This is a genomic window from Enterococcus sp. 12F9_DIV0723 (assembly GCF_002174375.1).
GTDB lineage: Bacteria > Bacillota > Bacilli > Lactobacillales > Enterococcaceae > Enterococcus_A > Enterococcus_A gilvus.
In genome coordinates this window covers 779,168-836,838 of sequence record NZ_NIBK01000001.1, presented here as the reverse complement: position 1 = coordinate 836,838, position 57,671 = coordinate 779,168, and the positions used below count along the sequence as shown (strand labels likewise).

General features: G+C 40.7%; 60 protein-coding genes and 2 tRNA genes (1 of these 62 cut by a window edge). 5 read left to right on the top strand and 57 right to left on the bottom strand.

The window, feature by feature from the left end; genetic code table 11:
• Nucleotides 1–497: the 3' portion of a QueT transporter family protein gene (locus tag A5868_RS04110; protein WP_010781534.1), read on the top strand. Its footprint begins 10 nt before the window's first position; the window shows 497 of its 507 coding nt (coding positions 11–507); its start codon lies off the left edge, out of view; it ends in the stop codon at nucleotides 495–497.
• A gap of 30 nt (nucleotides 498–527) precedes the next feature.
• Here the strand turns inward: A5868_RS04110 and treC are convergent, their stop codons facing one another.
• Both treC and treP read right to left on the bottom strand, forming a co-directional pair.
• A complete protein-coding gene (gene treC / locus A5868_RS04105) occupies nucleotides 528–2,150 on the bottom strand; it encodes an alpha,alpha-phosphotrehalase (protein ID WP_086305526.1) in 1,623 nt (540 codons plus the stop codon).
• 15 nt (nucleotides 2,151–2,165) lie between these two features.
• On the bottom strand, nucleotides 2,166–4,112 hold the full coding sequence (treP, locus tag A5868_RS04100; protein WP_086305525.1) for a PTS system trehalose-specific EIIBC component: 1,947 nt from the start codon (nucleotides 4,110–4,112) through the stop codon (nucleotides 2,166–2,168).
• Between the two features lie 394 nt (nucleotides 4,113–4,506).
• Here treP and treR point away from each other — a divergent pair, with 394 nt between their 5' ends.
• Nucleotides 4,507–5,229 carry a trehalose operon repressor gene (treR, locus tag A5868_RS04095; RefSeq protein ID WP_010781537.1) on the top strand — a complete coding sequence of 241 codons (723 nt, stop codon included), beginning with the start codon at nucleotides 4,507–4,509 and terminating at the stop codon, nucleotides 5,227–5,229.
• A 70-nt stretch (nucleotides 5,230–5,299) separates the two neighbouring features.
• Here treR and ccpA read toward each other — a convergent pair whose 3' ends face one another.
• Nucleotides 5,300–6,304: a catabolite control protein A gene (ccpA, locus tag A5868_RS04090; RefSeq protein ID WP_010781538.1), complete on the bottom strand. Its 1,005-nt coding sequence runs from the start codon at nucleotides 6,302–6,304 to the stop codon at nucleotides 5,300–5,302.
• Between the two features lie 195 nt (nucleotides 6,305–6,499).
• On the opposite strand from ccpA, the gene A5868_RS04085 reads away from it, so the two are divergent.
• A complete protein-coding gene (locus A5868_RS04085; RefSeq protein ID WP_086305524.1) occupies nucleotides 6,500–7,600 on the top strand; it encodes a M24 family metallopeptidase in 1,101 nt (366 codons plus the stop codon).
• A gap of 83 nt (nucleotides 7,601–7,683) precedes the next feature.
• Here A5868_RS04085 and A5868_RS04080 read toward each other — a convergent pair whose 3' ends face one another.
• The 30 genes from A5868_RS04080 to A5868_RS03930 form a co-directional block, all read right to left on the bottom strand.
• Complete coding sequence (locus tag A5868_RS04080) at nucleotides 7,684–8,250, bottom strand: YtxH domain-containing protein (protein WP_086305523.1); 567 nt, start codon at nucleotides 8,248–8,250, stop codon at nucleotides 7,684–7,686.
• A 2-nt stretch (nucleotides 8,251–8,252) separates the two neighbouring features.
• Nucleotides 8,253–8,690, bottom strand: a complete 438-nt coding sequence (locus A5868_RS04075; protein ID WP_010781541.1) for a DUF948 domain-containing protein — start codon at nucleotides 8,688–8,690, stop codon at nucleotides 8,253–8,255.
• A 119-nt stretch (nucleotides 8,691–8,809) separates the two neighbouring features.
• On the bottom strand, nucleotides 8,810–9,370 hold the full coding sequence (locus tag A5868_RS04070) for a TetR/AcrR family transcriptional regulator (protein ID WP_010781542.1): 561 nt from the start codon (nucleotides 9,368–9,370) through the stop codon (nucleotides 8,810–8,812).
• A gap of 166 nt (nucleotides 9,371–9,536) precedes the next feature.
• Nucleotides 9,537–10,430 (bottom strand): UTP--glucose-1-phosphate uridylyltransferase GalU, encoded by an 894-nt coding sequence (galU, locus tag A5868_RS04065; RefSeq protein WP_044926408.1) that lies wholly within the window; start codon nucleotides 10,428–10,430, stop codon nucleotides 9,537–9,539.
• Nucleotides 10,431–10,452: 22 nt separating this feature from the next.
• The gene (locus A5868_RS04060) at nucleotides 10,453–11,469 is read right to left on the bottom strand and encodes an NAD(P)H-dependent glycerol-3-phosphate dehydrogenase (protein WP_086305522.1); all 1,017 of its coding nucleotides are present in this window, start codon (nucleotides 11,467–11,469) and stop codon (nucleotides 10,453–10,455) included.
• A gap of 184 nt (nucleotides 11,470–11,653) precedes the next feature.
• Complete coding sequence (lgt, locus tag A5868_RS04055) at nucleotides 11,654–12,484, bottom strand: prolipoprotein diacylglyceryl transferase (RefSeq protein ID WP_086305521.1); 831 nt, start codon at nucleotides 12,482–12,484, stop codon at nucleotides 11,654–11,656.
• 1 nt (nucleotide 12,485) lies between these two features.
• The gene (gene hprK / locus A5868_RS04050) at nucleotides 12,486–13,421 is read right to left on the bottom strand and encodes an HPr(Ser) kinase/phosphatase (protein WP_010781546.1); all 936 of its coding nucleotides are present in this window, start codon (nucleotides 13,419–13,421) and stop codon (nucleotides 12,486–12,488) included.
• Between the two features lie 306 nt (nucleotides 13,422–13,727).
• Nucleotides 13,728–14,090 (bottom strand): phage holin family protein, encoded by a 363-nt coding sequence (locus A5868_RS04045; protein ID WP_086305520.1) that lies wholly within the window; start codon nucleotides 14,088–14,090, stop codon nucleotides 13,728–13,730.
• Complete coding sequence (locus A5868_RS04040; protein ID WP_010781548.1) at nucleotides 14,090–14,407, bottom strand: PspC domain-containing protein; 318 nt, start codon at nucleotides 14,405–14,407, stop codon at nucleotides 14,090–14,092. Before A5868_RS04040 ends, A5868_RS04045 begins: the two co-directional genes overlap by 1 nt.
• Before the next feature lie 25 nt (nucleotides 14,408–14,432).
• Entirely contained in the window at nucleotides 14,433–15,983 is a 1,551-nt protein-coding gene (liaX, locus tag A5868_RS04035) for a daptomycin-sensing surface protein LiaX (RefSeq protein WP_010781549.1), read from the bottom strand.
• 178 nt (nucleotides 15,984–16,161) lie between these two features.
• Nucleotides 16,162–16,839 carry a phosphate signaling complex protein PhoU gene (gene phoU / locus A5868_RS04030; RefSeq protein WP_010781550.1) on the bottom strand — a complete coding sequence of 226 codons (678 nt, stop codon included), beginning with the start codon at nucleotides 16,837–16,839 and terminating at the stop codon, nucleotides 16,162–16,164.
• Nucleotides 16,840–16,884: 45 nt separating this feature from the next.
• Nucleotides 16,885–17,640, bottom strand: a complete 756-nt coding sequence (pstB, locus tag A5868_RS04025) for a phosphate ABC transporter ATP-binding protein PstB (protein ID WP_010781551.1) — start codon at nucleotides 17,638–17,640, stop codon at nucleotides 16,885–16,887.
• Nucleotides 17,641–18,062: 422 nt separating this feature from the next.
• Nucleotides 18,063–18,863, bottom strand: a complete 801-nt coding sequence (pstB, locus tag A5868_RS04020; RefSeq protein ID WP_086305519.1) for a phosphate ABC transporter ATP-binding protein PstB — start codon at nucleotides 18,861–18,863, stop codon at nucleotides 18,063–18,065.
• Nucleotides 18,864–18,913: 50 nt separating this feature from the next.
• Nucleotides 18,914–19,801, bottom strand: a complete 888-nt coding sequence (gene pstA / locus A5868_RS04015) for a phosphate ABC transporter permease PstA (RefSeq protein ID WP_010781554.1) — start codon at nucleotides 19,799–19,801, stop codon at nucleotides 18,914–18,916.
• Nucleotides 19,794–20,726 carry a phosphate ABC transporter permease subunit PstC gene (pstC, locus tag A5868_RS04010; protein WP_010781555.1) on the bottom strand — a complete coding sequence of 311 codons (933 nt, stop codon included), beginning with the start codon at nucleotides 20,724–20,726 and terminating at the stop codon, nucleotides 19,794–19,796. The genes pstA and pstC overlap by 8 nt, the downstream gene beginning before the upstream one ends.
• A gap of 241 nt (nucleotides 20,727–20,967) precedes the next feature.
• The gene (locus A5868_RS04005; protein WP_086305518.1) at nucleotides 20,968–21,222 is read right to left on the bottom strand and encodes a helix-hairpin-helix domain-containing protein; all 255 of its coding nucleotides are present in this window, start codon (nucleotides 21,220–21,222) and stop codon (nucleotides 20,968–20,970) included.
• A gap of 6 nt (nucleotides 21,223–21,228) precedes the next feature.
• Nucleotides 21,229–21,621: a VOC family protein gene (locus tag A5868_RS04000; protein ID WP_086305517.1), complete on the bottom strand. Its 393-nt coding sequence runs from the start codon at nucleotides 21,619–21,621 to the stop codon at nucleotides 21,229–21,231.
• 68 nt (nucleotides 21,622–21,689) lie between these two features.
• On the bottom strand, nucleotides 21,690–22,466 hold the full coding sequence (locus A5868_RS03995; RefSeq protein WP_086305516.1) for an AraC family transcriptional regulator: 777 nt from the start codon (nucleotides 22,464–22,466) through the stop codon (nucleotides 21,690–21,692).
• A gap of 112 nt (nucleotides 22,467–22,578) precedes the next feature.
• Nucleotides 22,579–23,433 (bottom strand): phosphate ABC transporter substrate-binding protein PstS, encoded by an 855-nt coding sequence (locus A5868_RS03990; protein WP_010781559.1) that lies wholly within the window; start codon nucleotides 23,431–23,433, stop codon nucleotides 22,579–22,581.
• Between the two features lie 88 nt (nucleotides 23,434–23,521).
• Nucleotides 23,522–24,970, bottom strand: a complete 1,449-nt coding sequence (gene cls / locus A5868_RS03985) for a cardiolipin synthase (RefSeq protein ID WP_086305515.1) — start codon at nucleotides 24,968–24,970, stop codon at nucleotides 23,522–23,524.
• Nucleotides 24,971–25,033: 63 nt separating this feature from the next.
• The gene (locus A5868_RS03980; protein WP_086305514.1) at nucleotides 25,034–25,471 is read right to left on the bottom strand and encodes a GNAT family N-acetyltransferase; all 438 of its coding nucleotides are present in this window, start codon (nucleotides 25,469–25,471) and stop codon (nucleotides 25,034–25,036) included.
• Between the two features lie 47 nt (nucleotides 25,472–25,518).
• Nucleotides 25,519–25,839: a DMT family transporter gene (locus A5868_RS03975; protein WP_010781562.1), complete on the bottom strand. Its 321-nt coding sequence runs from the start codon at nucleotides 25,837–25,839 to the stop codon at nucleotides 25,519–25,521.
• A 256-nt stretch (nucleotides 25,840–26,095) separates the two neighbouring features.
• Nucleotides 26,096–26,980, bottom strand: a complete 885-nt coding sequence (gene ftsX / locus A5868_RS03970; RefSeq protein WP_010781563.1) for a permease-like cell division protein FtsX — start codon at nucleotides 26,978–26,980, stop codon at nucleotides 26,096–26,098.
• Nucleotides 26,973–27,662: a cell division ATP-binding protein FtsE gene (gene ftsE / locus A5868_RS03965; protein WP_010781564.1), complete on the bottom strand. Its 690-nt coding sequence runs from the start codon at nucleotides 27,660–27,662 to the stop codon at nucleotides 26,973–26,975. Before ftsE ends, ftsX begins: the two co-directional genes overlap by 8 nt.
• A 92-nt stretch (nucleotides 27,663–27,754) precedes the next feature.
• A protein-coding gene (gene prfB, locus A5868_RS03960; protein WP_217808914.1) for a peptide chain release factor 2 occupies nucleotides 27,755–28,871 on the bottom strand; the annotation gives its coding sequence in 2 pieces (ribosomal slippage) (nucleotides 27,755–28,798 and nucleotides 28,800–28,871; 1,116 coding nt in all).
• Between the two features lie 270 nt (nucleotides 28,872–29,141).
• Entirely contained in the window at nucleotides 29,142–31,673 is a 2,532-nt protein-coding gene (secA, locus tag A5868_RS03950; RefSeq protein WP_086305511.1) for a preprotein translocase subunit SecA, read from the bottom strand.
• Between the two features lie 305 nt (nucleotides 31,674–31,978).
• Nucleotides 31,979–32,524: a ribosome hibernation-promoting factor, HPF/YfiA family gene (gene hpf, locus A5868_RS03945; protein WP_010781567.1), complete on the bottom strand. Its 546-nt coding sequence runs from the start codon at nucleotides 32,522–32,524 to the stop codon at nucleotides 31,979–31,981.
• 140 nt (nucleotides 32,525–32,664) lie between these two features.
• Complete coding sequence (locus tag A5868_RS03940) at nucleotides 32,665–33,126, bottom strand: ComF family protein (RefSeq protein ID WP_254908367.1); 462 nt, start codon at nucleotides 33,124–33,126, stop codon at nucleotides 32,665–32,667.
• Between the two features lie 193 nt (nucleotides 33,127–33,319).
• Nucleotides 33,320–34,618 carry a DEAD/DEAH box helicase gene (locus A5868_RS03935; RefSeq protein ID WP_086305509.1) on the bottom strand — a complete coding sequence of 433 codons (1,299 nt, stop codon included), beginning with the start codon at nucleotides 34,616–34,618 and terminating at the stop codon, nucleotides 33,320–33,322.
• 127 nt (nucleotides 34,619–34,745) lie between these two features.
• Nucleotides 34,746–35,033, bottom strand: coding sequence for a DUF7662 domain-containing protein (locus A5868_RS03930; RefSeq protein ID WP_086305508.1), 288 nt, complete (start codon nucleotides 35,031–35,033; stop codon nucleotides 34,746–34,748).
• 106 nt (nucleotides 35,034–35,139) lie between these two features.
• On the opposite strand from A5868_RS03930, the gene A5868_RS03925 reads away from it, so the two are divergent.
• Complete coding sequence (locus A5868_RS03925; RefSeq protein ID WP_086305507.1) at nucleotides 35,140–35,781, top strand: YigZ family protein; 642 nt, start codon at nucleotides 35,140–35,142, stop codon at nucleotides 35,779–35,781.
• Nucleotides 35,782–35,790: 9 nt separating this feature from the next.
• On the opposite strand, the gene A5868_RS03920 is transcribed toward A5868_RS03925, so the two are convergent.
• Both A5868_RS03920 and A5868_RS03915 read right to left on the bottom strand, forming a co-directional pair.
• Nucleotides 35,791–36,495 carry a GntR family transcriptional regulator gene (locus A5868_RS03920; protein WP_010781571.1) on the bottom strand — a complete coding sequence of 235 codons (705 nt, stop codon included), beginning with the start codon at nucleotides 36,493–36,495 and terminating at the stop codon, nucleotides 35,791–35,793.
• 240 nt (nucleotides 36,496–36,735) lie between these two features.
• Entirely contained in the window at nucleotides 36,736–40,977 is a 4,242-nt protein-coding gene (locus A5868_RS03915) for a 2-hydroxyacyl-CoA dehydratase (RefSeq protein ID WP_010781572.1), read from the bottom strand.
• Nucleotides 40,978–41,154: 177 nt separating this feature from the next.
• Here A5868_RS03915 and A5868_RS03910 point away from each other — a divergent pair, with 177 nt between their 5' ends.
• Entirely contained in the window at nucleotides 41,155–41,763 is a 609-nt protein-coding gene (locus A5868_RS03910) for a TetR/AcrR family transcriptional regulator (protein WP_010781573.1), read from the top strand.
• Between the two features lie 51 nt (nucleotides 41,764–41,814).
• Here A5868_RS03910 and A5868_RS18920 read toward each other — a convergent pair whose 3' ends face one another.
• The 22 genes from A5868_RS18920 to atpB form a co-directional block, all read right to left on the bottom strand.
• Nucleotides 41,815–41,985 carry a hypothetical protein gene (locus tag A5868_RS18920; protein ID WP_176281365.1) on the bottom strand — a complete coding sequence of 57 codons (171 nt, stop codon included), beginning with the start codon at nucleotides 41,983–41,985 and terminating at the stop codon, nucleotides 41,815–41,817.
• Between the two features lie 330 nt (nucleotides 41,986–42,315).
• Nucleotides 42,316–42,387: transfer RNA gene (locus A5868_RS03905), tRNA-Gln, on the bottom strand.
• A 1-nt stretch (nucleotide 42,388) separates the two neighbouring features.
• Nucleotides 42,389–42,472, bottom strand: a tRNA-Tyr gene (locus A5868_RS03900).
• A gap of 81 nt (nucleotides 42,473–42,553) precedes the next feature.
• A complete protein-coding gene (locus A5868_RS03895) occupies nucleotides 42,554–42,784 on the bottom strand; it encodes a DUF2969 domain-containing protein (protein ID WP_010781575.1) in 231 nt (76 codons plus the stop codon).
• 76 nt (nucleotides 42,785–42,860) lie between these two features.
• Nucleotides 42,861–43,505, bottom strand: a complete 645-nt coding sequence (locus A5868_RS03890; RefSeq protein WP_086305506.1) for a CBS and ACT domain-containing protein — start codon at nucleotides 43,503–43,505, stop codon at nucleotides 42,861–42,863.
• A gap of 3 nt (nucleotides 43,506–43,508) precedes the next feature.
• Complete coding sequence (locus tag A5868_RS03885; protein ID WP_010781577.1) at nucleotides 43,509–44,210, bottom strand: ABC transporter ATP-binding protein; 702 nt, start codon at nucleotides 44,208–44,210, stop codon at nucleotides 43,509–43,511.
• Nucleotides 44,210–44,986, bottom strand: a complete 777-nt coding sequence (locus A5868_RS03880; protein ID WP_010781578.1) for an ABC transporter ATP-binding protein — start codon at nucleotides 44,984–44,986, stop codon at nucleotides 44,210–44,212. Before A5868_RS03880 ends, A5868_RS03885 begins: the two co-directional genes overlap by 1 nt.
• Nucleotides 44,967–45,941: a branched-chain amino acid ABC transporter permease gene (locus A5868_RS03875; RefSeq protein WP_086305765.1), complete on the bottom strand. Its 975-nt coding sequence runs from the start codon at nucleotides 45,939–45,941 to the stop codon at nucleotides 44,967–44,969. Before A5868_RS03875 ends, A5868_RS03880 begins: the two co-directional genes overlap by 20 nt.
• A gap of 9 nt (nucleotides 45,942–45,950) precedes the next feature.
• The gene (locus A5868_RS03870) at nucleotides 45,951–46,829 is read right to left on the bottom strand and encodes a branched-chain amino acid ABC transporter permease (RefSeq protein ID WP_086305505.1); all 879 of its coding nucleotides are present in this window, start codon (nucleotides 46,827–46,829) and stop codon (nucleotides 45,951–45,953) included.
• Nucleotides 46,830–46,903: 74 nt separating this feature from the next.
• On the bottom strand, nucleotides 46,904–48,067 hold the full coding sequence (locus A5868_RS03865; RefSeq protein ID WP_086305504.1) for an ABC transporter substrate-binding protein: 1,164 nt from the start codon (nucleotides 48,065–48,067) through the stop codon (nucleotides 46,904–46,906).
• Nucleotides 48,068–48,501: 434 nt separating this feature from the next.
• Complete coding sequence (yidD, locus tag A5868_RS03860) at nucleotides 48,502–48,798, bottom strand: membrane protein insertion efficiency factor YidD (RefSeq protein ID WP_435934052.1); 297 nt, start codon at nucleotides 48,796–48,798, stop codon at nucleotides 48,502–48,504.
• A gap of 148 nt (nucleotides 48,799–48,946) precedes the next feature.
• On the bottom strand, nucleotides 48,947–49,123 hold the full coding sequence (locus A5868_RS03855) for a DNA-directed RNA polymerase subunit beta (protein ID WP_010781583.1): 177 nt from the start codon (nucleotides 49,121–49,123) through the stop codon (nucleotides 48,947–48,949).
• Between the two features lie 11 nt (nucleotides 49,124–49,134).
• Nucleotides 49,135–50,436, bottom strand: coding sequence for a UDP-N-acetylglucosamine 1-carboxyvinyltransferase (gene murA / locus A5868_RS03850; RefSeq protein WP_010781584.1), 1,302 nt, complete (start codon nucleotides 50,434–50,436; stop codon nucleotides 49,135–49,137).
• 45 nt (nucleotides 50,437–50,481) lie between these two features.
• The gene (locus A5868_RS03845) at nucleotides 50,482–50,715 is read right to left on the bottom strand and encodes a DUF1146 family protein (protein ID WP_086305503.1); all 234 of its coding nucleotides are present in this window, start codon (nucleotides 50,713–50,715) and stop codon (nucleotides 50,482–50,484) included.
• A 371-nt stretch (nucleotides 50,716–51,086) separates the two neighbouring features.
• Nucleotides 51,087–51,521, bottom strand: coding sequence for a F0F1 ATP synthase subunit epsilon (locus tag A5868_RS03840; protein WP_010781586.1), 435 nt, complete (start codon nucleotides 51,519–51,521; stop codon nucleotides 51,087–51,089).
• 13 nt (nucleotides 51,522–51,534) lie between these two features.
• Nucleotides 51,535–52,935: a F0F1 ATP synthase subunit beta gene (gene atpD, locus A5868_RS03835; RefSeq protein WP_010781587.1), complete on the bottom strand. Its 1,401-nt coding sequence runs from the start codon at nucleotides 52,933–52,935 to the stop codon at nucleotides 51,535–51,537.
• Between the two features lie 22 nt (nucleotides 52,936–52,957).
• The gene (locus A5868_RS03830) at nucleotides 52,958–53,863 is read right to left on the bottom strand and encodes a F0F1 ATP synthase subunit gamma (protein WP_044926041.1); all 906 of its coding nucleotides are present in this window, start codon (nucleotides 53,861–53,863) and stop codon (nucleotides 52,958–52,960) included.
• Nucleotides 53,864–53,878: 15 nt separating this feature from the next.
• On the bottom strand, nucleotides 53,879–55,405 hold the full coding sequence (gene atpA / locus A5868_RS03825) for a F0F1 ATP synthase subunit alpha (RefSeq protein WP_010781589.1): 1,527 nt from the start codon (nucleotides 55,403–55,405) through the stop codon (nucleotides 53,879–53,881).
• Between the two features lie 19 nt (nucleotides 55,406–55,424).
• On the bottom strand, nucleotides 55,425–55,970 hold the full coding sequence (gene atpH, locus A5868_RS03820) for an ATP synthase F1 subunit delta (protein ID WP_010781590.1): 546 nt from the start codon (nucleotides 55,968–55,970) through the stop codon (nucleotides 55,425–55,427).
• On the bottom strand, nucleotides 55,960–56,481 hold the full coding sequence (gene atpF / locus A5868_RS03815) for a F0F1 ATP synthase subunit B (protein WP_086305502.1): 522 nt from the start codon (nucleotides 56,479–56,481) through the stop codon (nucleotides 55,960–55,962). Before atpF ends, atpH begins: the two co-directional genes overlap by 11 nt.
• Before the next feature lie 95 nt (nucleotides 56,482–56,576).
• Entirely contained in the window at nucleotides 56,577–56,792 is a 216-nt protein-coding gene (atpE, locus tag A5868_RS03810) for an ATP synthase F0 subunit C (protein ID WP_010746753.1), read from the bottom strand.
• A gap of 41 nt (nucleotides 56,793–56,833) precedes the next feature.
• Nucleotides 56,834–57,547: a F0F1 ATP synthase subunit A gene (gene atpB, locus A5868_RS03805; protein ID WP_010781593.1), complete on the bottom strand. Its 714-nt coding sequence runs from the start codon at nucleotides 57,545–57,547 to the stop codon at nucleotides 56,834–56,836.
• Nucleotides 57,548–57,671: the final 124 nt, after the last annotated feature.

Sequence of the window (57,671 nt, the reverse complement as noted above, 5' to 3'; positions counted from 1 at the left end):
AGAAAAGTTCAGCGCAACGCTGGACGACCACCGATACGGCAAAAATGGCCGTTGTAACAGGACTGTACGTTGCAGTAACTGTCGTTTTATCTGTCATCAGCTTTGGCGCGATCCAATTTCGATTGGCGGAAATGTTCAACTATTTGCCGCTTTTCAATAAGCGGTACACCCTTGCAGTGACTCTAGGGGTCGCGATCGCCAACTTGGCTTCTCCGCTTGGAATTGTCGATGTTTTATTTGGCAGTATTTCTACCTTGATCGTTTTGCTCATTTGTCGAGGAATTACTAGAAATATCGCAAGTCTTAAGAAAAAAATGATCGTTACCGCATTGCTTTTTTCTTTTTCCATGTTCACCATTGCGGGTCAATTGACTGTGCTGTATCAAGCACCATTTTTCTTTAATTGGCTGATCATTGGTTTAGGGGAACTGCTCTCTATGGGATTAGGCGGTGTACTGATCTATTTAATAAATAAACGAATCGATTTAACAAAATAGACGCGTGAGCAAAATGCTCACGCGTCTTTCTTAACGATAAATCGCTAGTGACTGATACGGTTTTAAGGTCAGCTCTTTACCAACCACTTCTGTGCTGTAATTATCAATCAGCACCTGCCCAGCAGCAAATTCCTCAGGCACATCGATCGTTGTTTCCTGCGGGAAAAAGTTATTCACCACGAGCAAGGAATGACCGTCTAATCGGCGGATGTACCCATAAAGCTGCGGATGATCCGGCAGAAAGGCTTCATAGCTTCCTTCGGCGATCACAGGATACTCTTTTCTAAGTTTGATCAGCTGTTGATAGTAGCTAAAGATAGAGCCTTCTTGCAACTCCTTTGCCACATTGATTTCATTTGCTGATTTTCCTAGTCCTATCCAGGGAGTCCCTTTAGAAAATCCACTGTACTCACCGCTGTCCCACTGTATCGGCGTCCGGGAATTGTCACGGGATTTTCTTTTGACGATCTCAAAGGCTTCTTGCTTTGTCTTTCCCTCAACGAGTAATTCTTGGTACGCATTTAGACTTTCTATATCGACGTATTGTTCCATCGTATCGAAGTCCGGGTCCAGCATTCCGATCTCTTCTCCCATATAAATATAGGGTGTGCCTCGGTTCAGATGAATCGCACCCGCCAGCATTTTCGCTCCGGCTACGCGGTAGTTATCCACATCAATAAATCGATTTAGTGCGCGCGGCTGATCGTGATTATTCCAAAAAAGAGCATTCCATCCATTCTCCTCACTCATTTGCGTTCCCCAAGTATGAAACAATTCTTTCAGCTTCGCAAAATCAAAAGGCATTTGTGTCCATTTTTTTCCATCTTGATAGTCCACCTTCAAATGATGGAAATTGAAGGTCATGTTTAATTCTTTCCGTTCGGGCTTCGTGTATAAAATACACTCACCGACCGTTGTAAAACTCATTTCACCTACTGTGATTATTTCGTCGTCATTGCCAAACGTCTCTTGATTCATTCCATGAATGTAATCGTGGTTGATTGGCCGATCCGTATACGCGGGTTTTCCGTCATTTTCGGAACAATCTTTCAACACCTCATCTTTACCGATCAAATTGATAACATCAAAGCGGAAGCCCTTGACTCCCTTGTCCATCCAAAAACGCAGGACCTCATACAGTTCTTCTCTCACTTCGGGATTGCGCCAATTCAAGTCCGCCTGTGTCTTATCAAAAAGATGCAAGTAATATTTCCCTGTTTCTCCAAAAGGTGCCCAGGCATTTCCTCCAAATTTTGAGACCCAGTCGGTTGGTTCTTCTCGTAAAATAAAGTAATCTTGGTATTTTTTTTCACCTGCTAACGCTTTTTGGAACCATTCATGGTCTGTTGAGACATGATTGAAAACCATGTCCAGCATGACTTCAATCCCATGTTCCTTTGCTGTCTTCATCAAATTCTCAAAATCAGACATGGTTCCGAACATTGGATTGATCGCTGTATAATTTGCCACATCATAGCCATTATCATTTTGCGGGCTTGGGTAGATTGGACTTATCCAAATCATATCCACTCCCAAGCGTTTTAAATAAGGAATTTTTTGCTTGATTCCTAGTAGATCCCCCACGCCATCATGATTCGTATCTAAGAACGATTTAGGGTAAATTTGATAGATTACTTTTTCTTTAAAACTCATCTCATCCTCCGATTTCTACAATTGTGTTGCGATCAAGATTTTTTCATCATTTGTGACTTTCGCATCTTCTAACAGCGGATCTACTTGATAATCCGTTGAATTGGTCACAATAATCGGTGTCTGTACTTCATAGCCTGCCGCTTTGATAGCTTCCATATCAAATTCCATCAAGAGCTGGCCTTGCTTCACACTGTCGCCTTGGCTGACATGGCTTGTAAAATATTGGCCGTCTAACTGAACGGTGTCGATCCCAATATGGATCAATACTTCTGTTCCCTCATCACTCACTAAGCCAATTGCGTGCTTCGTTGGAAAAAGCAGACTGATTTGTCCGTCGAAGGGCGCATACAATTTCCCTTCGCTAGGGTCGATGACCACGCCTTGTCCCATCATCCCTTCTGCAAAAACAGGATCTTTCGCACTGCTCAAGGGATGCAGCATACCCGCGATCGGCGCAAATAATTCAACTACAGCGCCAGTTTTTTTAGGCGACTCACTCCCTAATGTAGGAACATTTTCCTCTTCGATACGATCAATTTTATTGAACAAACCAATGCGTCGGAAAGTCAAAGTCAAAATGAACGGTACGGCGATCGCGATCAACATCCCGATCCCGAAGATCAAATAGTCTTGCGGACGAATGGCTAAAATTCCCGGCAGTCCACCGACACCGATTGATAATGCCCGTACTTTGAATAATGTCACGAACAGTCCTGCGATACCGCTGCCGATCATCGCTGCGATGAATGGATATGTGTATTTCAGGTTGATCCCGAACATGGCTGGTTCCGTTACCCCTAACCAGGCAGAGATCACGGATGGAATAGATACTTGTTCTTCCTTCTTATTGCCGCGATGAGCAAATACGATTGCTAAAACCGAAGCCCCTTGAGCAATATTTGATAAACAGATCATTGGCCATAAATTCGTTGAACCAAAGTCCGCGATCAATTGCGAGTCGATCGCTAAGGTTGTATGGTGCAGACCGGTGATAACCAGAGGCGAATAGAGCGCTCCGAATATTCCGCCGAATAACCAGCTGAAACTTGACGTCAATCCTGCATTAACTACCGCAGATATCCCTGTTCCGATTTTCCAGCCAATTGGTCCTAAAATAATATGTGCGGCTAGGATCGTTGGAATCAATGAGAAGAATGGCACAAAAATCATAGAAACCGCTTCTGGAATATGCTTACGGAAGAACCGTTCCAAATAAACAAGCAGGAATCCTGCCAGCATCGCCGGAATAACTTGCGCTTGGTACCCGATTTTATCAACGGTAAAGAAACCAAAATCCCAAGTCCAATTCTTTGCAATCTCAGCAGCAGTTGTTCCATTTACTGCATAGGCATTCAACAATTGCGGGGATACTAACGTGATCCCTAGGACAATCCCAAGAATCTCCGTGGCGCCCATCTTGCGAGCGATACTCCAGGTAATACCAACTGGTAAGAAGTGGAAGATCGCTTCACCTGGTAACCATAAGAAGCCGTTGACGCCGTTCCAAAAAGTAGAAGCTTCAGCGATTGTTTGTCCATTGAGCCACCCCATCGGAACAGCTTCCAAAATATTTCGAAATCCTAAAATCAAACCGCCGACAATAATTGCTGGTAATAAAGGGGTAAAAATTTCTGCTAAAACAGTAATGGCCCGTTGGACGGGGTTTTGATTTTGCTTCGCTGCGGATTTTGCGGCTTCTTTTGAAACGCCTTCAATTCCAGATGCTTTGACAAATTCATTGTAAAAAACGGCGACATCGTTTCCAATAATGACTTGGAACTGGCCTGCATTGGTGAACATTCCTTTTACGCTAGAAATGTCTTCGATACGTGCTTCATCTGCTTTTTTTGGATCGTTTAATACAAAACGCATCCGTGTGGCACAATGTGTCACAGCAGAAATATTTTTCTTGCCGCCAATTGCCTCGAGAAGCTCCTTCGTATCCTTTTCATATTTCCCCATGTTTTTTCCCTCCGAATAATTTAACTTGTATGGATAAGTTCGATTGCTATCTTTACTATATAAGGTTTTAACATTTTTGTAAATCGCTTACATTTTATGTCAAAAACTATTTATTAGAGAATCTTAATAATAAACTCAAATAACAAATTTTATTTACCAACTATCGGTATGACGCTTACCGACAGGTTGGGCAATCACCCGACAAGTTTTAGTTAAAATAAGAATTTTCTCATTTTAATATTTAATGATGATCCGAAAGCGTTTTACTTTCGTTTTTATTCTTTGTATAATGATTATGCCTATACGGACAAGTTTGAAATTTGGCATTATTCTCACTAGGCACGCATCGTGTGTCTAACTGAGAAGCTATGTACGTTTCGAGAGGAGGATATACATGAAAAATTATGAAGTGATCTACCAAGCGATCGAACGGGGAATTTTAAAGGAAGTATATGAAGCGGGTTCTTACTTACCCAGTGAAAACAAACTACGTCAGACCTACCATGTTTCTCGGGATACGATTCGCAAAGCGCTGTCGCTTTTAATGGCGAATGGCTACATTCAAAAAATTCAAGGCAAGGGCTCCCTCGTCTTAAAGCGAGAGCAATTACGATTCCCTGTATCTGGTTTGACCAGCTACAAAGAATTGCAAAATTCTTACGGCTATGAAAGCAACACTGAGGTTGTCAGCCTAAAAAAAATTGAGATCGACCAAAAAATTGCTCGTATAACCGGGTTTGAAGTAGGATCTATCTGCTGGGAGCTGATCCGCACTCGAGCCATTGATCAAAAAAAAGTGATCCTCGATAAGGATATTCTGCTGACAACGATCGTTCCTGAACTGGATACTGAAATCGCGAAGGATTCGATCTATCGTTATTTCGAGAATCAATTAGGTCTCAATATCTCCTTTGCAGAAAAAGAAATCACGATTGATGCTTTGACTGGAGAGGACCGCGAGCTGCTTGATTTGAATCAGCATGACATCAATATCGTTTCCGTAAAAAGTCGGGTCTTCACTAGTGACGCTCGTCAATTTCAATATACCGAGAGTCGCCATCAAGTCGACAAATTTCGCTTTTTTGATTTTGCACGCCGACACCCATCGACCATGTAAGGTTTTCTATTTAAACCCATCTAAACAAAAAAAGGGCCGCACCCTAACACAGGTGCAGCCCTTTTTAAAATTATTCTTTTGTTGAGCCTTTTTCGAAAATGCCGTGTGGCAATTCGATCGTTTTTTGTTCGATTTCTTCTTTGTTCATCATTTTTGTTAATAGACGCATTGCTACCGCACCGATATCATACAAGGGTTGTGTCACGCTGCTTAGACGTGGACGAGAAACTTCTGTAAGCAATGAATCATTGCTTGTGATGATCTCGAAGTCTTCAGGCACTTTCACCCCTTTATCGATCAAACCGTCTAACAGGCCAATCGCCAATTCGTCATCGGTAATGTAGGCTGCTGTCGCTCCGCTATTCAAGATACGGTCAGTCAATGCCAAGCCTTCTTTAAAGTTATATTTTGCTTCAAAAATCAAGCCTTCATTATAGTCCAAACCATTTTCAGTCAATGATTCTTTGTAACCGCCCATACGCGCTTGTCCATTGATCGCATCGATCAAAGCACCGCTGATGAAAGCAATTTTTTTGTTGCCGTGTTTTGCTAACAAGTCGATCGATTCTTTTGTTGCTGCTCTATAATCGATGTTTACACTGCCAACTTGTTCATCTGGATCAATAGAACCAGCTAAAACAATCGGTGTTTTTGAACGAGAAAATTCCGCACGGATTTCATCAGTGATACGATGACCCATAAAGATCACGCCGTCCACTTGTTTAGCCAACAGGTTGTTCAATACGTTGACTTCTTTTTGTGCTTCGCCGTCAGAGTTGGCTAAAATAATATTATATTTGTACATTGTCGCGATGTCGTCGATCCCGCGGGCCAATGAGGCAAAAAACATATTGCTGACATCAGGAATGATTACACCAACAGTCGTTGTTTTTTTACTTGCTAGTCCTCGTGCAACTGCATTTGGACGATAATCTAGACGTTCGATAACTTCTAACACTTTTTTACGTGTTGTTGGTTTCACGTTTGGGTTGCCGTTGACCACACGTGAGACGGTCGCCATTGAAACGTTGGCTTCACGGGCAACATCATAAATCGTAATTGTTTGCTTTTCCATGGATATGCTCCTTTAATAATGTTTTCAGAAAATATCATTTACATTTCTAAAAGATAATAGCACGTTGTTTCACCGATTGCAACCGTTTTACACATTTTTCCTTAATTCGTTGTAAGCGTTTCAACAGAATCATTTTTCAATAAATTTTATTAGTGTTACAATCAATATAACGTTAAAGGAAAGAAGGATGTATGAATGAACCAAGAAAAAGTTTTAGAACTGCGAAAATGGATGGAAAAAAATGGTGTGGATTTAGCCTATGTTTCTGATGCAAGCCATATCGGATACTTCTCTGGCTTTGAAAGCAACCCAATGGAACGTGTGCTGGCGTTGTTCATTCCGATCGAAAAGGACCCTTTTCTTTTTGCTCCCGGCTTAGAAGTCGAAGATGCCAAAGCAAGTAGTTTTGAGTATGACGTTGTCGGTTATTTGGATAGCCAAGATCCTTTTTCTTTGATTGTTGAGGAAATCAAAAAACGTTACGGATCTCCTAAGAAAATGGCTTTAGAAAAAAATCAATTGGTTTTAGATCGCTACCAACGATTAAGCGATGCTTTTCCTGCTGCTGATTTTTCAGCGGATATGACTCCGTTAGTCCAAGAATTGCAATTATATAAAACCGAAGAGGAATGCCAACACTTGATTGAAGCAGGATCAACGGCCGATCTAGCATTTGAAATTGGCTTTAGACACGTGCGGCCTGGTATCACAGAAGAAGAAATCGTGGCTGAGATCGAGTACGAGCTGAAGAAAAAAGGGATCAAAGAAATGTCCTTCCCGACGGAAGTACTGGCAGGACCAAATGCGGCGAGTCCCCACGGAACTCCGGGAAAAAACACCTGCAAGGAAAATGAATTGGTCTTATTCGATCTAGGTACGATCGTCAACGGCTATTGCAGCGATGCTACACGAACCGTAGCCTGCGGGAAACCGACCGATCACCAAAAAGATATTTACGATATCGTGCTAGAAGCGCAATTAAAAGCGCAGGAAGCTGTAAAGCCTGGTATCACTTGCGGCGATCTAGACAAAATTGCTCGTGACGTGATCGAAGCACACGGCTATGGTGATTATTTCAATCATCGCTTAGGACACGGAATCGGTACAACGATCCATGAGTTCCCACAGATCGTTGGTGGAAATGATTTAGTTGTTAAAGAAGGCATGTGCTTCTCCATTGAACCAGGTATTTACCTGCCAAATGATGTAGGTGTCCGTATCGAAGATTGTGTCTACGTGACAAAAGATGGCTGTGTTCCATTCACTAAAACATCAAAAGAATTAATCGTTTTATAAAAACAAAACGGACCCCAAAAGTTAGAGGCTACTCTTTCTTTTGGGGTCCATTTTTTTATAGGTACTTCTATGACCTGTTTTTGTTATTCAGGATTGTTTTTTTCGACTTCTTCTTTTAATTCTTCTTTTACTTCAGAAAAATCAGGTGTTTCTTCATTCAGCTCTTTGCTCTTTTCAGCCAAAGCTGCGGCGCCTTCAGATACTGTATCCTTTGCCTCTGCTTCCGTTTCTTTCACAGTAATGACAATATCCTCTGAAGCATCCTCAGCAACATCTTTTGCCTCACCGGCAGCCTTGCGGAAACGATCAGATAAGTCTGTGCTTTGACGTTTCAGATCCTCGAGTGTGTCAGAGGTGATGTCGTCCATGTCTTCTTTAGACTCACTCACTTTACCTTTGACATTTGACGCAAGATCGCTTGCTTGATCGCTTAAATCAGAAGCACGATCTTTTACGATCGAACCCATTTCATTCGTTTTAGCAACAAATTCGTCGGTGTAATCAGATGCTAAGTCCAACCACTCGTCTGTCTTTTTCGTCAAGTCATCACGTAGTTCTTTTCCAGATTTTGGAGCCAATAGTAACGCCACCACTGCAGCAGCAGTTCCTCCGATTAATGCACCTGTTAAAAATTTTCCGTTTTTTGCCATTCTTATCCCTCCGCTTTCGTTGTAGTTTTGCGATTTCTAAAGAATTTCATTGTTGATGTGCCCACTTTTCCTGCAACACTGACTTTCGCTGCGTTTTTTCCAACGCCGCTGACTTTCCCTGCCAAATTGCGGCTGCTCGTATTTAAATCTGAAACACTCTGACTTAAATCTGCCACCGCTGTAAACAATGGATCGATCGTTTCTACTTTTCCATTAATATCATTCAGCAAATGATTGCCTTTCACTAATAAGCCTTCCACTTGCTGCATGAGTACATCTACATCTTTGGTAAGAACATCAATCGTTGTATTGGCCTCTGTCACAGTCGTCTCCACTTTTTCTACTGTTTTTGACACCTGACTTAAGACACGCACTAAAAATATCACCAACACAACAAATGCTAATGCGGCAATAATTGCGGCAATGCCACCTAAACTCATTTAATCGCCCCTCTCATTTTTCACTCATTATTATAACTTAAATTATACCATTCTCAGAGAAATTAATGAAAGAGAAAGAGCTTTATTCACAAAGGAATAAAAAAAGCACCTCAATAAAACTATTGAGATACCTTCATAAAGTTTTTAAGAACACCGTTGTATATGATCTCAAGATCACTAACTAGGTCTTTCTCACTGATACTGTTGTCGGCGAAGCCCTCAGCATGTCCTCTAAAATAATTAGTCATTACACGCTCAACTTGGATGACCTCCTGATCGGAAAGTTCACATTCAAAAAAGATTCGATTAAATGCGGCTCTTAAAAAAGCAGAAATGCTTTTCTTGTAAGAGTCTATGTACCCTTTTTCGTAAAATACAGTATAAAAGGCATTTTGATCCTTCGCATAGCAAGCCCAAGTTTTTCCAAGCTCGACGAAGGCACATAGATTCGATCTGCCCATCAGTGAATCTACTAAGAGCTCACGGAAATCCTCCATCGCTCGTTCGACCACTGCTTGACGTAATTCTGTAACGCTCCCTGTATGGGTGTACAAAGAGGGGGATTTAACCTCCAAGCGATCCGCAATCTTATTCAACCTCAATCCATCAATGCCAGATTCACAGACCAGGCCCATCGCACAATCAATGACGATTTCTCTATTTAACCGGGAAGTTTTCAATTCATTCTCCTTTTCGTATTCGTTATTTTCAAAAGATATTATATAACAAAATAACAAATAATTTCTATTCGTTATAGTGATAATTTACATTCGAAAATCCAATGATTTGATATTTTAAAATAACTAACAATATTAAAAGCGCAGAGCTAACTCTGCGCTTTATTGATTATTTTTTAGTTTTTGTTTGTCCGCTTAATTCTTTTCCTAATGAAATGATGTAATCGTGCAATTTATCTTTGATTTCTGGATGCTTCAAGCCATATTCGATGCTCGTTGTCATGAAACCAAATTTATCTCCAACATCGAAACGTTTGCCGTTGAATTCATGTGCAAACACTCTTTGCGTTTTATTTAATGTATCGATCGCGTCCGTCAATTGGATCTCATTGCCTGCACCTGGCTTTTGTGTAGCCAATACATCGAAAATTTCTGGAGTCAATAAGTAACGACCAATGATCGCCAGGTTGCTTGGTGCTTCTTCTGGTTTAGGCTTCTCAACAAAATTTTTCACATTGAACAAGCCTTTAGAAACTTCTTCCCCTGGGTTAATGATCCCATATTTAGACGTTTCATTTTTAGGAACGCGCATAACAGCGATCGTAGACGCGTGTGTTTGTTCATAATCGTTCATCAATTGTTTTGTCAAAGGCACGGTGTCTTCCATCAAGTCATCGCCTAGCATCACTACAAACGGTTCGTTGCCAACGAATGCACGCGCTTGTAACACTGCATGACCTAATCCTTTAGGATGGGATTGGCGAATAAAGTGCAGATTCACATCTGTTGTTTCTTCCACTAATTTCAACAGATCCGTTTTTCCTTTTTCTTGCAGATTCATTTCTAATTCAATATTTGAATCAAAATGATCTTCGATTGGCCGCTTGGCTTTTCCGGTAACGATCAAGATGTCTTCGATACCTGATTTCAATGCTTCCTCAACGATAAATTGAATCGTTGGCTTGTCGACGATAGGCAACATTTCTTTTGCCATCGCTTTTGTAGCTGGTAAAAATCTTGTTCCTAAACCTGCTGCTGGAATGACTGCTTTTTTTACACGCATATATTTTTTCCCACTCTTTCTCTTATAAAGTAAATTCATTTTCAAACGTGCCCTCTCTCGTCATCAGATCACGACAAGCTTGACGCACGTCTTTATCATTATATAAAACATCATAGATCATTTCAGTGATCGGCATGCTGACGTTCATGCTGTCAGCCAATTCTTTCGCCGCTTTTGTTGTAGATACGCCTTCGACGATCATGCCCATGTTGTCTAATACTTCATCTAATTTTTTCCCTTTGCCCAAGAGATTTCCGGCACGCCAATTCCGTGAATGCACAGATGTACAGGTTACGATCAAGTCCCCTACACCACTCAGACCGATGAATGTTAGCGGGTTCGCGCCCATTGCCACACCCAAACGACTGATTTCTGCTAATCCGCGGGTCATGATTGCTGCTTTTGCGTCGTCCCCATAAGAAAGACCCGCTAAAGCCCCTGCACCTAAGGCGATGATATTTTTTAAAGCTGCTCCTGTTTCTACACCGATCACATCTGGATTTGTATAAATCCTTAAATAGTCGTTCATAAACAGTTTTTGTACATAAGAAGCAAGCTGTTCCTCTTCGCTTGCCGCAGTAATCGTCGTAATATCATGAACTGCGACTTCCTCCGCATGGCTTGGCCCAGATAAAACAACGACGCCTTGACGATGCGCTTCTGGAATCTCTTCTATCAACACTTCTGAGATCCGCTTGTGAGTGTCTTGTTCCAATCCTTTACTTGCATGGACGATCACTGGTTTATTTTCAGATACTTTAGCAAATTCCTGTGCAACCGAACGAATCGCTTTTGTAGGGACTACGAATAATACCGCGTCCGCATCCTTCACGGCTTCCTTCAGACTTTTTTCACCTTTGATACTTTCTGGAATTTTTAGATCCGGCAAATAATGACGGTTGGTATGGTACGTATTGATTTCGTCAATTTGAGCTTCGTGGTTCCCCCAGATTTTTACCTCGTGGCCATTTTCAGCTAACACTTGTGCTAGCGCGGTTCCCCAAGAGCCCGGTCCTAAAACTGCAACTTTTTGCTTCACAGAGATTTCCTCCTAGTTCGTAATAACATCCTTGTTTCCATAGATACTATAGTTGATTTTTATTCTCTACACCCTATCCTTATGCTCATTGAAACAAACAATAGGTTCGTGCGTTTTCCTAAGATCCTATAATTGGTGTCGATCCTCTGACATAATCATAGCACAGTCAGTAAAAGGAGCTCTCTTATATTAAAGCTTGATTAGTTCCTTGATCACGCGCATAAAGCTTCACATCTTTGCGTATTTTGCGACGGTAATAGAACAATGCTAGGCCTCCGACAAAAAGGATCAAGGATAATAGTTGAGATACCCGAATCCCGCCGAACAAGTACAAGCTATCTGTTCGCATCCCTTCGATGAAAAAGCGTCCAAAACTGTACCACGTCACATAGCCCAAAAAGATCTCGCCACGTTTGATGCGCACATTTTTTCGAATAAACAAAAGGATGAGGAAGCCTAACAGACTCCACATCGATTCGTAGAAAAAGGTTGGTTGGCGGAAAGCCCCGTCGATATACATATTATTTATAATAAACTGTGGCAAGTGCAGACTCTCTAAAAATTGACGCGTCGTTTCACCGCCATAGGCTTCATGATTTGTAAAATTCCCCCAGCGGCCCATCGCCTGTGCCAGCATGACACTCGGAGCCACAACATCCAAAAACAGCCATGGATCAATGAAATGATGCCGGGTATACACAATCAATACAATCACAGCCGCAATCAAGCCGCCATAGATGGCAAGTCCACCACTGCGTGTATTAAAAATTTGGATCGGGTCCGCAAGATACATCGGCAGATCAAACAAAACATAATACAACCGTGCACCAATGATCGCAATCGGCAATGCCCAAAGAAGGAAGTTTGACATATCATCTTCTTTTAAGCCCACTCTCAGCGCCTCACGGGTAGACAACCACAAAGCGATCGCGATTCCTGAAACAATGATAATCGCATACCAATAAATTTGAAGACCAAACAATTCAAAGGCAACACGATTTACTTGAGCAAGCATTTTATTGCCCCGAATTTTCTTCGATTAGTTGGGTTAGACGATCTTCAAAGGTCTTCGTCGCATCATAGCCCATTGTTCGTGCCCGGAAATTCATTGCTGCTACTTCAATAATGATCGCAACATTGCGTCCGGTCTTCACTGGAATCTTCACCTGAGGAATTTTCACTTCCGCAATTTCCACTTCAGTATTGCCGCTGCCTAAACGGTCATATTTTTTATCCTTAGACCAGCTTTCTAAATAAACCACTAGCTGTACTGGCATCGATCCGCGAACTGCACTGGCACCGAATAAATTCATGACATCGATAATTCCAATCCCGCGAATTTCGATCAAATGCTGCAAAATTCTTGGCGGTTCACCAATCAGTGTCAATTCGTCTTGTTGATAAACATCCACTCGATCATCCGCAATCAATCGATGGCCTCGTTTTACCAACTCCAACGCAGTCTCGCTTTTACCAATCCCACTGTCCCCTTGAATCAGCACACCTAATCCATAAACATCCACTAACACACCGTGAACACTCGTCCGCGGTGCTAAGCCACCATTCAAGTAACTAGAAATCTCACCTAGTAACCGAGAGGTCGAGATAGGTGAACTCAACACCGGAATGTTCCGTTCACTCGCCGCTTCGATCATTTCCTTTGGCGGTGTCAAGCCGCGAGAAACAATAAAAGCAGGCGTATCGTCGCTACACATACGCCGCAAAACCATCAAACGTTCTTCCGGCATCATTCGTTCCGCGAATGTAATTTCTTTATTTCCAAAAAGTTGTAACCGGTCATGGGAGTAATAATTAAAATAGCCCGTCAACTCTAATCCGGGACGAGAAATATCGCCGGTGGTGATGACCCGCTCAAGACTTTCTTCATCACCCGTGACCACTTCCAATGAAAGGTTATCAACTAGTTCTTTTACTTTTACTGTTTCAGCCATATAATCCCTCTTTTCTACACTTCCGCTCTATTTTATCATTTTATCCATAGGGTGACTAGGTTCAGACAAGCTTCTCCGCCAATCTTAGGAAAAGGCTTTACTAAACATTAATGAATCAAGATACAGCAGTAGTAATTTGGCTAACGTTTTGTTATTCAAAAAATGACGACAGTCAGACAACGCTGCTGCGTGAGAGACAGTGAGAGCAAGCATTCTCGAACACCTGTCTTTTATTTTTTCCATATAAAAAGCTGTAGACATTCTCCACACGAGGGAGTCTATCTACAGCTTAAAGGGTAACTACATTTATCTGTCCGCGTATTTATCGATATTATGATCCGAAACGATCGCATTGACAATAGCCATGACGACCGCCACCAATATGGAGACCGCGAAACTAGAGAAGCCAAAGCGATAATTTCCTAATAGGTTGGAAGTCAATTGCAACATACCAGCGCTAATCACAAAGCTGAACAGTCCCAAGGTCAAAATATTTAATGGCAGTGAAAGAAAAATCAAGATTGGTTTCACTAGCGTATTCAATATTGATAGGACAAAGCTTGCAGCAACAGCCATCATTAAACTTTCCACATATACCTGATTAGGAAAGAGCACCGATAGTGAAATGAAAATCAGTGCATTAGCTATTAAGCGCTGTAGGTAAGTCATTAAAAGTCGCTCCAGTCATCTTCATCGATTTTGTCCGCTTTCTTTCGTTGGCGGGACGATTTTTTTTCATAATCATTGTAGTCATTGTTCCCATAATAGGGATTGTTATGTCCATAAGAATCTCTGCCTCTTGGTGCTGATGGGATCACTAACGCCAATAAAATGTAGAGGATGACTGGTGAGCCAATCAAGACGAGACTCAAGAAAACATAAATGACACGCACAATTGTTGGATCAATCCCGAAGTATTCGGCGATTCCTGCTAAGGTACCTGTCAGTACCACATTTGTTCGTGACTTTTGTAATTTCTTTTGCATATGAATCTTCCTTCCTTATTATTTCTTAATTGTCAAAATCTTTCAAGAAAATACTACCAGTCGTTGTTGATACATCGATTTTCACCATTTCATCGGCAACCCGACGAAATTGCAATAAGCGGTTTGTTTTCTCTTTTTTCTCTCTGATTACTTCATAGTTTGATAAGCGATCATTGATACTGCCTAAGCTTGTTTTGGCTAATCCTTCTAGTCCAACTGTTTTTCCTAAAGAAACTTTGACGTTTCCGTTCACTGAGCTTGCTTTAATTTTTTGTAGGCTATCATGTCCAGCGGTCAATTTGACATCTCCATTTACCAATGAAATGCCATAGTTTTGAATCGCTGCTTGAGTCGTAATATTCCCATTAACAGTTTCAATGATCGAATCTAAGATCGCACCTTCGCGGATCTCGATATTCCCATTAACACCTTGGATTTCAAGCATCGTCGCATCGATATGCTTGAACATAATATTGCCATTCGTTGATTTCGCATAGACATCTTTAGCATCCATCTCTTCAACAGTCAAATCACCATTCAATAATTTAACTGCTACGTGGTCATACGTCCGTTTTGGCAAGTAGAAAACTAACTCTGCTTGAACACGTTTATTTGGGATCTGGAATGAGATGTGCTCATCGTTTACTTCAATTTGGCTACGTTCTAATAGCGATTGAAGCGGCGTTGCTTCATTCATTTTACCATAAAGTTTGATTTTCGCATCTACTTTGATAGCTGCGTCATCCCATGATTTTAAGGTAACTTTCCCATTCGCTAATTTAATGTCCAGCAAAGTAGGTTCCACATCTGTATATAGGAATTGGTGTTCAAACTTAGACGTTACTAAACCAGGAACTTTCACGTTGAAGTCTTTCCAATCCACGTTTTCTTCTACAGTATCAGAAACCGTCTTCCACGTTTTCTTCATCAAACGACTTAATTGAATCCCTGCTTCTCCAAGCTTTTCACCAACTTGTGAGAATGTCTCAGTTGCTTGATCTTTCAAATCGTCTGGAATATCAAACCGTGCACGCGTACGTTCTTTGCGTGTTTCATTTTGATCGTCTTGAACATTTTTCAACTTTTCTTCTTGTGCATCGACTTGTTCCTGCAACGCGGCGATTTGTTCCTTCAGCTCATCAATTTCTTCTTGAACGGTTTCACGGATTTTATCATCTTCTTCTGATAATGTATCCAATTCTTCCTTCGTATCTAATTCCATCAACACTTCTTCTTTTTCATGAAGAGCCGCTTTTAATTCGTTCTTCTTCCGGTTGATTTCATCAATATGAGCAGAAATTTGATTGGCTTCTGTCGCTAAATCATCGAAGTAAGCTTCAAGATCTTCCAAGTCCTGTTCTTCAGACCCATCCGCTTCTTCTGCATTTTTTTTGTTTTCCCATTCATCAACTAAATTGGTTGCTTGGTCACGGTGATAAGAATCCACTTTATCAGCAGCTTGCTTGATCTGCGCTTCATCCTTTGCCTTGGCCATACTTTCTAATAAATCTAAACCTTCTTGAGTCGATAAAATACCTTTTTTGACTAATTCTAAAATTCGTTGTCTTTCATTCATAGAAATTGCCTCCTTCAAAAAGCAAATACATACTTTTGTTTACATTCATATTATGCATGGTTTTGAATCATTTGTCATAGGACTAAAGACCCATCTTTTTATCCGACTTGTTAACGGGTGTGTTTCTTCCTATTATATATAGAAAAAAACCAGCTAGAAAATCTAGCTGGCCATTCGTTTAAAAGTTTTCATTTCGATTGCTGTTTAGTTCAGTGATTTTCCCAGTCGCTAAGTATACGATCCATTCACAGATATTTGTCACATAGTCCCCAACGCGTTCTAAATACCCTGCCACGTGAAGATAGTCCGTTCCGCTGATGATTGTATCAGATTCTTTTTCCATCGTATTTGTGGTCATGTCATAGATTTTTTGGAAATAATCGTTTACTCGTTCATCCATCTTCGCGATCATCCGAGCATCTTTTTCATCTGTTTTTACGTAAGCGATCAGAACATTGTCCACCATCTTCTTCACATAGTTGGACATCTCATTGATTTCTTTCTCAACCTCTAGAATTCGAGGCAGCCCTTTTAGTCGAATGGTTGATTTTGCAACGGATACTGCATGATCCCCCATTCGTTCCAAATCAGAACTGGCTTTCATGATAGTAATGATTGTGCGCAGGTCTGTTGTGACAGGTTGCTGCAACGCAATCATCTCAAAGCTTTTTTTCTCCAAACGAACTTCCATATTATTGATCTCAACATCATGGTCAATAACTTCTTGTGCTAATTTTTTATCGTGGTCAATATATGAACGAACTGACTTGTGTACGGCACTTGAGACCATCATACCCATTTCATAAAATTGATTGTGAAGATTCAGCAGATCTTCTTCAAATTGTGTGCGTAACATCTTTGCCCTCCTTATAACTATCAATCTTCTCTATCAAATTGCCTACTAACCAAATTTCCCTGAGATATAGTCTTCGGTTTCTTGTCTCGAAGGATCTAAGAAAATTTTCTTGGTCTTATCAAATTCGATCAACTCTCCTTGTAAGAAAAAGGCTGTACGATCGGATATTCGTGAAGCTTGCGACATGTTATGTGTCACAATAATAATAGTGTAATTTTCCTTCAGTTCTAACAACATATTTTCTATTTTACCGGTAGATACTGGATCTAGCGCACTCGTTGGTTCATCCATTAAGATCACTTCAGGATTGACCGCCAATACTCGAGCAATACAGACACGTTGCTGCTGCCCGCCAGATAGAGACAACGCACTCTCATGGAGCTTATCTTTCACATCGTTCCATACAGAAGCAGCTTTCAAACTTTCTTCAACCACTTGATCAAGTTTGTTCTTGTCCTTCTCGCCTTTTAATTTTAACCCATAAATGACGTTCTCGTAAATCGAAAATGGAAAAGGATTGGGTTGTTGAAAAACCATGCCAATTTCTTTTCGCAATTCTACGGTGTCTGTTTTAGGACTATAAATATCTTTGTCCTTGTACATCACTCCGCCTGTGATCGTTACACCGGGAATCAAGTCATTCATTCGATTCAAACAGCGTAAATAGGTAGACTTTCCGCAACCTGAGGGACCGATCATTGCAGTGATCTCGCCCTTTTCAATATCCATGTCAATCCCTTTTAACGCTTCTTTTTTGCCATAATATAAATGAAGGTCTTTGGAAGTAATAATCTTCGACATTCAGTTTTCTCCTTTTTCAGTATATAGGAATTCATTTTCTTGCAGAAAATAAGTTTTATGTTCAAGCCGTATACCATTCCACTAATACTTCTACTAGTATTTATCCGTTGCTTTTTTATTTCTTTTTCAGTCACTAATTACTGCAAAAAGTGGAACTGGCATCCTTTTTCAGTATATAGGAATTCATTTTCTTACAGAAAATGAGTTTTATGTTCAAGCCGTATACCATTTCACTAATACTTCTACTAGTATTTATCCGTTGCTTTTTTATTTCTTTTTTTGTCACTAGTTACTGCAAAAAGTGGAACTGGCATCCTTTTTCAGTATATAAGAATTCATTTTCTTGCAGAAAATAAGTTTTATGTTCAAGCCGTATACCATTCCACTAGTTTTTCTACTGTGATTACCTATAAAATTCTTGGTTAACCAAAATGACCTGATACATAATCTTCTGTAGCTTGAATTTTCGGACGCGTGAAAATTTTTGTTGTTTGGTCGTATTCAATGACATGGCCTAAGTAGAAAAAGGCCGTGTAATCACTGATACGAGCTGCCTGCTGCATATTATGTGTAACAATGATGATCGTATAATTTTCTTTCAATTGGACCAACGTTTCTTCCACTGTTCCTGTTGAGATTGGATCTAACGCGCTTGCCGGTTCATCTAGCAATAAGATGTCTGGCTTCATCGCGATTGCTCGTGCAATACACAGACGTTGCTGTTGCCCACCGGACAATGCTAAAGCACTTTTGTCGAGGTTGTCTTTGACTTGATCCCATAAAGCCGCTTGCTTCAAGCTTGTTTCTACGGTTTCTTCCAATTGATGTTTGTCTCTCATTCCGTGCTGCTTCAAAGCAAAAGTGATATTATCACGAATTGATTTACTGAACGGATTCGGACGCTGAAATACCATGCCGATACGTTTGCGCATTTCATACACATCGATATTTGAGGCATTGACATCAACATCCTTATATACGATCTTCCCAGTGACATTCGCGCTAGCAATGCCATCATTCATTCTGTTCAATGAACGTAGGTAAGTGGATTTCCCACAACCAGAAGGCCCGATCAATGCGGTGATTTTATTTTTTTCAAATTCAAGATCTACACCTTTGATAGCCTCGTTGTCGCCGTAAAAGACATGCAAATCTTCTGTATGCAACGCGACCTCGCCAGACATTTTGATGAGGTTACGTTCATCCCAATTATATTCTTTCATTGAATTTCTCCTTGTTCGTACGAATGTTGAAACGATCTTGGTTTAATTTTTTATGTTGACGTCATTTTTCTATGCAATCTCTTACCGATTGCGCGGGCGCCAAAGTTAAAGAGCAGTACCGCTAGGATAAGAACAGCAGAAGCCCCGGCAGAAACAGCATTGCCATCGGGCATTGTTCCTTCAGTATTGATTTTCCAAATGTGCACGGCCAACGTTTCAGCCTGACGGAAAATACTCAAGGGACTTGATACGCTTAATGGGTTTAAATTGGTGAAATCCAACGCCGGCGCACTTTGTCCAGCTGTATAGATCAACGCCGCGGCTTCACCGAAGATACGTCCAGAGCTTAAAATGATTCCAGTCAAAATCCCGGGCAATGCATCTGGAACAACAATTTTTGTGACGGTTTCCCAGCGTGATAGGCCTAATGCTAACCCCGCTTCACGTTGTGTATAATGAATTGCTCTGAGGGATTCTTCAATATTTCTTGTTAGCAAAGGCAAGTTGAAAAGCGTCAATGCTAATGCACCAGAAAGAATCGAGAAGCCATATCCGAACTGAATAACAAAAATCAAGAAACCAAATAGACCAACTACTACTGAAGGTAACGAGCTCAAAATTTCGATAGATGTCCGAATGACATTAGTCACCCAGTTTTTCTTCGCATACTCAGATAAATAAATTCCCGCTCCTAAAGAAATAGGCAAACTGATAATCATGGTGATCAACAGCAGATAGATCGAATTGAATAATTGAATTCCGATTCCGCCACCTTTTTGATAGGCTTTTGAAGGGGATGTTAAGAACTCCCACGAAACATGAGGCAAGCCACGAATCAAAATGTAAAGCAATAGAAAAGCCAGGATCGCAACTATCAAACCGGAGACAATGTAAAGGACTGCTGTCGCGATTTTATCCGCGCGTTTCGCTTTATCCATTCGTTATCTCCCCTTTCTTTCCAATATAACGAATCAAAATATTGAACACTAACGACATGAATAATAAGATCAGTGCCAGTGACCATAAAACGTTGTTTTCTACAGTGCCCATGATTGTGTTCCCGATCCCCATCGTCAAGATCGACGTCAGAGTCGAAGCGGGTGTCGTCAACCCCGTCGGCATCAATGCAGCATTCCCGATAACCATTTGGATAGCCAAAGCTTCACCAAAGGCACGAGCCATCCCGAAGACGACAGCGGTCAATATTCCTGGCACGGCAGCACGTAATACAACTTTGTAAATCGTTTGCCAACGCGTTCCGCCCAAAGCCAGCGAAGCTTCGCGGTAATGGCGGGGCACTGATTTTAATGTATCTACCGTCATCGTGGTTACGGTAGGCAGAATCATAACAAATAATACAAACGTCCCAGATAATATCCCGAAACCTGTTCCACCGAAAATTGAACGAATAAACGGTACAATCACTGACAAACCAATAAAACCATAAACAACAGAAGGAATACCCACAAGCAGCTCAATGACTGGCTGTAAGAATTTCTGTCCTTTAGTAGGAGAAATCTCCGTCATAAAGACTGCGGCTCCGATCGCAAACGGGGTCGCCACAATCGCTGATAAAAAGGTCACCATAAAGGAACCTAGAATCATTGGCAACGCGCCGACTAGCGGTTTGCCATCCGGCCCAGTCGCACTGGGATTCCACACCGTTCCAAATAAAAAGTCGAATACATTGATCTTATCTACAAAAAAGGTTGATAACCCCTTGCTTGCTACAAAATAGAAAATTGCTGCAACGACAAATACGATCAACGCGATACAGATAAAACTAATAAAACGTCCCCGTTGTTCGATTCTTGCACGCTTTGATTTCGTCGTGAGCGCTTTTTTTACATCTTCATTCTCCAAGGCTTACTCCTCCTGATTCCTTCAATCTAATCCACTCGGTTTTTTCAAACCAACAAACCCATTCTACCTGTTGAAAATCAATTTCTTTTTAATCTCCTGTAACGCTTCCATGACAATTGTAAAGAAAGTGTAAACCAAAGAAGAGAATCCGCGCAACTGAACTGCTTGAAACAAAAAACTTCACGACTTTCAGCCATACAGAGATAGCGGCTGTCGTGAAGTTTCTTATGATTAAAACTAATTATTCGTCTTTCCAATCCCACCAATTTTGTTTATTTGCTGGAAGCTGCCCTTCATGATCCGCATAGTAAACGGCTAGTCGATAGGCATACAAGGCACAGCGGTCGACCGGTTGCCCTTGTACTACACAATCCTTTAGATAAATTTCTTCTGGATCTTGTTCTTTTAGCGAGGCAATTGTAGGAAAGCCCGCATTTATCAAATGAGCCGCCATATTTTTTCCAATACCAGGAATCATTTGTAGATTATTTTCCATTGCCGATCACCCTTCTTTGTATTCTGTAAACGTTAAAACATAGCCATCTGGGTCTGCAATAGCAAATTCCATTGCTCCATAAAAGGTTTTATGTGGTGTTTTGTAAATAGGATAGTTCTGTTCAATCATCTTGTAAAAATCCTCAAAATTCTCAACAGTGATGTACAGCGTGATAGATGGCGTAATTTCTTCAGTTGTCAGTATTGGATACTCTTCAATCAAATTATTTTTTTCTTGGAGCATCAACGTGAGCTCCTCCTTTGAAAGAATAGCAAATTGTAAGGATTGGTCGTCGGCAGGTACGGATGCGACTACCTCTAATCCCAATATATCTTGATAGAATGTGATGGATGTCTCTACATTCGCAACCATTAAATTAGTCGTTATATTTTTATACATTGTGCTCGCCTCCCTGATTGATAGATTAATTTTATCAAGAAGAGGCTGGAAATAATTGTAAAAAAGCGTCACTTTTTATAACGAGAAACTAGGTCTAGCGGAGTAATTCCTAAATAGTGCTTAAAGTCTTTATTAAAGTGAGGCTGATCATAATAATTTGTCACGGCCATAATGTCAGAGGGGACAGCTTGTTCAGAAGTCAGTATCTGCAAACATTTTTGAAACCTTAAAATACTTAGTACCATCTTAGGCGTTAAACCAAAATTTTTCGAAAAAACGCGTTGGCACTGGCGAGGACTAAAGTAAAGCTGGTCATACAATTCCTTCGTATTTTTAGGCGGAGACTCAAACAATCTCGGAAAAAGCCTTGTAAAATCATTAGGCGTCATCTTCTCAAATTTTTTGACCAAATAGCCCTGAAAAATTTTCTGAGCCTGTTCGAACCCTGCTGAAAAAAAGCGCGACTGATCGAGATCAGTAAAAACATTTTGCAAGAACACACGGTCATTCATCGCTCTTTCCGCAGGCAGACCTGTAAGTTGATGGAAAGCGCCCGGCATCATGCGCGCACCAAAGAAATATGCGGGCGTTTCTATCTCATAGTCAAATTCTGTTTGCTGATTCCCAGTGAAAAATATTTCCTTTCTATCAAAATCGACGATCAAGTCAATACAACCATCTGCGATAATGACATTTTTCACTCGACGGTGCTGTTCCGTTTTCGGATACATGGACCAAAAACATAAAATGAACGCGCTGCATTCAGGAATAACCGTTTCATTGTAAACGACCGCTTGCGTGAACGCGTCATTTAAAAGAAAGGGAACTTGTATTGGATAATACATTTCTTCTCCTCCTACTCTTTTCGGAATAATCGCCTACCTCATTTTTCCTGCATTTTCTGCAGCAAAAATTACGTGAAAAAAACCGTCTCGAAAAAACGAAACGGTAGTTCTGCTATTTTATTTCATTGCCTTGCCAATCTCGTTCTACTTTCATATTAGAGATGGGAATGTAGCCGAGTTGTGGAACCACTTTTCCTTGAACATCCTCAGAAAGCATATAATCAAGAAAATCCTTCACTAATTCAGTGGGTTCGCCTTTAGTATACATATGCTCATAGGCCCAAATCTTCCAACGATTCGTCGTGACATTGTCGTCTGTCGGCTCGACCTCATCAATACTCAAGGTCTGTACATCCTTCGTGACATATGAAAATGCCGTATAGCTGATAGCGCCCGGAGTATCCGAGACAATTTGGCGAACCATGCCGCTTGAGTCCTGCTCCTGCGCACGAATAGCCGTTTTTCCATCTAAAACCCATTGTTCAAAGGTCGATCGTGTCCCGCTGCCGGTTGCCCGGTTCAAAATAACGATTTCTTGATCGTTGCCGCCGAGGTCCTTCCAATTCTTAATTTCACCAAGAAAAATCTTTCGCAGGTTTTCTAATGAAATATTGGTTACACCGACGCCCTTGTTAACGATAGGGGTGATCCCTACTACAGCAACTTTATGATCCACTAATTTTTTCGCATCGATGCCATTTTTCTCTTCAGCAAATAAATCTGAATTACCAATGTCAACAGCGCCCGATTGTACTTGGCTTAATCCTGTACCACTTCCGCCGCCTTGGACATTGATGAATCTTCCTGGATTTTTACTCTGGTATTCCTCAGCGACCGTCTCTACCAATGGCTGCAACGCTGAAGAGCCGACAGCCGTAATTGATTCACCGCGGTCGATCCATTTTGAACATCCAGATAACAGTAAAAGCATTCCTAAACCTAATAGGGGAAAGAACCATTTCTTCATGAAAAATCTCCTTAAAATCTCTTTGAGTTCACTTACTAAACAAGCTAGTTCATTTTATACTATCAAACCATGAAAGCGCAAATGATTTTTATAGAAGCGGTGAGATCAATCGTGCAATGCCCTCTTTAAACTTGATAACAGTACCGCGTTGATCATATTTTTCTTGCGTCAATATTTTTGAGTTCATCGAATCTTTATAAAACTCGTCCCGCAATTCCCTAGCAAATGCGGCATCATAAACAATCGTATTTACCTCAAAATCCAATTTGAAAGACCGTACATCAATATTAGCAGAGCCTACTGAAGCGATCCCTTCATCGATCACCATGGTTTTCGCGTGGATAAAGCCATTTTCATAAGTTTCAATAATTGCTCCATACTCTAACAATTCCGCCGCAAAAGAATAGGTCGCCCAATAAACTAAAATATGATCCGGCTTATTGGGGATCTGAAGGCGAACTTTTACTCCTGACAACAGCGCCAGCTTCAATGCTTCATGAATCGGGGCATCGGGAATATAATAAGGGGTTTGGATCAAAATTTCCTTTTTTGCCAAATTGATCATTTTCAAATACGTCAACTTAATTTGTTCATGCTCGCTGTCAGGCCCGCTGCTGACGATTTGCAAAGCAAATTTCCCGTCAGCTTCAATTTCTGGGAAATAGTCTGGCTGATACACAAGGTCGTGACGTTGCTGAGAATTCCAATCCATTAAAAAGCGATTTTGCAATGTGTACACAGCATCCCCATGAATCCGTAAATGATTGTCTCGCCAGTAGCCAAATCGTTCAACTAATCCGAGATACTCGTCTCCTACATTGAATCCTCCGGTATAGCCGATTTCTCCATCGATCACAACGATCTTTCGATGGTTCCGATAATTCATCCGCGGATTTAAATAAGGTAAAAATAATGGAAAGAAAAAAACGACTTCTCCACCCGCTTCAATTAACGGTGCAAGAAAACGACGTTTGACTTGTGTGGAGCCCCAAGCATCCAAAAGCAGACGTACTTTTACCCCGCGGGATACCGCAGCAACCAATGCTTCCCGCACTTCCAGTCCCAACTCATCCGCACGGTAAATGTAGTATTCCATATGGATATGGTATCTTGCTTGATGGATGTCCTCAAGCAGCGCATCGAATTTTTCACGTCCATCTGTATAAAGTGTCACTTCGTTTTTTGTCGTATATAGAGAACTTTCAAACATGGTCAGCATATAAATCAATTGACGCGGGTCAACCTGATTGGTCGTTGGCTTAGGAAAAAGCCCCCGTTCAAGCGCTCGCTGTTGCTGTTGAACCTCCACATTCATCCCTATTTTTGTTTGCATCTTTAAATCAAAAATACGTTCTTTCGAGATACCTTTTCCAAAAAAAACATACAAAACAAACCCAAGAATCGGGATAAACGTCAAGACCAATAACCAGGCCCATGTATTCACCGTATCCTTCCGCTCTCTAAAAACGATAATAAAAGACAATACTGTATTGATAATCAGGAAAAACAATCCCAAGTGCTCTGTCACAAACGACATGCTTTCACACTCCTTCTAGTAAAGGATAGCCGAGAAAATGCTGAATGTAAACAATCTACTGTTTTAGTGATTCTCCGACTTCTGCCAAAGCATTTCTACGTGAGGGATACCATCTTCTAAATATTCCTCAGAAGTTTCTTTAAACCCGAATGAACCGTAAAAATCAGATAAATGCGCCTGTGCCGAAATACTGACCGGCTGATCCGGGTAGCGTTTTTCTATTTCCTTCATCGTCTTAGCAACCAGTTTTCTCCCCAATTGTTGTCCCCGAAATTTTTTCACAACGAACACACGACCGAAATGAATCCTCTCACCTTCTGCTAGGATTCGTGCATACGCTTGTAGTTCACCCTCTTTTTCTATACAAACGTGTACAGCCGAACGGTCAGCCTCGTCAACTTCTTGATAAGGACACTGCTGCTCTACCACAAAAACAGCCGTGCGCGCCTCTAAAATGGTCAATAATTCCTGTGGTGTTAATTCATTCGTCGTTTTAATCATACGTACCTCCTGCATTTGTGCTAAAGATAGTTTACCCCACTTCCTTGCTAATGTCCGCTAGTAACTTTGATTCCAATGATTCCTACTACTAGAAGAACCACGAAAAAGCTCGTCAAAACAGAGAGATGATCTTTAAAAAAGAAAACACCAATTAGGATTGATCCCACAGCACCAATTCCTGTCCATACTGGGTAAGCCAGACTCATTGGCAGTATGTGCAGAGACTTTGCTAAAAAATAGAAACTTGCGATCATCCCAACCAATGTTAAAATCGAGTAATTCATCTTAGTAAATCCCTCACTCATTTTCATCATGGTTGCCCAAAATGTTTCAAATACCCCTGCAATAATCAACGATAGCCATGCCATAATACATACTCCTCCTTAAATGAATAGCAAATGAAACGATGCGTACCGAGTCTATTCCATTAAACTATGAAATAAAAATCAAAAAAAGGGAGTCCAATTTCTTCAATGACCTAACGAAATTGGCTCCCTTGCTCGGTAGCGATTTATTTAACTGTCTTCCATAGTAGAACCTTTTTCTAAAAAAGGCAAGAGACATTCTCTTTTAAAAATATTCTATAAAAAAAACTCCTCCGAAAACACGGAGAAGTTTCATTATTTAGATTTTTAAGAAACGACGCATAGAGATAACTGAACCTAATGAACCGATCAAATACCCGCCAACAGCCATTACAATATCTAAAATCCATACGATTTGGCTTGGACGAAGCAATGCTAGATTTGATTGCAATAGATAAGGCGCAGCTATACCGTATACTTGAGAATAGCCATACGTTAGCACTAGAATCGGTACGATTGAACCAATCAATCCGATCCAACCACCTTCAAGAAAGAATGGCCAACGAATATAGCCATTTTTAGCTCCTACCAATCGCATGATTTGAATCTCTGTTTTGCGTGAAATAATCGTGATTCGAATCGTATTCGAAATCAAGAAAATCGCTACAAAGATTAACAATGCGGCGGCGGCTAAGCCCCATGTTCGTACAACCTTGGACATCTGGATGATTCGATCCGCTGAGTTTCCGCCGTAATTTGCACGGAAGACATTATTTAGTTGACTCGCTTCACGGGTCACTGGACGAATATACTGTGCATCTGTTGCGCTTACGATATAAACATCATAAAGAGGATTGCTGTCCCCTTCAAATAAATCCCACGCATCACCCATTTGTTTTTGTAATTTTCTCAATTGCTCTTGCTTGCTGGAGAAAGTCACTTTGTCCACGTGTTTGATCTCTTCTAAATCCGTTTTTAACGCTTTAAGATCTTTTTCTTTTGTGCCGATATCAGCAAAGACGGTTACTTCGACATTTCCTTCGACATCTTGCGCCAATTTTGTCGCATTCATGATGACTGCAAGGAATATTCCCGCCATCGTTAGTGTGATCGTTACTGCACTGACTGATGCTAATGTCATCCAGCCGTTACGTTTGACACTTTTGATACTTTCCAATAAGTGTCGGAAGAAATTTCTAATCATCAAACTCGTATTCTCCTTCCGCTTCATCCCGAACGATCAAGCCATTTTCAATCGCGATCAAGCGATGACGCATGGTGTCTACGATCGTTTTGTTATGAGTCGCCATAACGATCGTTGTTCCTTGGTTATTGATCCGTTCCAACAGCTTCATGATTTCCCAAGACGTATCCGGGTCCAAGTTCCCTGTTGGCTCATCTGCGATCAATACTTTAGGCGTATTTACGATGGCACGCGCAATAGACACTCGTTGCTGTTCCCCACCGGATAATTCACTCGGGAATACGCGAACTTTGTGTTTTAGACCAACTAAATCTAAAACTTCCATCACACGTTTTTTGATATCACGCGGCTTGCGCCCGATAACTTGCATCGCGTAAGCGACATTTTCATAGACTGTCTTACGAGGCAATAACTTGAAGTCCTGAAAAACCACGCCAACATCTCGACGTAAATATGGGACTTCTTTATTTTTGATCTTTAACAAATCATGACGAGCAACATCCAATACTTTTCCAGAAGTTGCTTTCTCTTCACGATACATCAATTTTATAAAAGTAGATTTTCCACTACCAGAGGGGCCAACGACATAGACGAACTCACCTTGATCGATACGGACCGAAATCCCACGCACAGCAGTTGTCTTATTAGGATATTTTTTTGTTACATCCTGCATTTCAATCATGCTTTATCTCTCCAAATCCTCTTAAATTCTTTGTTATTATAGCATGCCAACATTGCAACTGGCTTTCATAACTTTACAATTTGATTTCATTTTTAAGCTTGAGTGTCTTGCGCCAAGCGCCATTTCAAGTAAGCATCGATAAAAGGATCTAGATCGCCGTCCATCACAGCCTGTACGTTCCCAGTTTCATGTTCCGTACGGTGATCTTTTACCATTGAATAAGGATGAAAAACATATGAACGAATTTGCGATCCCCAACCAATCTCTTTTTGTTCTCCTCGCAACGCCGCAGCCTCTTGCTCCTTTTTCTCTATCTCTAACTGATAGAGCTTCGCCTTCAACATCTGCATAGCCGTCTCGCGATTATGAAATTGTGAACGTTGTGCCTGACTGGCAACAACCGTTCCTGTTGGCAAATGCGTGATCCGAACCGCCGAAGAAGTTTTATTGATATGCTGTCCACCAGCACCGCTTGCACGATAAACATCCACTTTTAAATCATCAGGATTGACTTCGACTTCAATGTTTTCGTCCAACTCAGGCATGACTTCCACCGAGCAAAAAGAAGTATGACGACGACTCGCTGAATCAAACGGCGATATCCGAACTAATCGGTGCACACCCTTTTCAGATTTCAAATAACCGTAGGCGTTCGTTCCTTTGATCATCAGGGTAACACTTTTTATTCCAGCTTCATCACCTGATTGATAATCGATTGTCTCCACTGAAAAACCGTGTTGTTCTGACCAACGAGTATACATGCGTAAAAGCATTGAACCCCAATCTTGAGATTCTGTCCCACCAGCGCCCGGATGAAGTTCTACAATGGCATTGTTTTTATCATAGGGATTGTCTAATAACAATGATAGTTCAAAACCTGAAATTCTTTCCTGCAACTGATTTAATCGCTCTTCTAATTCCTTTTGCATTTCAGGATCAAATTCTTCCTGCTGCATTTCCCACATAAGATTCATTTCGTCCGTCTCATTTGCGATCACTTGAAACTGATCATAGGTATCCTTAGAAGCATTATTTCGATTAATCAGAGCCTGCGCTTTTTCGGAGTCATTCCAAAAATCTGGTGCAGACATTTGGTTTTCAGCTTCAGCGATATCCTCCTCTAACTGCTCTAGGTCAAAGAGACCCCCTGAAACTTGCGACTTGCTCTTGCATCGTATCTAATAAATTTCGTATTTCTGCGTTTTCCAACTTTTTTCCTTCTTTCTCTCGGATAAAAATTATCCGTATAACCAATACTTGATCTTTCAAAAAATAAAATCTTACGACTATATTGAACGTTTGAACACTACTTCGCAACCAGTTTAATATACAAACGGTTTCTACCACACATAACCTATTAAATTATTACACCTATAAGATACCATGAACTATCCAAAAATAGGAACGGAGTGAAACTCGCAAAAGACGAGACATAGTAGCTATGTCCCGTCCTAAAGGTTCATTTCTTATCGTAAATAATTATTGTCCTTTGCCATGACAGTTTTTATATTTTTTTCCGCTGCCGCAAGGACATGGATCATTGCGCCCTACTTTTTCAACATGAACAGGCTTTTGCTTCGTTTCAGTTAGGTTCTTAGGATCTCCATCTGCTTCCACTGGGTGCTCTTGTTGATTTTGCGCTACTTGCTCCCGTTGAACATTTTGACGGATCTCTGCTTTCATGAAGAGTCGTGTCACTTCAAACTCGATTGCGCCTACCATATCTTCAAACATCTTGTAGCCCTCTGTTTGATATTCAACCAACGGATTGTTTTGTCCATAGGCACGAAGCCCTACAGATTGACGCAATTGATCCATTGCATCAATGTGATCGGTCCATTTTGTATCTACAACACGCAAGATGACTACTTTTTCAAATTCTAATAATTGTTCAGGGCTCTGTAATTGGGCCACTTTAGAATCAAAAACCTCTTTCGCACGACTATAAAGATAATCCTTCATTTCTTCTGGCGTTTTATTTTCAAAGTCCGCTTTAGAAACAGTATCCTCGTGCACCAATGTCGTTCCGGCGAAATCAGCTAAGGCCTCAAAATTCCAGTTTTCCTTATCCAATTGCGTGTGGCTGTCCACGACACGTGAAATTGTCCGGCGTACCATGTTCAATAAGTTTGGTGTCAAATCTTTTTCGCCCATGATCACATCTTGCCGTTGTTTGTAGATTACTTCCCGTTGCTCACGCATCACATCATCGTATTGCAAAACATTTTTACGTGTATCGTAGTTGTTTCCTTCTACTCGTTTTTGAGCAGATTCAACTTGACGTGTCAGCATTTTACTTTGAATAACGGCATCTTCGTCTTCTACTTTCATCCGGTCCAAGAACGCTTTGATTCGTTCAGAGCCAAAACGTTTCATTAAATCATCTTCCAATGAAAGATAGAATTGTGAAACACCTGGATCTCCTTGACGACCAGAACGTCCACGTAGCTGATTATCAATACGGCGAGATTCATGACGTTCTGTACCGATTACGGCAAGTCCGCCCAGTTCAATGACCCCTAGACCTAGCTTGATATCTGTTCCTCGACCAGCCATGTTCGTTGCGATAGTAACGGAGCCCTTTTGACCCGCGTTCATAATAATTTCTGCTTCTTTAAAGTGATTTTTCGCATTCAAGACCTCATGCGGAACCTTTTCACGGTCCAACATATTTGAAAGCAATTCGGATGTTTCAACCGCTACCGTACCGACAAGAATGGGCTGTCCTTTACGATGACGTTCTTTGATGTCTTGAACGACAGCATGGAATTTGCTTTCCAATGTTGGGTATAACAAGTCTGCATGGTCTTCACGGATGATCGGACGATTAGTCGGAATTTGAATAACTTCGATATTATAGATTTCACGAAACTCTTCTTCTTCTGTTTTTGCTGTCCCTGTCATACCGGCAAGTTTTTTATACATCCGGAAGTAGTTCTGGAAGGTGATAGTTGCCATCGTCTTCGTTTCGTCTTCGATCTCAACGCCTTCTTTGGCTTCGATCCCTTGGTGTAACCCGTCAGAGTAGCGACGACCATCCATAATACGTCCAGTAAATTGGTCAACGATCAGAACTTTGCCTTCTTGTACCACGTAGTCAATATCACGAATCATGATAAAGTTGGCCCGCAATGCTTGATCCAAATGATGGGTCAATGCAGTATTATCAAGATCATACAAATTTTCTAATCCAAAGTTTTCTTCAGCTTTTTCGATTCCTTGTTCCGTTAAACCAATCGTTTTTGACTGAATGTCAATCTTGAAGTCCTCTTCTTCTTTCAAACGCTTCACAAAATTGTCCGTGCGTGTGTAAAGAGCTGTCGATTTTTCAGCCGCTCCTGAAATGATCAAAGGGGTCCGAGCTTCATCAATCAAGATTGAATCCACTTCATCGACGATCGCGTAGTTTAGCGGACGTTGAACCATTTGACTTTGATAAACTACCATGTTGTCTCGTAGATAATCAAAGCCTAGTTCATTGTTCGTACTGTATGTAATATCACAGTTATACGCTTCACGTTTTTCATCCGCTGTTTTTGAATTGATATTCAAGCCAACGCTCAGTCCTAAGAAGTTATACAACTCGCCCATTTCTGTAGAATCCCGTGTAGCCAAATATTCATTGACTGTTACAACATGGACACCCTCACCGGTTATAGCATTTAGATACACCGGCATCGTTGCTGTTAAGGTTTTCCCTTCACCTGTTTTCATTTCTGGGATATTGCCATCGTGTAATACGATCCCACCCATTAATTGTACGTGGTAAGGATACAGACCTAAAACGCGTTTTGCTGCTTCGCGAACGACTGCAAACGCTTCTGGCAACATTTCGTCTAATGTTTCTCCTGCTTGATAACGTCCTCTGAACTCTTCGGTCTTACCCCGTAATTGCGCATCAGACAATTCTTCCATGGCGCTAGAAAAGGTTTCGACCTTGTCCGCGATCCCGCTTAATCGTTTTAATTCTTTTTTATCATTTTCAATCATTCGTCTCAGAAAGTTTGCCATTCGTTTATCTTACTCCTTTATTTCTTTTCATTTTCTATTTTTCGATAGAAACCCGCTAGTATATTTTATCATTAGTCCTTGAGAAAAGAAACTTCTCATGACGAATAATACATGACTTATACAATGATTAATCTTTTTGCTGGCATTTCCTTCCTGCCAACGAGTTAGAGCAACGAATTCCTCAAGAAAAAGCGGCTTCATTCTAAAACTTTAAATTCAATCAAAATAAAAAACCTTCCAGCTACTGCTGGAAGGCGTGAATTCTAGATATATGGCTTAACAAAGTATTTATTGAAGCCTATTTGTTAATCTGTTTCGATCAAACCATATTTACCATCTTTACGACGGTAAACGATGCTTGTACCATTCGTTTCAGCATCTTCAAAGATAAAGAAGTTATGCCCAAGCATGTTCATTTGTAAGACTGCTTCTTCGCTGCCCATTGGTTTCAATGATAAGCGTTTCGTACGAACAATCTCTAACTCAGAAGTTTCTTCTGCTTCATCGTTCAATTCAACAGCAACTTCACGTGTTGGTAAAGAAGTTTCACGAGCTTTGCGATTAATTTTTGTTTTAAATTTGCGGATCTGACGTTCTAATTTATCCACAACCAAATCAATACTTGCATACAAATCTGGTGAAGTTTCTTCGGCCCGAAGAACTAAGTAAGGTAATGGAATCGTTACTTCAACTTTTGCCGTTTTTTCTGTGTAGACTTTTAAATTGACATAAGCAGTTGCGTCCGGAACATCAGTGAAGTAGCGTTCTAACTTTCCTACTTTCTTTTCAACGTAATTGCGGATAGCTTCAGTAACTTCGATGTTTTCACCACGAACATTATATTTGAACATACGTATTGCCCCTTTCGTCTTGCCAACTGAAGATCGGAGGAAGGACCACTCTTCCCTCTTCTTCTTAATTCTATTATATCGAAATCTAATCCTTTTGCAAAGTAAATCGCTATCAATTTCACTCGAAAAAATAATGCATTTCAGCGTGAAAAAGTCAAGCTTTTCACCGTTTTAGCACCATTTTTATAAAGAATTTCTGCTCCGTGAAACAGTGTACGCCCCGTCGTATAGACATCGTCCACTAATAAAACTCTTTGATTTCTAATCTTTCTATTTTCCATCTTCAAAGCAAAAGGCTGTTCCATTTTTAATCGTTCCGCACGTGATTTTTCTGACTGCGGAGAAAGATCTTTTCGTTCCAACAACTCTATATAAGAACACTCTGCCGATTCTAAACAACCGCATACTTGATTGAATCCTCTTTCTCTAAAACGTTCTTTTGAGAGCGGGAGTGGACAAATCAGATAGTCTGAATACTTTTTTAGCGCTTCTTTTAATTCTTTTGCGATCCCTCCTCGCACGCGGTAATCCCCTTTGAATTTATAGCTTTCGATCCATCGCTTAAATCCTTCATCGTAGCGAAAAATACCTTGATTATTCAATACAAATCCTAACTGCGTTTCCCATAACTGGCAATCTCCACATAGCTTCGGCGAATCTGGGCGACCACATCCCGGACATGCCGTTTTGCTATTTATTTTTGAGAAACGATTTTCACAATGATAACACCGCTGACTGGTGTTGAAGAACAACTCACGTAAAGTTACGTTTTTTACCACCTCCTGTTGGCAGCAACTACAGCGCATCGATCAATCCCGCCCCTCTAGCTTGTCGATTGTTTTCGTTGATTTCTTTGATAGCCCCTTTGATAGCGGTAGTCATTTCGCTGGTTGCAAAGAAAACTTCCGCCTGATTGTACTCCCCTTTACGATCAGCGCGTCCGGCTATTTGGACCAACGCTGATTTTTTAAACACACGGTGAGACGCTTGTAAAACAACAACCGATACTTTTTCAAAAGTCACTCCTCGTTCTAAAATCGTTGTAGTGAGCAGCAATTGATACTTCCCTGCACGCATATTTTCGACTTTTATTAGACGCTCTTGATCTTGTGAAAAAACGGTGGCCAACTTCACTTCTGGAAAATACGTTTGAATATCTTCTGCCATTTTCGCCAATAGAGAGATATTCGGACAAAATAAAAGTACATTGTTTTCTGCAAGTAATTCAGTTATTTTATTCAAGATTTTCTTTGAAAGGTGCCCCGCAGACAGCTCTTTCTCTAAACGCCAGCAATAAAGCACTTGTGGAACAGGTAACCCACGGCGATGAAATCTGGCAGGTAAGTGGTACTGGTAGTCTACTGACTTCTTTAGCTTTTCATCAGGCGTCGCGCTTAAAAACACACGCTTTCCGTCTGATCGTTTTGCTCTTTCCACAGTACGGTGCAGTAAAGGGTCTTCTGCATAGGGAAACGCATCCACTTCATCGATTATTACCAGATCAAAATATTCATGGTAGCGTAGCAATTGGTGGACTGTGCATACCACAAAAATATCTCCGTTATCTTTTCTTTCCTGTCCATGAAAGAGACTGATCTTTTCTTGCGGAAATGCCCCACAAAAGCGTAAAAATATTTCGTTACAGACATCCACTCGAGGCGACGTAACAGCTACCCGTTTTCCTTGTTCTAAATAGGCTTTTAATAAAGGAAACAATATTTCCGTCTTTCCTGCTCCAGTCACTGCCCAAAGTAAAAAGGTTTTCCCTGATCGTTGATCCGCAATCAACTGCTTTGCGATTTTTTCTTGTGGCGGCGAAAGATGTCCCGACCAAACAATCTCAATTTTCCTTGGTGTGATTCTTTCTGGGGGAAAATAATAGAGCGATTGCTCACTGGTCATCCTTCCTAAACTAATACAATGAGGACAATAGAAATAAGCTGCTGGCACTTTTTCACGAGAATGACTTCCGCAACGCTGACATATCCACTCTTCTCCAGATGCTATCATTGCGGGAGTCTTCACTGCCTTTGTTAGATCCGCTTGTGGATAAAATGTTTCCCATTCTTTTGCTAATAAACGCTGACCAATCATTTTATTCAAACCTTTCTTTTTTAACAAAGTACGTCATGAGCAGTGTATTGCTTTATCCTCTGTAAAAGATTAAAAAAAAGCGCAACGATTTGATCGTTACGCTAGAATGCCACAATTTTTATGATTTTTAAATGAGCCAACTCGATTTTACTAATTTATTGAACACAACATATTCTTTATCAAGATTGACTTGTACTACTTCATAATTCGCGTTCAGCCAACCGTAGGCTCCTTTTTCAGGATGACGATAATCATTCGCCCACCAGTCCAGGTCTTGCCGAGCTGTTTGCGGCAAGCCGCTGCGAGGAAATAGCAATTCATCAAATTGAGTAAAGGTCAGCGTTACTTGAGAGCCATTATTACTTTTCAAATAATGAGTGATCCCATCATATTTTTTTACACGCGTCATGCTCATTCCTCACCTTCAAACAAAATCATACAGACAACATGGCATTTAGTTGAAACCTACCCTATTTTTCTCATATACTGGAGATGAGAAAAGTAAAGTGAGGCAAAAAATTATGCTGCAAAATTACCGAACCATCAAAAACGATAACCAACACGAGATTGAAATTAAAAAATCTCGTTTTATTTGTTTTTTAAAACGCATCGAATCAGAAGAAGAAGCAAAAAATTTTATCCAGCAAATCAAAAAGGAACATTGGAAAGCCAATCATCATTGCAGCGCCTTTGTTTTAGGAGAGCGTAATGAGATTCAACGTTCTTCAGATGATGGCGAACCTAGCGGAACTGCAGGGGTTCCTATGTTGGAAGTATTAAAAAAGACGAAACTGATCAATGTTTGCGCTGTTGTCACCCGCTACTTTGGCGGCACCAAACTTGGCGCCGGCGGATTGATACGCGCGTATTCAAACGCCGTCTCTCAAGCGATCACTGCTACAGGAATAGTTGAAGGTCGCCTACAGCAAGAAGTATTCGTTCAACTGGAATACCCTCTTTGGGGAAAGATGGAGAACTTCATCACGCAAGGTCAGTTAGTAGTTAAAGATACCCAGTTTACTGACAAAGTTCTTGTAACTTGTATGGTAGACGAGGACCAGCTTGCTGTTTTTAAGACACACGTAATCGATTTACTGAATGGACAGGTTGAGTTTACACTCGGCGAAGTTGCTTATTCTGAACAATTAATCCAAGAGACTTAGTTTCTTGGATTATTTTTCTAAATAAAATTCAAAGCGACTGCCAACATATTGCGTTCGTACATATTCAAAGGGGCGTTCATCCGCCAGATAAGATACTTGTCTTAACCGTAAGATTGCATCGCCGCGTTTGACAGATAAATAATCCGCGATTTGTTCCGAAGCTAAAATAGATGTCACTGTCTGATTCGCTCGTCCAATTTCGAATCCTTTTTCTTGCAGACTATGGTAAAAGGACTCCGTGATTTCCTCTTTACTGAAACCTTCAATCAATTTAGCGGGAATACTTGCTACTTCAAAACAGATAGGAATCTCATCTGCGTAACGAATCCGCTCCATTCGTAAAACCTGCTCACCCTTTTCCAAGCCTAACTTTTCTGCTTCGCTAGAACTCGCTCGCGAATGAAAGTAAGAAATCGTTTTGCTAGAAGGGATTTTCCCCAGCGATTCCATAATGTCCGTGAAACTTGTTGTCCCACTCATTTTTTCTTGAACCTTTTTGCTGGCCACATAGGTCCCTGAGCCGATTTTTCTTTCCAATATTCCTTCATCTGATAAAGTCTGGATTGCTTGACGCAATGTCATTCGACTTACACTAAACCTAGTGGATAGTTCACGTTCAGAAGGCAAGCGAGCGCCGACCTTCCATACACCGTTTTCAATTTCATGTTTTAACTGATCGTGTATTTGAATATACACTGGCACTTGATTCGCCACTTTCCGTCACCTCGTTCAATTTTCTATTCTCATTATAACTGGTATATACCTAATGCACAACAATAATCCTTCTAACCTTTGCCTCACTGACCTTGTTTTTCAAAGGACTTAAAAGAATCTAGTGTCTGACTTTCTGATAAACGACGCTATCTATCCTTTCGTTGTTAAATCCTTCCTATTAAACCGCAGGGATAAACAACAAAAAAGAGCAGACCATTGTTGATTGGTCTACTCTTTCAGTTAACTTTTGATTTCTTCTTTTAATTGCTTATTCGCTGTCGCCATCATTAATCGAATACGATTTAACTGGTTAACAATGGAAACTCCAGGATCATAATCAATGGCAGCAATATTAGATTTTGGATATTGATGACGCAATTCTTTAATCACGCCTTTGCCCACAACATGGTTAGGCAAGCAGCCAAATGGTTGCATACAGACAATGTTATTGACACCTGTCTTCAATAGGTCAATCATTTCGCCCGTTAAGAACCAGCCTTCACCAGTATGATTACCAATCGAAAGAATCTTGCTCGCATCCTCGGCTAATTGATAAATCGAATGAATTCCCGTAAAACGTTCAGACGCACGTAACGCTTTATCCATCGGTTTTTCCACCACTTCGATCAATTTAATTGCCATTTCAGCTAAATTTTTATTTTTCTTCGGCATCCCCATATTGTCGTATTTCCAAATTTGATTGTACAAGGAATAATTCATGAAGCCTATCAAGTCTGGCACGACTGCCTCAGCGCCCTCTGCTTCCAATAAACGAACGATATCGTTATTGGCTGTTGGTGAATACTTCACTAAAATTTCACCGACGACACCAACCTTTGGCTTCACTTCATTTGAAATAGGTACCGTATCAAAATCTTTAATGATTTTTTTCATGTTACGGTTGAAAATTGTTAATGAGCCGTTTCGAACATTGCTTTCAACCTTCTTAAGCCATTCTTCATGCAGCGCATCAATCTGACCTTTTTTCAATTCATAGGGACGCGTTCTGTAAACAACACGTTCAAATAAATCTCCATAAAGAATTGCTACGACGATTCGTTTCAACATAGGTAAGGTATATTTGAATCCAGGATTGCTTTCTACCCCCTTATTTCCGAGGGATACAGAAACAACCGGAACCTGTGGGAAGCCTGCATCGTTCAAAGCTTTCCGCAATAGTGGAATATAGTTTGTTGCACGACACCCGCCACCCGTTTGGCTCATCATGACACTCGTATTGTCTAAATCGTAGTTGCCGCTCTGCAATGCTTCCACTAATTGTCCAATCGAGATGATCGCTGGGTAACAAGAATCATTATTAACGAATTTCAGTCCTACATTGACAGCTTCTCTATCCATCGCCGGTAGACACACGACATTGTAGCCAGAAGCTTCCAGAGCAATATCAAACAACCCGGATTGATGAATCGGACTAAGCATCGGTAATAATAACGTGTGCTTTTTGCGCATTTCTTTTGTAAAGACGATTTTTTCAGGTTCTTCAAAGCGTTTTACTGGTTCAAAATGTGATTTTTCTCTTTCATTCACTGCAGCCTTCAGAGAGCGTAAACGAATTCTGATTGCACCTAAGTTAGAGCCTTCATCGATCTTCAATACGGTGTAAATTTTACCGTATTGCTCCATGATCTCTTCTACTTGGTCCGTCGTCACCGCATCCAGTCCACATCCGAATGAATTTAATTGAACGAGTTCTAGATTTTTTGATTTTGCAACGACACGTGCTGCTGCGTACAAACGAGAATGATAGACCCATTGATTGACGACTCGTAAATTACCAACATCGCTCAAATGAGACACGCTGTCTTCTGTAAGTACATGGAACCCTTCCTGGGTAATCACTTCGGCAATTCCGTGATTGATTTCAGGATCTAAATGATACGGACGTCCAGAAAGAACCACGCCGCGCTCCCCTTTTTGGTTGAGCATTAACAGTGTTTCTTCACCTTTTTTCCGAATATCGTCCTTGAAGGCTTCCAATTCTTCGTAAGCATGATGCAAGGCTTTGGTGATCTCCTCCTGAGAAATACCCAGATCTTGGAAACAGCGACCCAAAACAGCAGCCACAGAGGCTTCATTCGCTAAGTTTAAATAAGGATTTCGATAATCGACTTTGCCGTCGCGAATATCATCTACATTGTTGCGAATGACATCCGGATAACTTTGGACGATTGGGCAATTAAAATGATTGTCTGCTTCCTTCGATTCTTGTCGTTCAAAAACAACCCCCGGATAGAAAATCATCGGTACACCGCTGTCGATCAATGCTTGAATATGTCCGTGCGCGATCTTCGCTGGGTAACATGCAGTATCACTAGGAATTGTCTCCATCCCTTGTTCATACAATTCTTTGTTAGAACGCGGCGACAATTTCACACGGAACCCTAAATCGCTAAAGAACGTATGCCACAACGGATAATTTTCATACATGTTCAAGACACGTGGAATCCCAATTTCACCACGTACTGCTTCTTTTTTTCGTAATGGACGGTATTTGAATAAACGGCGATATTTATAGTCTACTAGATTCACTTTTTTATCTTCACGCTTGACCTTGATCCGCGCGCCACGTTCACAACGATTTCCTGTGATAAATTGTCTTCCGTCAGAGAACAATGTCACGGTCAGCATACAGTTGTTCTCGCATAGTCCGCAGTGAGTAAATTCTTTTTCAGCAGTAAAGCTGTCGATCTCTGCTAATGAAAGTGTCTCGGTACGTTCACCGACCTCATAATTTTCTAAAGCGATCAACGCTGCTCCGAAAGCGCCCATTAAGCCCGCAATGGATGGACGAACAACTTCACGTCCAGTTACCATTTCAAACGCTCTTAATACCGCTTCGTTATAAAAAGTTCCTCCCTGACAGACGATCTTTTCACCCAATTCCTCTGGACGACGTACTTTGATTACTTTGTAAATAGCATTCTTGATAACAGAATAAGAAAGTCCTGCAGAAATATCGCCAACAGAGGCACCTTCTTTTTGAACCTGTTTCACTTTTGAATTCATAAAAACGGTACAACGGGAGCCTAGATCTACAGGTGCTTTTGATTTTAAGGCGGCTTTCGCGAAATCTTCGACATTATAATTCAACGATTTCGCAAATGTTTCAATAAACGAGCCGCAGCCAGATGAACAAGCTTCATTTAATTGGATCGAAGAAAGCGCGCCGTCTTTGATGGTCATTGCCTTCATATCCTGACCGCCAATATCTAAAATGAAATCGACTCCTGGCTGGAAATGATTAGCCGCTTTGTAATGAGCCATCGTTTCAACTTCACCGATATCCACTTTCAAAGCATTCTTGATCAATTGTTCACCATAGCCTGTTACCGCTGCTTTTCCAATAAAAACATTCTCTGGTAATTTCGTATATAGATCTTTCAAGACCGTCATCGTTGTTTCTAACGGTTGCCCTTGGTTATTGCCATAAAAAGAATACATCATGTTGCCGTTGTCATCAATCAGGGCAACTTTCGTAGTAGTTGAACCAGCATCTATTCCTAAAAATGCCACTCCTTCATGCTCAGACAGACTTTTTTCTTTCGCTTGCGCCTGTCCATGACGCATCCGAAACTCAGCTAAGTCTGCTTCGTCTTTGAACAATGGCTCTAATGTATCAGACGGAGATAAATGCCCTTCCTCCGCTGTCGTCAACCGATGCAATAACGCTTCTAAAGATGTTGCCTCTGCTTCCTCCGAATAAAAGGCTGCACCCATCGCTACAAAAAGCTGTGGATTTTCAGGGAAGATCACATTTTCTGGCGCGATATTCAATGTCTCGATGAAACGTTGGCGCAATTCAGACATAAAGAATAGCGGACCGCCAAGAAACGCAATATTACCTTTTATTTTCCGGCCTGCTGCTAATCCAGCAATGGTTTGATTAACTACCGCTTGAAAAATACTCGCCGCAATATCCTCTTTGGCTGCTCCTTCATTGATTAAAGGCTGCACATCTGTTTTCGCAAATACCCCGCAACGAGAAGCAATTGGATAGATTGTCTTATAATTTTTTGCTAATTCATTGACCCCGTTTGCATCCGTCTTCAGCAAAACTGCCATCTGATCGATAAACGCGCCCGTCCCTCCAGCACAGCTTCCGTTCATGCGCTGCTCCAATGCGCCTTCGAAAAAGGTGATTTTCGCGTCTTCTCCACCTAATTCAATCGCTACATCCGTTTCAGGAATAACCTCTTCAACAGTACGAGTACACGCGATGACTTCCTGTACAAAAGGAATCGCCAAAACATCTGCCAGCCCCATGCCGCCAGATCCGGTAATACTCATTGTCATTTCTTGATTGCCAATCACTGATTCTGCTTCACGCAACACACGCTCTGTGGCAGCTTTCACATCTGAAAAATGACGTTCGTACTTTGCAAACAGACTTTCATTTTGTTCATTCAAAATGACCAACTTGACGGTTGTAGAGCCAACATCAATCCCCGCTCGTAATGTCATAATTATTCCTACCTTCCATTTTTAACAACACATGTTGATTAACTTACAAAGTGTTTGTTATACTACTCACGTATATTCTAAAAAGATTTTGAATGTTATGCAATACTCAAAACCATTTCATTCGTGTGATAAGCAACAGTCCAGCTTTATTTGTTGGAAAAATGAAAGGAAATTCCTATGGCAAAAAAAATAGACCTCCGAGTTAAGCGAACAAACAAAATGATTATGGAAGCTTTTATTCATTTAGTAGAATTAAAAGGCTTCGATAATATTACTATTCAAGAGATCGCAGACGAAGCAATGATCAATCGTGCGACATTTTACGCTCATTTTAAAGACAAACAAGACCTGTACGATTTTATTTTTAAACAAGCCGTCGATGCTTTTGCATCTGTTCTAGATCCTGATCAAATTGTCCAAGGGAATCGATTGAAGGTTCGCAAAGTAGAAATGGTGTTAAAAAATATTTATGAACAGATTCAAGACAATCGAAAATTCTTTTTGACCATCATGGATGCTTCAGGCAATGAAATTCTGCGAAAAAAAATTGCAGAAATCTTGGATGTTAAGTATGCCCATATTTTTAATCGCTTAAAAATAACTGAAAACGATATTGAAGTTCCATTAGATTTTATCATTGAGTATATGACTTCGATTTTCGTCGGCACTTTGCACTGGTGGATCACCAGTGATACTACTATGAGCGCAGACAGTCTCTCTAAGTTAGTCGTCAAGCTTGTGGGAAATGGGCATTTAACCATCTTAGGTATTGAAATCGATCATTAAACTTAAAAAGAGGCATCCAGATAATAATTCTGGACGCCTCTTTTCGTTTTATTAATGGTTTTTCGCTTTCCATTTAATTGTATGGCGCGTTGGACGGACCGTTCTTACGCGGGGTACTTGTCCTTTTTCTTTCGTTACTTCTAGCGAATTGTCTTTGATTGTACTATAAACCTTTTCCACAGTATCTGTAAGCATCTCTTTGATCTCTTCTACTTTATTCATTCTAATGAACCCCTTTCTACTAAAAATATTCCTATCTCCCTTCTAAATGTAGCGTAAATGATAGAAGGCTTCAAGCAAGAGAACTTTTTTTCTTCGAGATTTCTAAAATATCACAGTAAGAAATTTTTTAATCATTTATTATTGTAGGAATGTCATCGATCTGCACTCGTAAAATATTCGAAATCCTTTTACCTGATTTTGTTATTCAATCATTCGCTGTCAAAATAAATCTACTGGTTTCAATCTTAAAAAATTATTTGAATGAATTGTTGTTTTATCTTTCAATAAAACACAAAAAAAAACGAGCTGCCTATGCAACTCGTTGAACAACTGGGGTAGCTGGATTCGAACCAACGCATGAGGGAGTCAAAGTCCCTTGCCTTACCGCTTGGCTATACCCCAATGGTGGAGGAGAGTGGATTCGAACCACTGAACCCTAAGGAACGGATTTACAGTCCGTCGCGTTTAGCCACTTCGCTACTCCTCCAGCTAGGTTTTTATTATTTAAAAACCCGACTCAGTTATAATACCTAATCTTCAAAAAAAATGCAAGTATTTTTTTCAAAAATTATTCATGTAAATTCCAGTTACGGATCAAGGCTTCGACCCCATCGTCCAGAGTCTTAAAACTCCCTAGTAAATGCCCGTCATTGTAGGCTTGAAAATTTTTATTGTCGGGAATAATTTCACCGATTGTTTTTTTTCCTATTACTAATTGCGTAACTGTTTCTTTTTTTCCTTCAATCAAACGATCTTCTTCTTTGAGTTGAACTTGAATATCTTTGTTCTTTTTAGACATAGCTTTCCCTCCGTCTTTGACTAGTTTATCATACCATAAAAGAAAAGGACAACCGAGTGATCAGTTGTCCTTAAAATTACACTTGCGTCGTTGCTGCTCGTACGACTTCATAACCATTGTCAGTCAGAAGCTGTTTGATTTCTTCTACTTGTTTACTGGCTAATTGGATTTCTAAAATCGTTGCAGTTGATTGATGATCGACGATGACCGTCAAAATGCTAAAGTCATGATCTGCTAAGATTTTTGCTACTCTAGCAAGTACGCCTTTTTTATCCTCTAAAATCTTTAGCTGAATCCGCGTGCCGCCTTCATGATAACCCGTCAGTTTCAAAAAGGCATCGAAAATATCGTTATTGGTGATGATTCCAACCAATTGTTCTTTTTCTAATACGGGTAACACATTGATTTTATTTTGGCGCATTAAATAAATCGCGTCTTCCAGTTCTGCATTTGGAGAGATCGTCTTGACATCCTTGATCATTACATCTGCTACAACTGTTTTGTTCAATAAATAATTGACTTCGTGGACGCTCAAGCTTGTCGCTTTTGATGGCAACGCTTCTTGAATCGTCCCTTCTGTGATCAGGCCTGCTACCTGCCCGTTATCAATGACTGGTAAGCGATGAATATCATGCTTTTTCATCAAATCAACCGCATCGAAAATTTTAGTACCTGGTGTTACTGTCACCAGTTTTTCTGTCATAAAATCTTTTACACTCATGTTTTATCCCCCTAGATAAGCTTTCTTCACTTCTTCACTTTCTAGCAATTCTTGACCTGTTCCAGACAGTACGACTTTCCCAGTTTCTAACACATAGCCGCGATCAGCAATTGAAAGAGCCATTTTGGCATTTTGTTCAATTAACAAAACCGTAGTTCCTTGCTTTTGAATTTCTTGAATGATATTAAAAATTTCTTGGATGAAGATCGGTGCTAAGCCCATTGAAGGCTCATCTAACAATAGCAATCGTGGTTTAGACATCAGCGCTCTTCCCATCGCCAGCATCTGCTGCTCTCCACCTGATAGGGTTGAGGCATCTTGACTCAAACGTTCCTTTAAAATCGGAAACTTTTCGTAGACGTGGTCGTAATCTTTTTGAAGGTCGCCGTCTTTTCGTAAGTACGCGCCCATCTCTAAGTTCTCTAAAACGGTTAATCCTGGAAATACGTGGCGCCCTTCAGGAACTTGAGAGATCCCCTGTGCAACGATCCTTCTTGGAGCTTTCTTTTGAATCGGTGTCCCTTCGAAAGTGATCGTTCCTTTAGAAGGCTGATTCAATCCTGAGATCGTGCGTAAAATCGTCGTTTTGCCGGCACCGTTGGCTCCAATCAATGACACGATTTCTCCTTGATTCACTTCAAAGCTGACATCGCGTACCGCCTGAATCATGCCATAATGAACAGAAAGATTTTCAATTTTCAGCATTATAGCTCACCTCCAAGATACGCTTTAATGACTTCTGGGTTGTTTTTGATTTCATCAGGGTCACCCTCAGCTAAAATGCGTCCGTATTCTAATACATAAATTCGTTCACACACATCCATAACTAAACTCATGTCATGCTCGATCAATAAAATAGTAATTTCGAATTCCTTTTGAATTTTTCGGATAAGCAACGTCAATGCTGCTGTTTCTTGAGGATTCATTCCGGCTGCCGGCTCATCTAAAAACAAAATTTTTGGTTTTGTCGCCAATGCTCGCACGATCTCTAATCGACGTTGTTCCCCATAAGGCAAGTTACGGGCTAGATTTTCAGCTTTATCTTGCAAATCAAAAATGGCTAATAATTTCAGTGCTTCTTCTTTTAGTCGTTCTTCCTTGTCATAAAAGGCTGGCAAACGAAGTACACTTGAGACAAAACTTTCTTTATTTTTACTATTCATCGCAATCAATACGTTGTCGAGAACCGTTAAATCTTTAAATAAGCGAATATTTTGAAAGGTTCGACTCAATCCTAAATCAGCGATCGCATAGGGCTTTTGTCCATTCAAACGATGGGTTTTCCCCTCTGCTTCTAATAGAACATCCCCTTCGCTGGGTTCATAGACGCCGGTGATCAAATTGAATAGTGTCGTTTTTCCAGCACCATTGGGACCTATCAAACCGACTAATTGATTTTCTTCTAATGCGATATTGACATTGGAGACCGCCGCCAACCCGCCAAAGTTTTTCGTTAAATCTTTAATTTCCAACAGAGGCATTTTGGTCATCTCCCTTTTTAAACTTATCAACGATTTTCTTCACAGATAATTCTTTCGTACCTAACAATCCGCCCGGCTTAAAGATCATCAAGATGATTAAAGCCAACGCGTAAATAATCATTCGTAAAGTTCCGAAGTCTTGCAAATACATATTGATAATCCCTAAAAGAATCGCTGCGATAAAAGTACCCGTCACACTGCCGATCCCTCCTAATACAACTAAAATCAATATATCGACTGATTTTGTGAAGGCGAAATCTTTAGGTGCGATAGATTGCAAATAGCCTGCATATAATGAGCCTGCGATACTTGCTGTCATCGCTCCGAAAGCGAATGCCATAACCTTATATTTAGTCGTATTCACACCCATTGCTTCGGCAGCTATCTCATCTTCACGTATAGCCATTGTCGCACGACCCGCACCAGAGCGAATATAATTGACAATAAGAAGCGTAGTGATCGCCATGAATCCATAAACCATTTGCCAATCAACAAAAGGCTCGATCCCAAACAATCCTGAAGGGCCATTCGTGATATCTTTAAAATTGATCAATAGTATCCGAATGATTTCAGCAACACCTAGTGTCGCGATCGCTAAATAGTCGCCACTTAATCGAAGGGTTGGAATCCCAACTGCTACAGCGACGATTCCAGCTAAAATGACACCCACCGCCATTCCTAAGAAAAATCCTCCGTAGGTCGGCATACTCATAGAAACGAGTGCTGCCCCATAGGCGCCAATTGCCATAAATCCGGCATGACCTAAAGAGAACTGCCCGGAAAAGCCAATAATCAAATTCAAGCCAACTGCCAGAATAACGTTGATCCCAATTTGAACGAGAATATTATCTAAGAATAAATTGACCATACCAGCAGAGTAAGCCACGTACAGTGCTACGTAACCCAAGACGATCAAAGCTAGCCAAATCAAATTGTATGTTAAATTCTTTTTCATTTGATCCACCTACACTTTCTCTTTCACATGTTTGCCTAAAATACCGGCAGGACGAACTAATAAAATCAAAATCAACACCGCGTAAACCACCGCATCTTTAAAATCAGAGAATCCTAATGCCGTTGTCAGTGTTTCAATCAACCCAATCACAAAGCCGCCTATAGCTGCACCAGGAATGATCCCGATACCGCCTAACACTGCCGCGATAAAGGATTTTAGGCCGGGAATGTATCCCATCATTGGATCAATCGAGTTATAATAGAGCCCGATCATCATCCCGCCTGCCGCAGCAAGGGCTGAACCCAAAGCAAAGGTAAAAGAAATTGTTCGATTGACATCAATTCCCATTAATTGGGCGGCATCCGTATCCACACTTACTGCGCGCATCGCTTTTCCCATCTTGGTTCTTTGGACGATCAGATTCAATGTGATCATCAAAAATAGGGACAAGCCTAAAATCAATAATTGAATATTTGAGACCCGTAAGAAGCCTAAATTGTAGACCTGCAATTTAATTACTTGCGGGAATGGTCGTGTTGTTGAACTGAAAAAGTAAATCATCGTATTTTGCAATAAGTACGATACCCCAATTGCTGTAATTAAAGCCGCGATCCGTGTAGAATTTCTTAACGGTCGATAGGCTAAAAACTCAATCGCTACCCCTAATATCGCACTTCCCGCCATTGATAAAACAAGTGCTGGGAAAAAGCCCATATTGAATTGATTGATCAGAAAATAGCCGATAAATGAACCAATCATGTAGATTTCACCATGTGCGAAGTTAATCAATTTAATAATTCCATAAACCATCGTATAACCTAATGCCATCAGTGCGTAAACACTTCCCAGAAAAAGCCCATTGACGATTTGCTGTATAAATACTTCCATCTTTATCACATCACTTTTCTAAAAAATAAAGGCAAGACAAGCCTGCTTGTCTTGCCTTGCCTGCTTCCGATTTCTTATTGATTTACGGTTTCAGCAGAAGATTCTTTTCCATCTGTTAGTCCAAGTACAACTAATGGTTTCACAGGATTGTGGTCCTTATCCATGGAGATCTTACCAGTAACACCTTCAAAGTCTTTCAATCCAGCTAATCCTTTTTGAATCGCTTCTGGTGTCGCTTTGCCTTCATCTTCGATTGCTTGTTTGATCATGTAAACAGAATCATAAGCCAATGCGTTGAATGAAGATGGTTGTCTGCCATATTTTTCTTCAAAAGCTTTTACAAATGGTTCAACTTTATCTGTTGCTGGTGCTTTTGTTGAGAAATGACCTGTGTAATAGACGTTTTTAACGTTGCTGGCGCCTGCTGTCTCAACAAGCTTCTCATCACCAAAACCATCTGCACCGATGATTGGTTGTTCGATACCCATTTCACGCGCTTGCTTGATGATCAAGCCAGCCTCTGTGTAGTAGCCAGGAACATAGATAACGTTAAAGTCTTTGTCTTTGATCTTCGTCAGCATCGCTTGGAAATCTTTATCGTTCGCTGCAAAATTCTCTTCGGCTACGATTTTACCTTTATAAGTATCCTTAAAGGCTTTTGTCAATCCAATCGCGTAGTCGCTTGAGTTATCTCCCAAAATTACTGCTTTATCAGCTTTCAAATTGTCTTCTGCATATTTCGCTAAGATGACCCCTTGAGAACTATCTTGGAAACACGCACGATAGATATACTCTTGTACTTTTCCTTTTTGAACAGTAATGGCATCATCTGTTCCTGAAGGTGTGATCGCAGGTACTTTTGCTTTTGTTAAGTTCGGCAATGTTGCTTTTGTCGCTCCTGATGTTGCTGGTCCAACAATCGCTACAACTTCATCCTTTGTGGTCAAGTTGGCCGCTACTGAAGCTGCTTCATTATTGTCTGACTTATTGTCTTTAGAAACGTATTCGATTTTCTTTCCATCAATACCGCCGTCTTTATTGATTTCTTCGACTGCTAATTTGACACCCTCATTTTCTGCTTCACCATAAGCAGCTACTGCTCCTGATAATTCGAAGTTCCCACCAATTTTGATCGTCTTCGCATTCTCACTGCTGCTGTTATCGTTAGCTTTAGGCGACCCGCATGCGCCAAATAAAAACAACCCTGCTGCCAATGCCGCTACTGTTCTTTTTTTCATCCTGTTACCCCCTAATAAAATAATGATAATTCGTTAAGATAATAAAGAATATATAGGAAAAAACTCTCACTGTCAATTAAATTTTCTGAATATTTTAATAATTCAGCAATTCGCAAACAATTTATAGCGCTTACAATACTATAACACACTTATTAGATAACTAAAAAAAGTCCTTCTAACTTTAAACCAGTTAGAAAGACTTCTATAAAATAACACCTAGTATTAGTAATATAAACTCTTTTTTAATCGGATTTTTCACTTGTTACTCTCGATTTTTGAGTTTCACTTTTTATTCACCCTTCAGAACACTCATTCATGATCAGCTTCTAAGTCTATTTATGAAAAAATCATTATTAAAACCTAGATTTTGTAAAGCTTCGCCCCTTTAAAAATGGTATCCTCTTAAATTTGCGGCATTCTCTTTACGATCCTTTTTATTCTCTCGCTTGTTTTCTTTGCATTGAATAATCCGGTTCTTCACGATCGATCGTGTTTTTCCGTAATGAGAAACGAATAGGTACATAATCCAGCCCAGCTTTAGCAAAAGGATGGCAGCGCAAGATTCGAGCCGTCCCCATCAAAACTCCTTTAGGCGCCCCATGAACTTGAATTGCCTTAATCATATAGCTAGAACAAGAAGGATAATACCGACAAGAAGGCTGCTTCAGCGGAGATATGAACCGTTGATAGCCACGGACGAGTCCGATCAATCCTTTACCTATAAAACTCATATGTTCACCTCAACATTTCTGTTCCATACATGAATAGTTATTGTAAATCTTTCGCTGATAAACTGCAAAAAGTTGAACCAAAAAAGGATTGCACCCAGTATCGGAGCAACCCTCTTAGTTCAACTCTAACTTGTCATTGTTCACACGGTTAGTGAACAAATTCCAAAATATGCCGCCATACGCCAGGCATCAATACTTTAAAAGGGTTGCCGCCGCCCATTGCTCCGTAGCCGATCATACTGCCTACGACAAATAATAGGACCCCCGCAAGTAAAATGGCGACGATTCGAATCAAGCTACGTAAAATGTGTTCACCTGAACTCATACACCCACTCCTTAAGCTAAGACAGCTGTTGCGTTAGTCGGTTTCTTACTTTCATTATCTACCCGTTCAACATCTGCACCTAATAGTTGCAGTTTTGTATGGAATTGGTAATATCCACGATCCAAATATTTCAAGTTACGTACTCGGGTAATGCCATTTGCACGCAGACCAGCTAAAACAAGGGCTGCTGCTGCACGTAAATCTGTCGCATAAACTTCCGCACCTTGTAACTCTGTTCCACCTTTAATCAACGCTACATTATTGTCAATTTTGACCTGAGCATTCATACGTTGCATTTCTTCTAAATGTTGGAATCGATTTTCAAAAACAGTTTCCGTTGTGGTGCTGACACCATCAGCAACCAATTGGATCGCAGTCATTTGAGCCTGCATATCTGTTGGGAAGCCAGGGTGAGGCATCGTTTTGATATCTGTTGCTTTAAGCACTTTAGGACCAATCACACGCAATCCGTCGTTTTCTTCAGTAATCTTAACACCCATCTCGATCAATTTAGAGATCAAAGGGCGATTGTGTTCAGGAATTGCGCCATCGACCAATACATTGCCTTGAGTCATCGCAGCAGCAACCATGAATGTTCCAGCTTCAATACGATCCTGTACGATTGGGTGAGAGACCGCATGAAGATGATCTACCCCTTCAATACGCATTGTTTCTGTACCAGCACCGTGGATGCTCGCACCCATCTTATTCAAGAAGTTGGCAAGATCAACGATTTCAGGTTCGCGAGCAACGTTTTCGATCACAGTCGTTCCTTTTGCCTTTACAGCCGCCATCATAATATTTTGAGTTGCGCCTACACTTGGAAAGTCTAAATAGATCGTATCTCCAACTAGTTCATCAGCGATTGCTTCAATATAGCCATTTTTTTGGATGATTTTTGCACCTAGCGCTTGGAATCCTTTTAAATGCAAATCAATCGGGCGTTTGCCAATCGCACATCCACCTGGCATCGCAACTTTCGCATGTCCATTTCGAGCCAATAACGGTCCCATCACAACGATCGATGCCCGCATTTTACTTACATATTCATAAGGTGCTTCCACGTTTAATTGACGTGTTGCATCTACAGTAATTTCTTTTTTATCTTCGTTAAAAACGACGTCCGTATTCAAATAACGAATCACTTGATTCATGGTAAAAACATCAGATAAAATCGGAACATTACTTAATGTGGATGTTCCTTCCTCAGCTAATAAAGTCGCAGCTAAAATTGGCAGTACCGCATTTTTTGCTCCTTCAATATGTACTGTTCCATTTAATTGTTTGCCACCACGAACGATGATCTCTTCCATTGTATTCCCTCCAAAAAAGCTAATCGATTGCCTCATATATGTACCTTAACTAAATGTCAAAAATATATTTTTGCATAAAAGAATGATTTCTAAAAAAAACGTACTACAAGCAAATCCCAGCGCAATGGCTAACATCAGAATTGCAAGACGAACCTGAGTTTCTTTAAATGATTTAAACAGATTCTCTATGCGCAAAGATCTTAATGACCAAAAAGCCAAATAAATAAAAGAAAAATGCGACACGATCCGAACGATTGCATCAATTCCAAATACTTGCATTATTCGTTTGCTTTCAAAAAAAATCAACAGTTGGATTATATCACAGATTTATATAAAGAAGAACACTTTGCTCACTCAAAGAGCTGTATAGAAACTTTTAAAAAACTTAATATTTGTTCTTCAAAAAAAATCTATCTTCCTTATTCTAAAAAGGTCTTTTAAAAAAAATTGCCTATAAAAATTGCGCATTCTTTAGAGAATATCTTCTTCTCTGCGATAAAAAAACAAAAAAGTCTTTATTTTCCCTATCTCTCAATATTCTAAAATTCGATAAAAAAATAAAATGTTTATAGAAAAAGGTTGAATCGATGGTATCGATTCAACCTTATAAAGGTCAGTGCATCAAAATGCTTCCTATGATGCCTCCATTTTTAACGATGTTTTGACACTTTGATTCGATTCATAGCACGATGCAAAGCAACTTCGGCACGACTCAATTGGTCCGTGTCTTCCTTTTCACGCGCTTCTTGAATCCGCGCTTCCGCACGTTGTTTTGCTCTTTCAGCACGGGAAACGTCGATGTCGCGTTCACGTTCAGCCGTGTCCGCAATGATTGTGAGGACATTGTCCCGAACTTCCATGATCCCGCCGTTCACTGCAATCCAGTCTACATGTGTATCTGAATCTGTTCGACGAATACGAACTTCATCAATCGCAAGAGGCGCAATGATCGGTGCATGATTTGGTAAAATACCAATTTCACCAGCGACCGTTTTAGCAACGACGATGGTTGCATTATGATCATAGACATTGCCATCTGGAGTAACAACGTTCACTTGAAGAACTTTGTCTTTTTCTTGTTCCATCGGGCACCTCTTTCTAGTAGCCTAAAGTTTTCGCTTTTTCGATGACGTCTTCGATTGTCCCTACACTACGGAATGCATCTTCAGGAAGATCATCATATTTTCCTTCAAGGATTTCTTTAAAGCCTTCAACCGTTTTTTCAACAGGCACATACGAACCTGGCTGACCGGTGAATTGTTCAGCTACGTTAAAGTTTTGTGACAAGAAGAATTGGATACGACGAGCACGAGATACGATTACTTTTTCTTGGTCAGACAATTCATCCATTCCTAAGATTGCGATGATATCTTGTAATTCTCGGTAACGCTGCAACACACGTTGAACTTCTGTTGCCACGCGATAATGTTCTTCTCCTACGATTTCAGGTGCTAAAGCACTTGAAGAGGAAGCCAATGGGTCAACGGCTGGGTAGATCCCTTGTTCCGTTAGCTTACGTTCCAAGTTGGTTGTTGCATCCAAATGGGCGAAAGCTGTTGCTGGCGCAGGGTCAGAGTAGTCATCGGCGGGTACATAAATGGCTTGGATCGAAGTGATCGAGCCTTTTTTCGTTGACGTGATGCGTTCTTGTAATTGTCCCATTTCAGTTGCCAATGTGGGTTGGTATCCAACGGCTGACGGCATACGACCTAGCAAGGCAGAAACTTCTGATCCCGCTTGAGTGAAACGGAAGATGTTGTCGATAAACAGCAACACATCTTGTCCTTCTTCGTCACGGAAGTATTCAGCCAATGTCAAACCAGTCAAGGCAACACGCATACGTGCACCTGGCGGCTCATTCATTTGTCCGAACACCATGGCTGTTTTCTCAATAACGCCAGAGTCCTTCATTTCATAATAAAGGTCGTTTCCTTCACGTGTACGTTCGCCAACACCGGTAAATACAGAAATCCCACCATGTTCTTGAGCGATATTATGAATAAGTTCTTGAATCAAGACGGTTTTACCAACACCGGCACCACCGAATAATCCAACTTTACCACCTTTTAAGTAAGGGGCTAATAAGTCGATAACTTTGATCCCAGTTTCTAAAATTTCATTACTTGTACTAAGTTCTTCGAAGGTCGGTGCTTTCTTATGGATACCGCTTCTCTCTGCATCCTCTGGGAAAGGTGCCTCTTTATCAATTGTTTCCCCTAGAACGTTAAATACACGTCCCAAAGTCTCTTTACCTACGGGAACAGAGATAGATTTGCCAGTATCGACAACTTCCATTCCGCGTTGTAAACCATCAGTAGCTTCCATAGCGATTGTGCGGATAACACCATCACCAAGTTCCAAAGCAGCTTCAAGAACAACTTTTGTTTTATCATTTTTATAAACGATCAACGCATTGTTGATGTCTGGTAAGGATTGATCTAAAGAAAATTCCACGTCGACAACGGGACCAATAACTTGAACAATCTTGCCTGAACTCATGTTTTTTCCTCCAATCTCGAAATTATTCTAATGCGGAAGCCCCGCCGACAATTTCAGTAATCTCTTGGGTGATCGCCGCTTGACGAGCCCTATTGTATGAAATCGTTAAATCATCAATGATCGAACCCGCGTTATCTGTCGCAGTCTTCATTGCCGTCATCCCAGCAGCATGCTCCGCTGTTTTGGCATCAACGATGGCTCCATAAATCAAACTTTCAGCATATTGCGGAAGTAATTGATCAAGAATTGCTTCTTTTGAAGGTTCGAATAGATATTCTTCACGATACGTCTGTGCTTCAGTTGGGTCTAAGTCAGAAATAGGCAGCATTTTTTCTACCCGAAACTGGCTAGACAATGAATTGACGTGATGGTTATAGCATACGTACAATTCATCGAAGACTTGGTTTTCATACATACTGGTCGTCATGGAAACGATCTTTCGCACTTCTTCAAAGCTTGGTTGATCCGATAAATTGCGTAATTCATAGGCCAATTTAACACCACGAGCTTTGAAAAAGTCCGCCCCGGTTCCACCAATGGCTAACAAAACATATTCATCGGCAGAATCATGATCATCTTCAAGCATCGTCATGGTCTGTTTCAAGATTGAGCTGTTATACCCTCCGACCAAACCACCGTCAGAAGTAATCACAATATAGCCCGTTTTTTTAACCGGACGATTCAACAACATACTGTGGTAGTTGATTCCGCCTAATTCACGACCAGAATTGGCCAACTCGGTTAATTCACTTGCTGTTAAGTGCGTCAATACTTCACGTACTTTTGAAGCATAGAGTTGAAATTTTGCTGAGTAGGCTTCTGATTTCGTCAATTTAGATGCTGATACCATTTGCATAGCGTTGGTGATTTGACTAGTTTTCTTTGTCGATGCAATCCGTGTTTTGATTTCATTTAAGGATGCCATGATTTTTTCTCACCTCGATTATGCTTTTTCTTGGTTAGCTGAAGAAGCGTCAAAAATATCTTTGAACTCTTGGATCGCTCCATCTAGTTTCTCTGTATCTGGCAGATCCTTTGTATCACGAATTGTCGCAAATAGATCAGAGTGATTTGTTTCCAGATATTCAAATAATTGTGCTTCAAAATCTAAAATACTATTGACTGGAATACTATCAAGCACGCCATGAGTCAAGGCATAAAGGATCACTACTTGTTTTTCAACAGGAAGCGGATCATGAAGTTTTTGTTTCAATACTTCAACTGTTCGACGTCCACGATTTAGTTTTGCTTGCGTCGCTGCATCTAAATCAGAACCGAATTGAGTGAAGGCTTCTAATTCACGATAGCTGGCAAGGTCCAAACGAAGAGTCCCAGCAACTTTTTTCATTGCTTTGATTTGTGCGGAACCACCCACACGAGATACAGATAAACCAGCATCTACGGCTGGACGAATACCTGCGTAGAACAAATCATTTTCTAAGAAAATTTGTCCGTCAGTGATCGAGATGACGTTGGTTGGAATATATGCCGAAATATCTCCAGCTTGTGTTTCTACAAATGGCAAGGCCGTCAATGAACCGCCGCCTAATTCATCAGAAAGTTTTGCCGCACGTTCTAATAGACGTGAGTGCAAGTAAAAGACATCCCCTGGGTAAGCTTCACGACCTGGCGGACGACGTAATAGTAATGACAGTTCACGATAGGCAACGGCTTGTTTTGATAGATCATCAAAGACTACCAATACGTGTTTGCCATTATACATAAACTCTTCACCCATAGCTGTTCCAGCGTAAGGCGCAATAAATAATAGCGGTGCAGGTTGAGAGGCGCCCGCTGTTACGACGATTGTATAATCCATAGCACCATATTTACGCAATGTTTCTACTTGTGAACGTACCGTGGATTCTTTTTGTCCAATAGCCACATAAATACAAATCATATCTTGACCTTTTTGATTAATGATCGTATCAATAGCAATAGATGTCTTACCAGTCTTACGGTCACCGATAACTAATTCCCGTTGGCCGCGACCGATTGGAACTAATGCATCAATGGCCTTCAAACCTGTTTGCATAGGTTCTGACACAGATTTACGTTGCATAACGCCCGGAGCCATTGCTTCGACTGGACGTGTTTTACTTGTTTCAATAGGTCCCATACCATCAATTGGTTGACCTAAGGGGTTAACGACGCGTCCGATCATGTTATCCCCAACAGGGACTTCCATGATTTTACCGGTACGTTTTACTTTGTCTCCTTCACGAATGGACTCAAATTCACCTAGAACGATAATACCGACATCGTTGCTTTCTAAGTTTTGTGCCATTCCGTAAGAGCCGTTAGAAAACTCTAGTAGTTCTCCGCTCATTGCGTTTTCTAATCCATGGGCACGAGCGATTCCGTCCCCGACATATGTGACTGTTCCGATTTCCTCAACAGACAACTTATTATCATAATTTTGAATCTGTTCTTTGATTAAAGCACTGATTTCTTCTGCTTTGATGGCCATTCATTTCACCTCTTCTTCTCTACTTTTTACTAAGTGCTGCTCGTAGACCATTTAATTGGCTGGCGAGGCTGCCGTCGATCACTTGATGATCGGCTTCAACAATGACACCGCCGAGAATTGATTCATCAACAAACGGGGTTAACGTGGCCTTCTGGTAGCCAAAAACATCAGCGACTTTCGCTTCAAGCTCTTGTTTCTTATCTTCAGAGAGCGGAACAGCTGTTGTGACTGTTCCGTGTGCGATTTTATTTAATTCATCGTAACGACGTTCAAATTCATCAATCATGAATGGAAGATCGTCGCTGCGATTGTATTCAAAAACAACTAATAGAAAATTTTTGACGATCCCATCAAAGCCGCCAGTAAAAGCATCCATAATTGCTTTTTTCTCGGCGCCTTCTAAGCGAACATCCGTTAAAATATTTCCTAGATCAGGAATTTCTTTACAGATTGCTCGGACAGTCAGCAGCTCTTGATAAACAGCGTCCACAGCTTTATCTTCGATCGCCAGTTCAAATAAAGCCTTACCGTACCGTTTACCAACAGTGTATTTATCAAGCTTCATGTTTCGTGTTTCCCAACTTGTCCATATAGTTGTTGATCAAATCTTGATGAGCTTCTTGTGACAGCTCTTTACTCAAGATTTTTTCTGCGATTTGTAGAGAAAGTGTTGCCACATCATCTTTAACAGAAGTCAACGCATTTTCACGTTCGTCTTTGATTTCCGATTGCGCGCGATCTTTCAGACGCGTGACTTCTTCTTTTGTATCCTTAATGATGTTTTGGCGGCTTAATTCGCCACTCTCTTTCGCATTTTTAATAATATCTGCCGCATCACTACGGGAACTTGCCAACTGAGTTTCACGTTCTTTTTCCAGCTCAGCTGCTTTGATCCGAGAGTTTTCGGCAGAATCTAGATCATTGGCGATCTTGTCTTCGCGTTTTTTAAGGATGTCTTGAACAGCACCCCATGCGAAATGTTTTAATAGCGCCATTAGAATCACGAATGATAACGTAACGACGATTAAATTACCGAGCGTTGCATTGACAGCCTCAGCAATTACTAGATTCAGCATACTCGGTCTTCCTTTCTGTTCTTCTCCATTACAGAATCCTCAACTGGGATCTGCGCTCACCTCTATGATGAGACTCAACAAAAAAGCGTCGATTATTAACCTTGGAAAACCATCAACATACCTAATACGACACCCAGAATTGGCACAGCTTCGATCAAACCAACACCGATGAACATTGTAGAACGAATTTGACCTGACATTTCTGGTTGACGCGCCATTGATTCAATTGCCTTTGAGATTACTTGTCCGTTACCATAACCAGCCCCAATTGCGGCTCCCATGATTGCGATTCCTGCACCGATAAAGTTCATAATAATTTTCCTCCTAAAAGTGTGTGTGTGTGTGTGTGTTATTATTCTACCTCGATTTTATGACTGATATAAACCATAGATAGAGTGGTGAAAACAAATGCTTGGATACTACCAATAAATAGTGAGAATGCGATCCAAATCATTTCAAGTGGAATAGCGAACGGCAATGTCCACCATCCAGCGCTTGTGACCATACTTGCAATGAGTGAAAGCAATACTTCACCGGCAAAAACGTTCCCGTAAAGACGTAGCCCTAACGTGATAACATTTGTAAATTCTTCCATCAACTTAATAGGAAATAATCCTGTCGGTGTAAAGAAAGAATTTTTCACGTAACCACCAAACCCGAGTTTTTCTGTACCCAGATAATTTGCTAGGACCAATACGAGTAATGCCAATCCCATCGTTACAAAGGGGTTTGCAGTTGGACTCTTCCAAAACGTCACATTGTCTCCAGTGACGATCTTCGTGACGAGTCCGATTTGGTTTGCTACAAAAATAAATAAGAACAACGTAAATGAGAACAAACTAAAATTTCTGACTTCTTTACGAGGCATGTTGTCACCAACAATGTTCGTTGTAAAATCAATGACCCACTCAATTGCGTTTTGCTTTCCTTTGGGTTTCAATGATAGGTTGCGTGTAAATGCATAGACAAGGAAAAAGACAATTACGCATGTCACAATGATCATTGTCGTTACCGTACCATCAAACCATATGGGACCAATATGGAAAAACCAAGATTTTTCATCCAATCCAGTTCACCTCTCTTCCCAGCGACTCGCGTCAGCTAGTGCCTGCTTAGCGCTGCTCCTCAAAATACTATCGTATGTTACCACCAGAGAAAGAAAATTTCAAAGAATTTTCCTAAAAATTTCC

What these genes read in the sequence shown, in the direction of transcription:
- treC (WP_086305526.1), bottom strand. Translation starts at nt 2,150, where the DNA reads ATGAGTTTTAAAGAAAAAGTAATCTATCAAATTTACCCTAAATCGTTC.
- treP (WP_086305525.1), bottom strand. Translation starts at nt 4,112, where the DNA reads ATGGGGAAATATGAAAAGGATACGAAGGAGCTTCTCGAGGCAATTGGC.
- treR (WP_010781537.1), top strand. Translation starts at nt 4,507, where the DNA reads ATGAAAAATTATGAAGTGATCTACCAAGCGATCGAACGGGGAATTTTA.
- ccpA (WP_010781538.1), bottom strand. Translation starts at nt 6,304, where the DNA reads ATGGAAAAGCAAACAATTACGATTTATGATGTTGCCCGTGAAGCCAAC.
- A5868_RS04085 (WP_086305524.1), top strand. Translation starts at nt 6,500, where the DNA reads ATGAACCAAGAAAAAGTTTTAGAACTGCGAAAATGGATGGAAAAAAAT.
- A5868_RS04080 (WP_086305523.1), bottom strand. Translation starts at nt 8,250, where the DNA reads ATGGCAAAAAACGGAAAATTTTTAACAGGTGCATTAATCGGAGGAACT.
- A5868_RS04075 (WP_010781541.1), bottom strand. Translation starts at nt 8,690, where the DNA reads ATGAGTTTAGGTGGCATTGCCGCAATTATTGCCGCATTAGCATTTGTT.
- galU (WP_044926408.1), bottom strand. Translation starts at nt 10,430, where the DNA reads ATGCGTGTAAAAAAAGCAGTCATTCCAGCAGCAGGTTTAGGAACAAGA.
- lgt (WP_086305521.1), bottom strand. Translation starts at nt 12,484, where the DNA reads ATGCTTGCTCAAGTAAATCGTGTTGCCTTTGAATTGTTTGGTCTTCAA.
- hprK (WP_010781546.1), bottom strand. Translation starts at nt 13,421, where the DNA reads ATGGCTGAAACAGTAAAAGTAAAAGAACTAGTTGATAACCTTTCATTG.
- A5868_RS04045 (WP_086305520.1), bottom strand. Translation starts at nt 14,090, where the DNA reads ATGACTTACCTACAGCGCTTAATAGCTAATGCACTGATTTTCATTTCA.
- A5868_RS04040 (WP_010781548.1), bottom strand. Translation starts at nt 14,407, where the DNA reads ATGCAAAAGAAATTACAAAAGTCACGAACAAATGTGGTACTGACAGGT.
- liaX (WP_010781549.1), bottom strand. Translation starts at nt 15,983, where the DNA reads ATGAATGAAAGACAACGAATTTTAGAATTAGTCAAAAAAGGTATTTTA.
- phoU (WP_010781550.1), bottom strand. Translation starts at nt 16,839, where the DNA reads ATGTTACGCACACAATTTGAAGAAGATCTGCTGAATCTTCACAATCAA.
- pstB (WP_010781551.1), bottom strand. Translation starts at nt 17,640, where the DNA reads ATGTCGAAGATTATTACTTCCAAAGACCTTCATTTATATTATGGCAAA.
- pstB (WP_086305519.1), bottom strand. Translation starts at nt 18,863, where the DNA reads ATGAAAGAATATAATTGGGATGAACGTAACCTCATCAAAATGTCTGGC.
- pstA (WP_010781554.1), bottom strand. Translation starts at nt 19,801, where the DNA reads ATGGATAAAGCGAAACGCGCGGATAAAATCGCGACAGCAGTCCTTTAC.
- A5868_RS04005 (WP_086305518.1), bottom strand. Translation starts at nt 21,222, where the DNA reads ATGGAAAATAATCTACAAATGATTCCTGGTATTGGAAAAAATATGGCG.
- A5868_RS04000 (WP_086305517.1), bottom strand. Translation starts at nt 21,621, where the DNA reads ATGTATAAAAATATAACGACTAATTTAATGGTTGCGAATGTAGAGACA.
- A5868_RS03995 (WP_086305516.1), bottom strand. Translation starts at nt 22,466, where the DNA reads ATGTATTATCCAATACAAGTTCCCTTTCTTTTAAATGACGCGTTCACG.
- A5868_RS03990 (WP_010781559.1), bottom strand. Translation starts at nt 23,433, where the DNA reads ATGAAGAAATGGTTCTTTCCCCTATTAGGTTTAGGAATGCTTTTACTG.
- cls (WP_086305515.1), bottom strand. Translation starts at nt 24,970, where the DNA reads ATGTCGTTTGTGACAGAGCACTTGGGATTGTTTTTCCTGATTATCAAT.
- A5868_RS03980 (WP_086305514.1), bottom strand. Translation starts at nt 25,471, where the DNA reads ATGATTAAAACGACGAATGAATTAACACCACAGGAATTATTGACCATT.
- A5868_RS03975 (WP_010781562.1), bottom strand. Translation starts at nt 25,839, where the DNA reads ATGGCATGGCTATCGTTGATTATTGCAGGGGTATTTGAAACATTTTGG.
- ftsX (WP_010781563.1), bottom strand. Translation starts at nt 26,980, where the DNA reads ATGATTAGAAATTTCTTCCGACACTTATTGGAAAGTATCAAAAGTGTC.
- ftsE (WP_010781564.1), bottom strand. Translation starts at nt 27,662, where the DNA reads ATGATTGAAATGCAGGATGTAACAAAAAAATATCCTAATAAGACAACT.
- secA (WP_086305511.1), bottom strand. Translation starts at nt 31,673, where the DNA reads ATGGCAAACTTTCTGAGACGAATGATTGAAAATGATAAAAAAGAATTA.
- hpf (WP_010781567.1), bottom strand. Translation starts at nt 32,524, where the DNA reads ATGTTCAAATATAATGTTCGTGGTGAAAACATCGAAGTTACTGAAGCT.
- A5868_RS03935 (WP_086305509.1), bottom strand. Translation starts at nt 34,618, where the DNA reads ATGATTGGTCAGCGTTTATTAGCAAAAGAATGGGAAACATTTTATCCA.
- A5868_RS03930 (WP_086305508.1), bottom strand. Translation starts at nt 35,033, where the DNA reads ATGAGCATGACGCGTGTAAAAAAATATGATGGGATCACTCATTATTTG.
- A5868_RS03925 (WP_086305507.1), top strand. Translation starts at nt 35,140, where the DNA reads ATGCTGCAAAATTACCGAACCATCAAAAACGATAACCAACACGAGATT.
- A5868_RS03915 (WP_010781572.1), bottom strand. Translation starts at nt 40,977, where the DNA reads ATGACATTACGAGCGGGGATTGATGTTGGCTCTACAACCGTCAAGTTG.
- A5868_RS03910 (WP_010781573.1), top strand. Translation starts at nt 41,155, where the DNA reads ATGGCAAAAAAAATAGACCTCCGAGTTAAGCGAACAAACAAAATGATT.
- A5868_RS18920 (WP_176281365.1), bottom strand. Translation starts at nt 41,985, where the DNA reads ATGAATAAAGTAGAAGAGATCAAAGAGATGCTTACAGATACTGTGGAA.
- A5868_RS03895 (WP_010781575.1), bottom strand. Translation starts at nt 42,784, where the DNA reads ATGTCTAAAAAGAACAAAGATATTCAAGTTCAACTCAAAGAAGAAGAT.
- A5868_RS03890 (WP_086305506.1), bottom strand. Translation starts at nt 43,505, where the DNA reads ATGAGTGTAAAAGATTTTATGACAGAAAAACTGGTGACAGTAACACCA.
- A5868_RS03885 (WP_010781577.1), bottom strand. Translation starts at nt 44,210, where the DNA reads ATGCTGAAAATTGAAAATCTTTCTGTTCATTATGGCATGATTCAGGCG.
- A5868_RS03880 (WP_010781578.1), bottom strand. Translation starts at nt 44,986, where the DNA reads ATGCCTCTGTTGGAAATTAAAGATTTAACGAAAAACTTTGGCGGGTTG.
- A5868_RS03875 (WP_086305765.1), bottom strand. Translation starts at nt 45,941, where the DNA reads ATGAAAAAGAATTTAACATACAATTTGATTTGGCTAGCTTTGATCGTC.
- A5868_RS03870 (WP_086305505.1), bottom strand. Translation starts at nt 46,829, where the DNA reads ATGGAAGTATTTATACAGCAAATCGTCAATGGGCTTTTTCTGGGAAGT.
- A5868_RS03865 (WP_086305504.1), bottom strand. Translation starts at nt 48,067, where the DNA reads ATGAAAAAAAGAACAGTAGCGGCATTGGCAGCAGGGTTGTTTTTATTT.
- yidD (WP_435934052.1), bottom strand. Translation starts at nt 48,798, where the DNA reads ATGAGTTTTATAGGTAAAGGATTGATCGGACTCGTCCGTGGCTATCAA.
- A5868_RS03855 (WP_010781583.1), bottom strand. Translation starts at nt 49,123, where the DNA reads ATGAGTTCAGGTGAACACATTTTACGTAGCTTGATTCGAATCGTCGCC.
- murA (WP_010781584.1), bottom strand. Translation starts at nt 50,436, where the DNA reads ATGGAAGAGATCATCGTTCGTGGTGGCAAACAATTAAATGGAACAGTA.
- A5868_RS03845 (WP_086305503.1), bottom strand. Translation starts at nt 50,715, where the DNA reads ATGCAAGTATTTGGAATTGATGCAATCGTTCGGATCGTGTCGCATTTT.
- A5868_RS03840 (WP_010781586.1), bottom strand. Translation starts at nt 51,521, where the DNA reads ATGGAACAAGAAAAAGACAAAGTTCTTCAAGTGAACGTTGTTACTCCA.
- atpD (WP_010781587.1), bottom strand. Translation starts at nt 52,935, where the DNA reads ATGAGTTCAGGCAAGATTGTTCAAGTTATTGGTCCCGTTGTCGACGTG.
- atpA (WP_010781589.1), bottom strand. Translation starts at nt 55,405, where the DNA reads ATGGCCATCAAAGCAGAAGAAATCAGTGCTTTAATCAAAGAACAGATT.
- atpH (WP_010781590.1), bottom strand. Translation starts at nt 55,970, where the DNA reads ATGAAGCTTGATAAATACACTGTTGGTAAACGGTACGGTAAGGCTTTA.
- atpF (WP_086305502.1), bottom strand. Translation starts at nt 56,481, where the DNA reads ATGCTGAATCTAGTAATTGCTGAGGCTGTCAATGCAACGCTCGGTAAT.
- atpE (WP_010746753.1), bottom strand. Translation starts at nt 56,792, where the DNA reads ATGAACTTTATCGGTGCAGGAATCGCAATCATGGGAGCCGCAATTGGG.